This window comes from Acinetobacter kookii (assembly GCF_900096895.1).
Classification (GTDB): Bacteria; Pseudomonadota; Gammaproteobacteria; order Pseudomonadales; family Moraxellaceae; genus Acinetobacter; species Acinetobacter kookii.
The window spans coordinates 403,699-461,369 of record NZ_FMYO01000001.1; the positions used below are offsets into that span (position 1 = coordinate 403,699).

Sequence of the window (57,671 nt, forward strand, 5' to 3'; positions counted from 1 at the left end):
ATGCAATGCCGCCAAGTGCATGAGAGATTCCTTATACGTTAAGTCAACGTATTATACAGAGTTTAAGCGATTTAAATAGTTCAGCTTGATCTTACTTGTCTAAAAAGCAGCTCGGTATTTGAAATAAAAAATATCATTCCCATTTAATTTTTCAATAACATAAATTAACCATTCAATGATTTAGCCATCTGATTTTAAAAATAAAAACAGGTAACCCAGTCCAGCTCCGAGTTACCCCAGGCAACTAACGGAGAGCCCCAATGTAGCGGTTAGCCCCTTGTGCACGCTCTATGTCTTCTTGGGTGGGTTCAACCGAAATTAAGTCTACATGTTGCGTGAACTGAATTTCATTTACGGGTTCTTCATCCACTTTTAATCCCAGCACTTTCGTCAGGCGTTCAACCAGGCGAAGTAATTCAGGGTCTTGGGTCTGTTTCGCCATTGCCATCACATGTTCGGCATATTCCACGTTCTCTGTAAGATAGCTTGCATCAATCACGCGCCCTGATACCCGTCTTAACCGTGCATAAATAAGTGTTGCCACTGAAAAAGTTTCATTTGTAATGATTACACTTTCTGACATTTGTCATTCCCATCTCTAAAAAAAAAAGTGAGGCATCAAGTGTTCTCCTTGATGATCAAGCAGCCTCACCGGACTATTTTGTTTGCAATATTCGTACCAATATAAAAAAAGCCCACATGATTCAACATATGGGCTTACTTAAAATAATGTTTTTATTATATTTTAGAATAGGCTAAAACTTACATGGCCTTCGTCAAGCGCTTTTTTATTGGTCTTGTTTTCCTTCGAAAGCAGAATCTGCTGGTCTTCTCCATTTATAAGATCATGATCCTCTTGTAAATCTAGAAGAACACGCAAACGTTCTACATAGCTTGCAAGTTCTGCATCCTTGGTCTCAAGTGCCAGTGTGACCACATGATGTGCATAGGAACGATCTTGCATTAAATACATGACATCAATAACCCGGCTATTCACTTTCCTTAAGCGTGCATATAACAATGTCGCGACTGAAAAAATATCATCCTTTTTTGCTGTAATATTCATAATTTACCCTTAATAAAATCCATGCATTAAACTTTAAAATTCACTTGGAAGCGCCATGTAATTTTACATATCCCCTGAATTTTCAATTGGCTTTTTATTCCAACATTTAGAGCTTTTTATAATTAATACATCGACATAAATCGCTTGAAGTTTTCAAAATATAAAAAGTTTTCAGCCCTAAAATAAGTTAAACTTATGCAAGTTTTTATTTTATTTTTTTCGGTCTCTCTATTTTATGAATACCTCTTCACGTTTAAGCAATTACTGGGTCACCTGTGCAGATGGTCTTGAAACCTTACTCCAAGAAGAATTGGAAGGTTTGGGTGTTCAAAATATTGAACGTTTACCGGGCCGTTTAATTTTCAAAGGCACATTGGCAGATGCATACCGTATTTGCATGTGGTCGCGTTTGGCTTCACGTGTATTAACACCCATTCATACGCATGAACTTGAATTTACCCACGACGCACGTGATGTGGCAGAAGAGCTCTATGAAGGTGCAATCAACTTTGACTGGTCGCTCATTTTCGCACCACAAAGTACATTTGCCATCCGTTTACATGTAGAACGTGACATTAAGGTCAATACACAATTTGCCACGTTACGGGTAAAAGATGGTGTGGTGGATTCCTTTATGGAAGCGGTGGGCAAACGTCCAAGCATCGACATCAAGCAGCCAGAAATTACCCTCTATGTGCTTGCTGGTAAAACTGCACACACCTATTGCCTGGATTTATCCGGTGATTCTTTACATAAACGTGGTTATCGTCATTACATGACCGATGCCCCGATTAAAGAAAATCTGGCAGCCGCCATTCTGCAAAAGGCCAAATTAAAACAGCGTAAGCCAGACATTATTTTAGATCCAATGTGCGGTTCAGGGACTTTTATCATTGAATCTTTGATGATGCTGACCGACCGTGCACCGGGTCTGGTGCGTCGTTTTGGTTTCAATGGCTGGAATGGACATGACCATGAATTGTGGATGTCAATTAAAGCAGAAGCCGCAGAACGCCATCAAACAGCATTGCAACAGCCTTTACCGCAATTTTATGCCTATGATGCCGACTGGGAAGCCGTCAAAGCCACCAAGAAAAATATTATTGCGGCAGGCTTTGAAGCATTGCTCGACCATATCAAAATTGAAGAGCGTACACTTGCAGACTGGCCGGATTTCAAGGCTGAAGGCAAAACCTCATTTATTGTCACCAACCCGCCTTATGGTGAGCGTTTAGGAGATAAAGCCTCTAACCGTGCCTTATATTTAGGCTTGTCTGCCCTGTTACAAAAGAACTTCCCGAATCAGTATGCAGCCGTGATTGCTGCACAGGTTGAACAAGCCGACGTGCTGGCATTTAATGAACCGCAAATTCTGCGTCTGATGAATGGTAAACTGCCAATTTATGTACGTTTCGGCACCATCAAACCGGCTGCCGTATCAGAACCGTTCTTGGCAAACTGGCAGCCACAACAGTTCGAGCCGATTGAAGGCGCGCAGGACTTTACCAACCGTCTGCAAAAAAACATGCAGAATCTAAAAAAATGGGCGATGAAAGAAAATATTTTCTGTTTGCGTTTATACGATGCCGACTTGCCAGATTTTAACATTGCGGTGGATTTGTATGGTGATCGCCTGCATGTACAGGAATATGCTCCACCGAAATCGATTGACCCCGAAAAAGCTAAAAAGCGTTTTAACTTAGCCTTGCAAGCCATTCGTGCGGTGACCGGTTTAGGACGAGATGCCATTTTCATTAAAACCCGCGCACGCCAGGAAGGTAAAAGCCAGTACACCAAACAGAGTACTGCTTCTAAACGCTTTATCGTACAGGAAGGTAAAGCCAAAATTTTAGTTAACCTGACTGATTACCTGGATACTGGCCTGTTCCTGGATCATCGTCAAATGCGTTTGCGTATTGCAGCAGAAGCCAAAGGCAAGCATTTCCTCAACCTGTATAGTTATACCTCTACAGCAAGCCTGCATGCTGCTTTAGGGGGCGCTGCAAGTACCACCAGTGTCGATTTATCCAATACTTACCTGAACTGGTCCAAAGAAAACTTTGTCTTGAACGGTTTGACTGTGGATCATGCCGATGAGCAACACCAGTTCTTTGCCAGTGACTGTTTTGAATGGCTGAAAGAAGGTCATGAACAATATGACCTGATTTTTATCGATCCGCCAACCTTCTCGAATTCGAAAAAGTTTCATGGCACCTTCGATGTGCAACGTGACCATTTGTCCCTGATCAAGCGTGCCATGAACCGCCTGACTACAGAAGGAACTTTATACTTTTCGAATAACTATCGTGGTTTCGAGATGGATGAGGAAATTCTGGCGTTCTTTGATGTTCATGAAATTACCAATCAAACCATTGGCCCGGACTTCAAGCGTAATGCCAAAATCCACCGTGCCTGGAAAATTCAGCATCCACAAAATGGCTAATGCATTTCGGATAATGCACTAACTAAAAAGGCTGCCGATCTGGCAGCCTTTGTTTTTACATGTGTTAATTTAAAAATTTCTTTTCACCGTATTTATATTCAATGCCGATTTTTAAGATATCGCCTTCCCCTTTCGCTTGCAGCGACTGCTGCATACCATTCAGCATTTGTTCCAGTTCCTGATCGGATAAGGTTTTACCACCCTGTTGTAAATAATTTTTCATGATGGTTTTCATGATCTGTTTATCGTATTCAACATTGGCCTGGTATTCGACCAGATTGGGTGCCATTTTAACCAAGCTTTCAAAAGAAGATTGGTGTCCTGGCATAACCTTGCCGGTCAGGTTCGCCTTGGCATATCCTTCACCCGCCTTGATTTGATTATTCTGCGATTCAAAACTAAAGCCGTCGTTCACAATAGCCAGAAAACTATTCATCAGATCTTGACTCAATTCTTTTTTCGTTCCGCAGACTTCAGAATTTTTTTCCAGTAAATCCAGGAAAGCCTGTGTTTTCTGCCTGTTCAGGGCTTTCAGGCTCATATTCATCTGGAAATCGCGAAAACTTGGAATGTTATGCAGGCTCATTTCACCAATTTTAATCTGGGTATCAAAATTGACCTTGTGCTCATCTACTCCTGTATTCACAAGCACTGCAAAGTCTTTCAATTCTCCACTGCCGAATTGCTGTACATTTCGATCGGTTCGCTGAATAGAAGCAATATTTAATCGGGTTTTCCCTGGATCTAAAACAGAATTTAAGCCCTGATTGGTCTCGAATTCTAAATCACGCATTTGCACATGACCCAATTTATCATTCACTGTCATACCCGGAATCTGAAATTTGAGCTTAAGCACATCCAGTTGGTCGGCTTTAGATTTTGCATCCAGTTTAAACGTCATCGGCTCAATTCGAGTTTGTATATCTGCCCCATTTTTTTCATACACCGGTGTGGTTAAAGATGAATGAATGACACCCAACCAGTCAATTCTGGTTTGGGCTGTTAAAGGCTTTTTCAATAAACCTTGAAAGATTTCATTGCCTTGCTTGAGGCGAATTTGCGATTCAATGTGATAACCATTCCAGCTGCGTTTAATTGCATCGGTCCCGTTCAGAATCAGCACATCTTTGGGTTTACAGGGATCAATGGTGAATTCAGCAACCCAGTCTGCAGAGCCCTGCATCGCGCCCATATTAAAATTATGATATTGAAGCGACATTAAATTGGATTTTTGATTCTGTTGATAATACGAATTTAGACCCTTATCTGCATATAAATTGCCGCCTATGACTGTAGTCGCCAATACAACGATACTTCCCAAACCCCAAATCAATTTTGACATCATATGTCTCGTTTTTTGCTTATTTTGTAGACGAGTATATGTTAAAAAAATAAAATTAGTGTAATTTTTCACACAGTTAGATCCCCAAATCACATTGCATGTTGAGGGAATCTATATTTACTTTTAAATGCTGCTGAACGTGTCAAATCCGTCCCGGTTCGAAATAACTGATTTTACTTCGATCAAAGGTCGTATAGGGACAGGCTTTAAAACTATGGAAATAGTGTTTGGCTTGAATGACATGCGAGCTGGTATTGTTCATCCAACCAATTCTTGGATCGTTGTTGGCCAAAGTAATACAATATGCCTATTTGTGGCGTAATTTTGTTTGCTGCTGGGCATGAAAAATCAGGCTGGCAAATACATCAATGTGTTCAGGATGACACAGTGCACTACGCGCCAACTCATAATGAAAATTTTCTTTTAAGCGTTGATCTAAAGCAGCAGCACTGGGTTGTTTATGAATATTTCCTTCACTCAACATAATGTAATATGGCTTTTTCTTATTGCAATGCTCAATACCCAAAATACTGATGGGTAAATAATCCTCTTGCCTAAACTCTGCCAGAACTTTGACCGCCACGCTATGATCCAGTTTTTCACCCACCAAATCCACCGTCATTTTCCGGCCTAAAAAGCGGAAACATGGAATAGCTTGATAAAAATCCACCACTTCCAGTTCATCATCAATGACATAGCGAATTAAGCCAGAACCCGTGGTAATCACCGGACTGAAACGGTAGAAAAGCCAATAATTTGTTTGTTTTTAGGTTCAAAAATAAGGAAAACGCCGGTTTTTTCTAAAAAGTCACATTCAAAAATTTCATAACGTGTATTGGCATAATATTTTTGATAAATACCATACATACGCTTGAGTTCTTGGACTGTTACCTGGCTGCATTTCTTATATGCACTATAGGACTCATTTTTGAGCAGACGAATCAGCTTAAATTCGATCATGATTACTATTCCATGTGTAACCTTCTCTTTGGAAGGTGATATTGTTTTTGTTTTAACTGCTTTTTATACAAGTGTATTTATATAAAGCGTTGCCATTTTAGCGTTTAAAAAGTTGAGAAATCAAATAAAGTCAGATGAACTTCACAAAAAACAATAAACGCGAATCAATAAAAAACCCGGCCGAAGCCAGGTTTTTTCAATTTTTATCTTTCAGTAAAGACAAGTAACTAACTTAATTTCATTTTCTCGAACTCGAGATGACCATTTTCACCCTTAACATGAATGGTATCTCCTGGGATAAATTCACCACCCAGGATTTTTTGAGCCAAGGTATTTTCAATTTGCTGCTGAATGGCACGTTTCAATGGACGAGCACCGTACACTGGATCAAAACCAGCTTCAATCAACTGATCAAACGCACTGTCATCCACTGTAAGTCTCATATCTTTTTCACTTAAACGTTCACGTAAACGCTCCAACTGGATGTCGGCAATACCACGAATTTGCGCTTTTTTCAGTGAATGGAACACAACCAACTCATCAATACGGTTAATAAATTCCGGACGGAAGTGTTGAGATACAGCACCCATTACCACTGCACGAACTTCATCATCGGATGCGTTATCGCCCAATTCACGAACATCTTGTGAACCCAGATTGGAAGTCAACACAATCACCGTATTTTTAAAGTCCACTACACGGCCTTGCGAGTCGGTTAAACGACCATCATCCAGTACTTGCAGCAAAATGTTAAACACATCTGGATGCGCTTTCTCGACCTCATCGAACAACACCACGCTATAAGGCTTACGGCGTACCGCTTCAGTCAAGATCCCGCCCTCTTCATAACCGACGTATCCCGGAGGCGCACCCACCAGACGGCTGACCGAATGCTTCTCCATGAATTCACTCATGTCAATACGCACCATGGCATCATCACTGTCGAACAGGAAGTTTGCCAAAGCTTTGGTCAATTCGGTTTTACCTACCCCGGTTGGACCGAGGAACAGGAACGAACCACTTGGACGGTTCGGGTCAGACAAGCCTGCACGTGAACGGCGCACCGCATTGGACACAGCCACCACAGCTTCATCCTGCCCAACCACACGGCTATGCAGGAATTCTTCCATATGCAGCAGTTTCTCGCGCTCACCTTGCAGCATTTTCGCAACTGGAATACCCGTTGCAGCACTGACCACTTCGGCAATTTCATTTTCAGTGACTTTGGTACGGATCAGTTTCGGTTCCTCACCGTTTTCCTCTGCGACTTCTTCAGCAGCGAGACGTTTTTGCAATTCAGGAATCACCCCGTATTGCAAACGGCTGGCTTCTGCCAAATCACCTTCACGCTGGGCTTTTTCAAATGCGGTACGTGCCTTGTCCAGTTCCACTTGCGCCTGACTGGTGCCTTCAACCAGCCGTTTTTCAGCAATCCACTGTTCTTCCAGATCACTGTACTCTTTCTGCACTTCGGCAATCTGTTTTTCCAGATGTGAAACTTCTGCTTTGCTGCCTGAATCTTCATCCTGTTTCACCGCTTCCAACTGCATCTTCAACTGGATTAAACGGCGGTCCAAGCGGTCGAGTGGTTCAGGTTTGGAGTCAATTTCCATTTTAATCCGCGAAGCAGCTTCATCAATTAAATCAATGGCTTTATCCGGCAATTGACGGTCAGTGATGTAACGGTGAGACATTTTCGCAGCAGCAATAATGGCTGAATCCAGAATTTGCACACCGTGATGGGTCGCATATTTTTCTTTTAAGCCACGCAGAATTGCAATGGTATCTTCAACGCTTGGTTCATCGACCAATACTTTCTGGAAACGGCGTTCCAGTGCGGCATCTTTTTCAATGAACTGACGATATTCATCCAGCGTGGTTGCACCCACACAGCGCAGCTCACCACGAGCCAATGCAGGCTTCAGCATATTGCCTGCATCCATGGCACCCTCACCCTTACCTGCGCCCACCAGGGTATGCAACTCATCAATGAACAGGATGATTTCGCCTTCATGTTTGGCCAGGTCTTTCAGAACAGCTTTTAAGCGTTCTTCAAACTCACCGCGATATTTTGCACCCGCCAGCAATGAACCCAAGTCCAGAGACAAAACGCGTTTACCTTTCAGGCCTTCCGGAACTTCACCATTGACAATACGCTGTGCCAAACCTTCAACAATCGCCGTTTTACCTACACCAGGTTCACCAATCAGTACCGGATTGTTTTTGGTACGACGTGACAGTACCTGAATGGTACGTCGGATTTCTTCATCTCGGCCAATTACCGGGTCCAGTTTGCCGGACATGGCGCGTTCAGTTAAGTCTATAGTGTATTTATTGAGTGAATCACGTTGATCTTCATGGGTATTACTCATGACTTTTTCGTCACCTCGAATTTTTTCAATCGCTTTGCGTAAACTTTCACTGGTTACGCCGACATTGTTGAGTAAAGTTTTGGTTGCACCGGTTTCCGCCAAAGCGAGTAGCACCCAGTCGGTAGATAAGAATTCATCTCCGGCTTTTTGGGCATAACTGTCTGCCAGATTCAAAGCGCGTACTGCTTCAGGATTAAGGTTGATATCTCCAGTCGGATTGGCAATGGTCGGTGCATCATTTAATGCTTGCTGCACTTTGGTTTGCAGATCACGCAGATTTGCCCCGGCTTGCTGAAACAGGCTGATATTGGCAGGCTCTTCCAGTAGCACCGATAAAATATGGATACCCGCGATGGCAGTATGGTCTTTACCCATGGCCAGAGATTGAGCATCTGATAGAGCTTGCTGCAAGCGGTTTGTAAATTTTTCAAAACGCATTCTTATTTTCCTCACAACAAATTTTGTACTTGGATAAAAGATGGGAATGGTTTGATATTTTTCAATAATATTTTTAAAAAATATTTTTAAATTTCAATAACTAATATAATTAAAGTTAAATATAAACCTTAATTATAATATGGGTATTTAAGCTAATTTTTTCAAGTTCATTTAGGACATTTATGTATGAAATTTTATTCCATATATATTTTTATATCTTTTAGAGAAATGTCATGAGAGTTTATAAAAGTTCATTTTGACTGTGAGTCAATTCATTTGCTTGATGAACCTTCTAGGCCTTAAGGTTTGGAGGAAAAGATCTATTAAAATGCTATAGATTATTTTTAAATCTTTACCGGGATAGAATCTTTTTTCTTTATTAGTATTTTTTAATGCTGATGCAGCATAAAAATGGCAATCCGGAAATGAATTGCCATCTAAAGTTTATTATTCCACTTCAATAATTTCAAAATCGTGGGTAATTTCCACACCACCATCCGATAACATTTTACTTGCAGAACAATATTTTTCAGCTGAAAGTTCAACTGCTTTAGCGACCTGTTTTTCTTTGACTGCTTTACCCGTTACCACAAAATGTAAATGGATTTTGGTAAACACGGCTGGGATGCTATCCGCACGTTCAGCCTTGAGCTGACACACGACATCCGTCACATCTTGGCGTGATTTTTTTAAAATCGTCACAATATCAAAGGAAGCACACCCACCAAGTCCCATTAATATCAATTCCATAGGACGTGGTCCACGGTTTTGACCGCCATATGCCTCAGCCCCATCCATCACGATTTGGTGACCACTTTCCGATTTTGCCTCAAAAGCAACATTCTCTAGCCAATGAACGCTTGTTTGCATTGCAACTACCTGAAAAAAACTATAAATTTACGATGTACCTGTACACTAACATAAATTGAGTTGAGAAGGAATTTCAGCTCTTCTGTGTGACAAGTTCACTTTAGGTCTTGTGCGATCTATTAATTATCCATATTCGGAACCGTTAGCATGACTTCAAACTTTTCACAACTTAGCACTGATGCACTGTCTCCAGGTCAACTTCCAGAGTCAGTGAAAGCATTATTAAAACGTGCCTATATAAATCGTTATCCAAAACGCACTGCAATTGTAGATGCAGGCTCAGAATCAAAATCGCTTTATTTGATTTTAAAAGGTTCAGTTTCCATTATTTTACGTGAAGATGATGAACGTGAAATTGTAGTTGCTTATTTGAATGCTGGAGACTTTTTTGGGGAAATGGGTCTTTTTGAAGCAAATCCACAACGTACTGCAGAAGTTCGTACACGTGACGTATGTGAAATTGCCGAAATCACTTATGAAAACTTCCACGAATTAAGCAAACAGTATCCAGACCTGAGCTATGCCGTATTTGCCCAGCTTGTACGTCGCTTAAAAAATACGACACGTAAAGTGACTGACCTGGCATTTATTGATGTATCTGGCCGTATTGCACGCTGCCTGATTGACCTTTCTTCACAACCAGAAGCCATGATTTTACCAAATGGCCGCCAAATCCGTATTACCCGTCAGGAAATTGGCCGTATTGTGGGTTGTTCGCGTGAAATGGTCGGCCGTGTCCTAAAAACACTGGAAGAACAAGGCATGATCCAGACCGATGGTAAAGCCATCCTGATTTATGATGTTTCTGCTGAAGAAAATGATGCGTCTTTAGAAGACGAGGATGATGAAGAATAAATTTTCTTCCATTCACCCTAAAAGCAAATCCTGAGATTTGCTTTTTTTATGTCTATATTTCTGAGCTGTTCTTTTTAAATTTTTATGACAACTTTAAAACAATTCATGATTTAACGCCGATCCAAAAATCAGTTAGCCTAATGCACGATTTCAAACTTGATAAAAATTAAAGGATCCACCTTTATGCGACTCAAACCTTTAGCCAACACCGGGATTCTGCTTCCTGAAATTTGTTTGGGCACCATGACCTTTGGCGAACAAAATACCCAGGCAGAAGCCTTTCAGCAACTTGAATATGCCCTGGATCAGGGATTATTTTTCTGGGATACCGCAGAAATGTATCCGGTACCGCCAAAGCCTGAAACTCAAGGAGCAACTGAAACCATCCTGGGCAACTGGATTGCACAGCGTGGTCAGCGCGACCAGCTGTTCATTGCTTCAAAAATTGCCGGTCCTTCACAAGGCGGCAGCCATATCCGTGACGGCAAAACCCGCTTTACTGCAGCTGAGATTAGCTCGGCACTTGATGGTTCCTTAAAACGTTTACAAAGCGATTATATCGACCTGTATCAGTTACATTGGCCACAACGCCCAACCAATTTCTTTGGCAAGCTTGGCTATGGCAACACAGAAGCGCAAAACCAGCAGCAAGTCACTGCCCTGGAAGAAACCTTAAGTGCCTTAAGTGATGAAATTAAAAAAGGCCGTATCCGTTATATCGGGCTGTCTAATGAAACCCCGTGGGGAACTTTAAAGTTTTTACATCTGGCTGAAAAATTAGGCCTGGAAAAATTTGTCAGCGTACAAAACCCTTATAACCTGCTGAACCGGACTTATGAAATTGGCATGTCTGAAATTGCCCATTATGAAAATGTCGGCTTACTTGCTTACTCACCTCTCGCTTTTGGTTACCTGACCGGTAAATTCCGTCATGGCGCTCGTCCAGCCAATGCACGGGTTACCCTATTTTCCCGTTTTAGCCGTTATAGCAATCCTGAAAGTGAATGGGCAAACGAACAGTATGCTCAGCTTGCAGAACGGCATGGTTTAACCCTGACCCAACTGGCATTGGCATTTATCAAGCAGCAATTCTTTGTGACCAGTACCATTATTGGAGCTACCAATCTGGATCAACTGAAAGAAAATATTCAGGCTTTTGAGATTGATTTATCGGCAGAAATTTTACAGGGCATTGAAGAAATTCACCGCCAGCAGCCGAATCCAGCACCATAGATATTTCGCCGCAACTCATTAAGGTGAAGTGTTGCTTCACCTGCGTCAAATAACTTATATTCTTTAAAATCAAAAACTTTGCATACAAAAAAAGGATGCAATAAGCATCCTTTTTGCTTAACGACTAATTAACGTCTGTTATAGATGGCTTGAGCAGCTGGTAAGTTTTTACGCATTGCTTCAATACGCTGACCATTTGAAGGGTGAGTCGACAGGAAGGATGTACCGCCCGCACCTTCCAACTTGTTCATTTTTTCCCAAAGCGTGATTGCGGCTTGCGGATTATAACCGGCACGCGCCATCAACATCAAACCACCTTGGTCAGCACGGCTTTCAAGGCTACGTGAATAGGGTAAACCCACACCCACCTGTGCACCTAACTGAGCTGCTGCTGCACCCAATTGACCGACATTATTGCCTGCATAGCCCAAACCAATGTTTAACGCCAGGTCTGTTAAAGCCTGTGCACCAATTTTTTGTTTAGAATGTTCTTCCAAGGCATGCACCATTTCATGGCCCATCACCGCTGCAATTTCAGCATCGGTCAGATTTAACTTATTTACAATACCAGTGTAAAACACCACTTTACCGCCTGGTGCCACATAAGCATTGATCTGGTCTGACTTCAGCACAGCCAATTGCCAGTCGAACTTTTGGCCTGTCTGGTTGATTTGGTCGCCATAAGGTTTTAGACGTAAAAATACCGAATTAATTCGCTTATAAGTCGCAGATGAAGTATCTAAGGTTTTATTGGCACTCGCTTCCTGAACAGTCTTATTAAAGCCCTGCGCAGCAGTAACATTTAATGTGGATGAGTCTGCCCCTGCCATGTCCGCTACAGTAGTACAACCGGAAATCGTGATTACACTTGCTGCACACAAACTTAAAATCAGCTTGCTGTTCATTATAATAATCTCCACCTTGAAAATAGATATCTCTTTTCAAGAGATTATATGAAATAGTGGATAATCTTTAAATTAATATTATCTCCACAATCATATCATTTATGTAAACAGGCTTATTTAAGAAATTGAAAACTAAGCCAATAAATTAAACACAAAACATTCAGCCCTAAATATATCTGGCAAAGTGGTTTAATTTTCTGTTCCAGTTGTTCATTTTTGCGCTTAAAAAATAAAAACGCATTTTGAATAAGCACGACCGGAACCAAAATACATGCAACGATGACACTTAATCCAATGAACGCCGCATTAATAATTGCGGGATCCTGTGTTTGTGCCTGAATAACCAGCATGGCAATCGTCGGTGCACCACCCATTGCAAACAGTAATGAATAAAACATCGTCGCTGATATATTTTTATGCATCATGCACAACCTTGTATTTGTTTTATATTTGACATTCTAGCAAGTGCAAGTGAATTAAACAGTATGCCTAGATGCAACTTTAGTCTGGCAAAACAGTCTGCATACTGGTCGTAGATATATTTTCTAAATAAAACGGGCACAAAAAAGCCCCACAATTGCGGGGCTTTTTATACGTCCTGATTCTTGGCAGATTAAGCTTCGAATGGATGGCGAAGAATAATTGTTTCTTCACGGTCTGGACCAGTTGAAATGATGTCGATTGGACATTCAATCAATTGCTCAAGACGTTTTACGTAGTTAAGTGCAGCTTCTGGTAACTGATCAATTGATTTAGCACCAAAAGTAGACTCAGACCAGCCTGGCATGGTTTCGTAGATTGGCTTTAAAGTTTCGAATGCAAGCGCATCAGAAGAACCTACGCAACCAGAATCAGCAGCTTCGTAACCGACACAGATTTTCACTTCTTCTAAACCGTCAAGAACGTCAAGTTTAGTCAAGCAGATACCAGAAAGTGAGTTTACTTCTACTGAACGGCGAAGAATTTCAGCATCGAACCAACCACAACGACGTTGACGGCCAGTAGACGCACCAAATTCTGAACCTACAGTACCCAAGTGTTTACCGATTGCATCACCAACATCGTTCGCAGCATCGTAAACAAGTTCAGTTGGGAATGGACCAGCACCTACACGTGTTGTATAGGCTTTAGTGATACCCAATACATAGTCAAGGTGCAATGGACCAAGACCAGAACCAGAACTTACGCCACCAGCAGTCGTGTTTGAAGACGTTACATACGGATATGTACCATGGTCAACGTCAAGAAGTGAACCTTGAGCGCCTTCAAACATGATGTTATCACCGTTTTTACGGTATTTATGAAGTTCACCTGTTACGTCCACAACTAATGGAGCAACAACTTCACGCCATTGGTCGCAAAGAGTAAGTACATCTTCAAGATTAATCGCTTCTACACCGTAGAATTGAGTCAACTGGAAGTTGTGGTATTCAAGAAGCTCGGTAAGTTGAGCTTTAAGATGTTCACCACCACGTACCAGGTCAGCAACACGAATTGCACGACGTGCAACTTTATCTTCGTAAGCGGGACCAATACCACGGCCAGTTGTACCAATTTTTGCATTGCCACGTTTTTTCTCACGCGCTTGGTCAAGTGCAATATGGTTTGGAAGGATTAATGGACAGTTTGGAGAAATACGTAAACGTTCACGTACTGGCACGCCTTCTTTTTCAAGAATATCCATCTCTTTAATCAGCGCTTCCGGTGAAAGTACAACACCGTTACCAATTAAGCACAGTACGTTTTCACGTAAAATACCAGATGGAATGAGGTGTAATACAGTTTTCTTACCACCAACCACAAGAGTATGACCTGCGTTGTGTCCGCCTTGATAACGAACGACCGCTGCCGCTTGATCTGTGAGCAGGTCGACGATTTTGCCTTTACCTTCGTCGCCCCATTGGGTACCGAGTACCACAACATTCTTGCCCATAATAGCCTCATTGCATCATGCTGTTAAAATAGAAAACACAACTGAATGACATGAACATCCAGTTCTGCGATTAAATCGGTTCGACTGTCCACTCACCCGCCTTGTTCACCAACTGGTGAGTCGCAAACGGAATCGAGTTTAAATCATCATTACCTAATAACTGAATCACACTTAAGCCTTGTGCACGCAGAGCAGCGATTGCATCAAGCAATGCTTTATCTGTACCTTTCGGTGCAACAACTTTTTGAACCTGTTTGAACTGACCTGCACTGAGTGCATATAAGTCACAAGAGAAGCCAGTTGCCGGGCGCGCGCGTCCAAAGTGTTCGCCAATACCGTCATAACGACCACCTTGAGCCAGCGGTGCTGCACGGTTTGGCGCATAGACGGCATACATTAAACCGGTGTGGTAGTGATATGAACGAAGTTCTACAACATCAATACCAATATGCAAGTCTGGCCAACGTGCCTGAATTTCAGATCGGGTCGTTTTTACTGCATCAAATGCCTGTTTAAATGCCGGGTCTGCAATAATTTCAGCACTGAGGTTGGCTTCTAAAGCATCCAAATCACTTGAAAAACGACCGAGTGTGTAAAAATCTGCACCGAATTTTAAATCTTGGGTAAATTCAGCCAGTTCAGGCAAGGCTTTGCGCTGGTAAAGATCCGAAAGCTGATTTTCTTCCGCCTTGGTTAAACCAGCGTGTTTAACCAGACTGCGGAACAAGCCCACATGACCTAAATCCAGATGGATGCCATCCGCAAAGCTTGCTGTTTTCAATAAGTTGAGCATCACGTCAATCATTTCGACGTCAGCATCAATACTGTCTGAACCAAAAAGTTCCGCACCCAGTTGCAGCGGTGCACGCGTGGTATTAAAACCTTGAGGCTTGGTGTGTAAAACCGTGCCAGCGTAGCAATAACGCGCTACACCTTCGACCGGATATACATGCGCATCGATACGGGCCACTTGCGGTGTCATATCGGCACGCACACCCAGCAAACGGCCAGAAAGCTGGTCGATGACTTTAAAAGTGGCTAAGTCTAAATCTTGATTCGATTCTGAAAGAGAAGAAAGAGATTCGATGTATTCGATAAATGGCGTGTACACCAGCTGATAACCTCGAGATGCGAGGAAATCCAATGCTTCACGGCGCAAAGCTTCTATTACTTGCGCTTGTTCTGGTAATACATCAGCTACACCATCAGGTAATAACCATGTCTCTGAAATGGGCATGTTGTAAACCTAAATACTTGTCAGCGCGGAAGTAATCCGCATAAAAAAATCGGGAGCACACCCGATTTCTCCTAGTCTAGCACGATCATCTTTACTGTGCATCAGACTTTTGCAGAAAAGATGTGATTCATTGCCAATTAAATAATTTTTATACTTTGATTCTATCTCGCGACTTTAAAATCAAATATAAGTTAACCACTCCAGGCACAGGGATCACGTTATTTTGCCTGGATTAACATCAGAAATGCCCTCTGTTTTGCAATATAACTGGTCACTCTCCATGCTTGTGATGAACCTTCATGTTATATGGGGAACGCTAACCACCACCTCGCGCTCGAAGTCTTTTTAGAGGGAATCAAGAAAACCCAGAAGTAGAGCATTGACCACATCGGGCGCTTCTTGCTGAAGCCAATGACCAGCCTTTGGGATGACTTGAGATATTTGGAGCTGAGGCACTAAAGACGGCATTGCCTTGATGATGTCTTTCATCCCAGGAATGGCGAGTCCGGTATCTCGCTCACCCACGAGATACATGGCGGACACATTAACATGCAAGCCTTGAAAAGCAGCTTCTGATTCCCAGTTTTGGTCTAGGTTGCGGTAGTAATTCAGGCCGCCGCGAAAGCCACTTTGCTCGAATGAGCGCACAAATAAGGTAAAATCGTCGGGACCAAGCCAAGCTGGTAGGGTTTGAGGGTCAGGCAGCATGGCGAGCAGTCCGCCAGAGCGAGGAACCATTCCAAACGGATTCGGTGTTTTCGGATCATCACGCGGGCCTGCATCCCCTGAAGCGGCAAAGTATATTTTTCGCAGGGTTGCAGCAACATTGGCTTCCAGCTCATGCTCCGCAAGCCCCGGTGATGCAAAGTAATGTGTGTAGAACCAGGCATCGGAAGTTTGTGGGAAAAGCTTGCTGGGTAGCATGGGTGCACGTCCCATCATAGGCACGCCCAGTGCCGTGACCGCACGAAATCGGTCTGGCCGGATAAGTGCTGCTTGCCAAGCTATCATCGCACCCCAGTCCCCTCCAACAATGACGGCTTGCTTCTCTCCAAGCGCATCCATAAGAGCGACCATGTCACCGATCACTTGCAGCACCGTATACGCGCCGACTGCCTCTGGCCGGTCGCTACCCCCATAACCACGGAGGTCAGGTGCGACAGTACGGTAGCCTGCAGCGGCTAGTGCGGACAACTGGTTACGCCATACATGGGAAGTTTCTGGAAATCCGTGGCAGAACAGGACCAGCGGGCCCTGACCTTTTTCTATCAGATTCAAGCGTATGCCATTTGCTTCGACCCGGCGATAAGAAGGTACAGTCATGTTGCTTTCTTTTCAGGTGAACCTATGCTGTTCTGTAATATCTATCTGACACGTATCCTGCGCTATGTTTGACTCAAAAATAAAACACTCAGCAATAAGCAATCCCAAATTATAGAAGTTGTGCCCGGCAGCGTGCTGAACTCAGTCATTGCAACATATTTTGTCAAAGACAACCCCGCGAATATGATTGCTATTGTCATTATCCTGCTGGCAGCATCACGTTTTTCTTTCTCACCTACGCTGGCCATAAGTGTGGCATCCACAGCAGTTTTAAGAATGCTACGGGCATAAAGCGTACCTTTAAATTTTTAAATTAAAGTGAGGTTTTGTCGGTTGAATGAACCGTTTTTGCCAATAGTCCAATCAATTCGGCATTTTGGGATTCCACCTGACTCAGTTTAGTCGTGGTCTTATCAATTACCTCTTGCTGAATATGCATTTTCTTCGCCAGGTCCTGCATAATTTCCAGGGTTTTTTTAAGGTTTTCTTCCAGATGAATCACTTTTGTTTCCAATTGTTGATTCAATTGAATTTCACCGAGGGCAGCACCTTGATTGGTAAATTGTGCCCAAATCAAAAAAATTACTGCTATGGCTAAAAGGAAAATAAATCCCCAGATAAATATCAACATAGGTACGCTGCTCGTGTTATTGATTGATGACTGCTCTGTGTCATGAATCGATAGGATTAAATTTCAAAAGCTTATAATTTTCATATAGTAATCGAAAAATGATTATAAAATTAACCGTGCTTAGATTTATATTTATTATAAGCATCATTATAAGTCGACTTCGGGTCGGCAATTCACTGCCAATGCTAAATCATCAAATAAAATGTAACTTCATGGCAGCCTATTCATCCTACTGAAGCCAACACCTTTACTCAAGAATTAATAAACCATTCGAACAAATTGATAATAATTGAGTTACAGGTCGCATTATTTACCCCCATACGCTATAAAACTTCATGCCTTTCAAAAGCAGCAAGATGGAAAATCCATCTTGCACTCTCTTTTAAACAAGGCCCACTATTTATGGGTAAAGGATTCGCAGAGGTCCAGCAAGCGATTCGCATAGCCCCATTCATTGTCATACCAGGCAAAGACTTTGGCCTGATGTCCCACCACCATGGTTTGGCTTAAATCCACGATGAGTGAATAAGGCGAATGGTTAAAGTCTGAGGAAACCACCGGTTCATCGGTAACATCCATAATTTCCGCATAATCCTGACGTGCTGACTTGATCAGGATCTCATTGATTTTATGTGCTGTGACATGCGACTGCGCAACAAAAGTGAGGTCAATGGCAGCTACATTAATGGTCGGCACGCGTATGGAATAGCCATCTATACGCTCTGCCATTTTTGGCATCACCCGTTTTAATGCCCCCAGCGCCGAAGATGTGGTTGGAATAATATTGTGTCCCGAAGCACGGGCACGGCGTAAATCGCGGTGGGCATGATCCAGCACCGACTGATCTGCCGTCACTGCATGAATTTCTGTCATCAATGCCGTATCAATGCCAAAAGCATCATCAATAATTTTAACCAAAGGCACCAAGGCCTGTGTGGTGCAGGATACACTGGAAATAATCTGGTCTGTGGCTTTGACTTCGTGATGGTTGACCCCATACACAATGGCCGCATCCACCGTATCAAAAGGCGCAGCACCAATAATGACCCGTTTTGCCCCTGCGTGAATATGCCCTGTGGCTGCTGCACGCGAACGGAATAAACCGGTACATTCCAGCACCACATCAATATTTAAATCCTTCCAAGGCAGGCTTTCAGGCTGTTGCTGAGAAAACACCTGTACCTTTAATTGCGCCAGACCTGCAGAAATGTGCAAAAAAATCTGTTCATCCTGCAAAAGCACTTCAACCTTGCCCTTAAAGCGGCCATGGGTGGTGTCGTATTTAAACAAATGCACCAGTGTTTCTACATCTGCAATATCGTTAATGGCCACGATATCAAAATGAAAATCCTTAGGATTTTCAAACCAAGCCCGTAATACATTGCGACCAATTCGCCCGAAACCATTAATGGCTACTCGTTGCATCAGATATCCTTAACTCTTGGGTAGATGTAAACACAGCTCTATGTTAATGGATTTTAATCAGATACCGATACCATTTCTGCTGTTCTATGCATGAAAAATCTCGCTGCAAGGGTTTCATCCTGCTGCTTTTAAGCTTATTTTGCCTCAAAATTTATTCAGAGAAGGCTGCGGCAAAATATTTACTTCACTTTTCATTTACTTTATATCCTATACCTAAAGCAGAATTCAGCTGATCAATTGAAGGCCAGAAAGCCAAATACCGCTTAAATAGAATTGTGATTAATTCACCTTAAAGTGATTGGTGCATGCGGCTTTTTCCGTTATACTTTAGCGTTTTAAAATTTTAAGCCAGTATCTCAAGCCAGCTTTATAAAAGTAAGACTTGCTTGACATGCTATTAGCCAAATACAAGATTTATGGAGTGACTTGGTTGTGAGTACTCGTTTTATGACATCAGCTGAAATTCGCGAAGCTTTTTTAAGCTATTTTGAATCGCAAGGGCATACACGTGTCGCGTCGAGTTCTCTGGTTCCTGCCAACGACCCAACATTATTATTCACAAACGCTGGGATGAACCAGTTTAAAGACTGCTTCCTGGGTCTTGAAAAACGTGATTATGTGCGTGCAGTGTCATCACAAAAATGTGTACGCGCAGGCGGTAAACACAACGACCTGGACAACGTCGGTTATACCGCACGTCACCACACATTCTTTGAAATGTTAGGCAACTTCTCTTTTGGTGATTATTTCAAGCGTGATGCAATCAAATTTGCCTGGGATTTTTTGACCAATGAGAAATGGTTAGGCTTACCAAAAGACAAACTCTATGCCACTGTTTACCATACCGATGACGAAGCTTTCGACATCTGGAACAAAGAAATTGGTTTAGATGCATCTCGCATCATCCGTATTGGCGACAACAAAGGCGGTCAATACGCATCGGACAACTTCTGGGCAATGGGTGATACCGGTCCTTGTGGTCCTTGTTCTGAAATCTTCTTTGACCATGGCGATCATATTTGGGGTGGCCTGCCAGGCACACCTGAAGAAGATGGCGACCGTTTCATCGAGATCTGGAACAACGTATTCATGCAGTTCAACCGTACTGCGGATGGCGTGCTCCACCCTCTTCCAGCACCATCTGTCGATACTGGCATGGGCTTGGAACGTATTTCTGCGGTATTGCAACACGTTAACTCAAACTACGAAATTGACCTGTTCCAGCACTTGTTAAAAGCTGCGGCTGAAATCATTGGCCTCGATACCACTGAAATTGAAGCTGCCGCAAAAGCAGCAAACAAACCTGTTGACTATCCTGCTTCCCTTAAAGTGGTTGCCGACCATGCCCGTTCATGCTGCTTCCTGATTGCAGATGGCGTAAACCCGTCGAATGAAGGCCGTGGTTATGTGCTGCGTCGCATCATCCGTCGTGCAGTGCGTCACGGTAACAAGTTAGGTGCAACCGGTTCATTCTTCCACAAAATGTTGCAACCTTTAATCGAAGCAATGGGTGCCGCATACCCTGAACTTGCGGCTAACCAGGCACGTATCGAAGCACAATTATTGAAAGAAGAAGAACAATTCGCGAAAACTTTAGAGCAAGGTCTGAAATTGCTTGAAGGCGAATTGGCTCAACTGAAAGGTTCAGTGATTCCAGGCGAAACCGTTTTCAGACTTTATGATACTTACGGCTTCCCGACTGACTTAACCGCTGACATCGCACGTGAACGCGACCTCACGATTGATGAAGCCGGCTTTGAAGTTGAAATGGCAGCACAACGTCAACGTGCACGTGATGCAGGTAAATTCGCCATCGACTACAACAGCATTGTAAAAGTTGAAGGTGAAACCCAGTTCGAAGGTTATAAAGCCACTCAAGCTCAAGGCCAGATTGTTGCAATCTATAAAGATGGTGAACAGGTTGACGAAGTGGTTGAAGGCGATGAAGCACTGATCGTATTGAACCAGACACCTTTCTATGCAGAAAGCGGCGGTCAGATTGGCGATACAGGTATCTTCAAAAACGATACCGGCATCTTCGAAGTTCAGGATACCAAGAAATCTGGTGGTGCATTCGTACACCAAGGTATCGTGACTATGGGTAGCTTAAAAGCCGCTCAATCTGTTGAAGCAATTGTTAAAGCAGACATCCGTGAAGCAACTGCACGCAACCACTCTGCAACACACCTGTTGCATGCTGCCCTTCGTCAAGTGTTGGGTTCTCATGTACAGCAAAAAGGTTCACTGGTTGCATCTGACATTTTACGTTTTGACTTTGCCAATGACCAACCTGTTTCATTCGAACAACTGCAGGAAGTTGAGCGTCTTGTTAACCGTGAAGTGATTGCCAACACCGCCGTTTCTACCGAGCTTCTCGACATCGAATCTGCCAAAGCAAAAGGTGCAATGATGCTGTTCGGTGAAAAATATGGCGATGAAGTTCGTGTACTTTCCATGGGTTCAATCATTGAAGATAAAAACTTCTCGATCGAACTGTGTGGCGGTATTCACGTGAAACGTACCGGTGACATCGGTCTGTTTAAAATCACTTCTGAAGGTGGTGTAGCGGCAGGTGTACGTCGTATCGAAGCGGTAACGGGCACAAAAGCGGTTGAAGTGGTTCAAAAAGCCGACCGTGATATCAACACCATCAACGGTCTGTTAAAAGCACAAAAAGAACAAACCATTGAGAAAGTTGAAGCGCTGGCAGATACAGCATCCAGCCTGCAAAAACAGATTGAACAGCTCAACCAGAAATTGGCAAACTTCCAGGCAGCTGAACTTTTAAGCCAAGTTCAAACTGTGGCTGGTCGTCAAACATTGATTACCACTGTGCAAAACATGGATGCGAAATCGCTTCGCAACCTGCACGATGGTGTAAAATCTAAATTAGACAATGCAGTGATTGTACTTGCGGCTGTAGAAGGTGATAAGGTCAGCCTTCTCGCTTCTGTAGCAAAAGACTTTACTGCAAACATTAAAGCAGGTGACATCATCAAACACTTGGCAACCGAGCTGGGTGGTAAAGGTGGTGGCAAACCTGACTTGGCACAAGGTGGCGCGCCACTTAACGAGAAGTTTGCGACAGTGATGGCAGATTTGACTGCTTGGCTTGAAGCAAAATAAAACTTCACCTTTTGTGTAACTGACCCTGACCGGAAAATCAGGGTCATGGTTTATATGGAACAACTATGGCATTAATCGTTCAAAAATATGGCGGTACCTCTATGGGTACTCCCGAGCGCATTTTAAATGTTGCTCGTCGTGTAAAGCGCTGGCATGATCACGGCCACAAGGTGGTGGTGGTTGTATCAGCAATGAGTGGCGAAACCAATCGCCTGCTTGCTTTAGCGAAGGCCATTACCGAAACCCCTGATCCACGCGAATTAGACCAGATGGTGTCTACGGGTGAACAGGTTACGATTTCTATGTTAGCGATGGCGCTCAACTCAATTGGAGTAGAAGCAAAATCACTGACTGGCCGCCAGGTTGGCATTAAAACCGACAGCGCATTCAACAAAGCCCGCATTGAATCTATTGATACTGATGTATTAACTGAAAACCTGGATGCAGGCCGCGTACTTGTGGTTGCCGGTTTCCAGGGCTTTGATGAATTGGGTAATACAACAACTTTAGGTCGTGGTGGTTCAGATACCTCTGGCGTGGCACTTGCAGCTGCACTTAAAGCAGATGAATGCCAGATTTATACAGACGTAGATGGCGTTTATACCACTGACCCACGCGTTGCACCAAAAGCGAAAAAAGTTGATCGTATTTCTTTTGAAGAAATGCTGGAAATGGCATCACTTGGTTCGAAAGTCCTGCAAATCCGTTCAGTTGAATTTGCCGGCAAATACCAAGTGCCTTTACGCGTATTATCAAGCTTCGATAACGACGATGATGGCGCATTTGACGAAGACTTCAAAAACAACGTCGGAACTCTTATTACTACTGAATTGGAAGACAACATGGAACAGCCAATTATCTCTGGTATCGCGTTTAACCGTGACGAAGCAAAATTGACTATCTTGGGCGTGCCTGATCTGCCTGGCATCGCATCCAAAATCCTGGCACCAATCGGTGCAGCGAATATTGAAGTCGACATGATCATCCAGAATGTGGAAGAAGACGGCACCACCGACTTCACTTTCACGGTCAACCGTGGCGAGTTTGCTAAAGCAAAAGCAATTCTGGAGCAAACTGCGAAAGAAATTGGTGCACGTGAAGTTGCGACCCGTTCAGACATCGTTAAAGTATCGATCGTGGGTGTAGGCATGCGCTCACATGCTGGCGTGGCAAGCAAAATGTTTACTGCTCTAGCTGAAGAAGGCATCAACATCTTAATGATTTCAACTTCAGAAATTAAAATTTCAGTGATCATTGAAGAAAATTATTTAGAGCTTGCTGTGCGTACTCTTCACACTGCTTTCGGTTTAGACCGTGAATCTGGTGAATCAAGCGCACGTGCTTAAATATGTAAAGTAACAAATCTGGTCATTGTTGGACAGAATTTGCGAAATACTACAAAAAGAACAGAGCCACTATAGTTTTTTTTATAGTGGCTCTGTTATATTTGTAACCGAGGATTTTGAAAATATTAACAGAATTATTTTGTGTCAGCTTTTTGACAGAGCGTTCTGATAATATTTCTATGGTACTAAGGTTGTGTTTTTAACTTTTAAAATCAATTGCACGTTTAGCGTTTTGCAAGGAGATAAACATGCTGATTCTAACCCGACGTGTCGGTGAAACATTAATGATTGGGGACCAAGTCAGTGTCACTGTGCTTGGCGTAAAAGGTAACCAGGTTCGTATTGGCGTAAATGCTCCAAAAGAAGTATCTGTTCATCGTGAAGAAATTTACCAACGAATTCAACATGAACGCGCTATGCATGAACATCTGCAGCACCTGGATCAGGATTATCAACCTTCTTTTGAAGAAGATAATTTCCCACAAAATATCCAGAACGACTTTAATCGTTAAACCGTTAAAGGTTGTTCTAATATAAAGCGGCTATATAGCCGCTTTAAATTTATCTGCTGCTTATTTTTTTTCCAGCAAGGCCAACGCCTTTTTAACTGGTGCATAACTACGACGATGCTGATCAATAACGCCATGCTCAGCAATTGCCTCAAAATGGGCTTTGGTTGGATAACCCTTATGTTTGGCAAAACCAAAATGCGGATATTGCTGATCCAGTACCACCATCTCACGGTCACGTGTCACTTTTGCCAAAATACTGGCCGCTGAAATTTCTGCATGCAGTGCATCCCCACCGACCACCGCATCACAGCTCATGCTTAAGCCTTGCGGAACTTTATTGCCATCGACCAGCACATGTTCTGGCTGAAGCTGCAAAGCCTCTACAGCCCGGCGCATAGCCAATAAAGAGGCCTGTAGAATATTGATCTGGTCTATTTCTTCATGGCTGGCTTCAGCAATGGCCCAGGCCAAGGCTTTCTCCTGAATTTCTATGAATAATTTTTCACGCTTTTTTTCAGTGAGTTTTTTAGAATCATTTAAACCTTCTATCGGATTATTGGGATCTAAAATAACTGCAGCCGCAACCACCGAACCCACCAGAGGGCCACGCCCCGCTTCATCTACACCCGCAATTTTCATCAATGCTTTACCTACAAAAAAGAGGCTGAATCACATCAGCCTCTTTAATTTTAACATGAATTAAAGCTGTATTAGTTCATTGCTTCAGCAACACAAGCATTAATGGTTTTAGTCACTGCATTTGAAACAATAGTATTACGTGCAGCCGGATCAATTGCAGCTGTCGCCAAATCTACTGCCGTTACGTTTTGCGGTGCTTTTTCACTGACACAACCACAAATTTCGGTCTGAATATTTTGCTTTTGAGTTGCGGTCATTAACTTGGTTGCATTTTGCCATGCCGGAATAGCATTCAACTCGGTGGTACATTTTGCATTAATTGCAATTTTAATTGCAGTCATACCAAGTTGTTGAGTTGCCGATTGTGTTGTAGGCGCTGTGCCGGTTGTGGTATTCGTTGACACACAAGCAGTTAAAGCCAAAGCAAGAGGTACCAGGACAGCAATTATTTTTTTCACAGTTAATCCTTGAGTCTAAAATCTGTTGAGCATATTTTGCCGAAACTTTCCTCAGGAAGAAATCTATATTTCAATTGAATTTTCCACACTCGGATGATCTGCTTAAAAAACCTGCATACACTCAGTGTTGCAAGAAGCACACGCTTCGTTCCATATCCATCATTTTCAAATATGGGCTTTTTGATTAGCATACCCAGAATTAAGAATGATATATGGATACATGGGTATAACATGAAAAATACCTCACAATACTATACGCGTACGGCACAAATGCTGCATTGGCTCATGGCTGCTATTTTTATTGCGGCATGGTGCATTGGCTTTTATAGCGGAAATTTTCTAAGTTATGATGTCGATGGCAGCTTTAAAGGTCAGGTCATTACCTTACATAAGAACATCGCCACCACCATTCTTTTCCTGGTTATGATTCGCATATTCTGGCGCTATACCCACCCTGTTCCAGCGCTACCCGACAGCATGTCACCGCTCATGAAAACTTTTGCACATCTGGGCCATTTCGCTTTATATCTCATGTTACTTGCCCTACCCATTACCGGCTGTCTATTTAGCTGGAGTGCGGGACATCCGGCACCTGTATTATATTTATTCGAAATTCCACGTTTGGTTCAGGACGATCCCGATCTTTTAGCCATCGTGAAACCTGTACACATTTATTTGTCCTGGTTTGCAGGCTTACTTGTCATCGGTCATATTGCCGCGGCATTAAAACATCATTTCATTGATAAAGATAACATCTTGCGCAGCATGACCCGACAAGCAAAATAATCAATGTTGTTACCATAAAAAAGCCGCACTAGTGTATCACGGATGCGGCATTTTTATTGTGCAATTTATCAGGCTAAGCTATTTCAAAGCATCTTGGGCACAGCCTTTTACGCTATTGATCACCGCCTGTTTAATCAGACTATTCTTTGCAGATTCATTCATCGATGCCATAGCCAGTTCTTTGGCCGAGATATCCTGCAATGCATGCTCACCAACGCAACCACAAATTTGTTTTTGTGCTGTAGTTTGCTGCCCTGAACTCATAAACAAGGCTGAGGATTGCCAGACTTTTGAAGCATTTAATTCACTTTTACAGCCTTGCTCGATCACCGGTTTCAACATCTTCTGGGTGAAAGTAGAATTTTTATCCGTTGCAAAAACCGGTACAGAACCAGCCAGCAAAGCGACAGCAAATAGCCAGCAAAAACTCTTTTTCACATTCGACCCTAATATTTAACCCGTGATTATTCAGCAGCCCCATACATGAATCCGCTGAATCAGAAACATCTGTCAAGATGCTCAATTATGCTAAAGTATCAATTTCCTTCGCCCATTTCTGCTTTTCAGCAGCAGGAATAAAGGAGGCTTCAAACGAATTTTTTGCCAATTGCTTCAACTCATCATTTGACAGGTTTAAAGCTTTGGTAATTGCAATGAAATTATCATTCATATAACCGCCAAAATAGGATGGATCATCTGAATTGACTGTTACATGCACGCCCTTTTGCAATAAACGGCGGATATTGTGCTGAGCCATATCATCTACCACACAGAGTTTTAAATTACTTAAAGGACATACGGTTAAAGGCATTTTCTCTGCAATCAAACGCTGCATCAGCATTGGATCTTCTTCTGAACGCACACCATGGTCAATCCGGTTCACTCTCAGCAAATCCAGTGCTTCCCAGACATATTCAGCCGGACCTTCTTCGCCAGCATGTGCCACCACCAAAAAGCCTTCTTCTCGCGCTTTGGCAAACACACGTTCAAATTTAGATGGTGGATGTCCCACTTCACTCGAGTCCAGCCCTACTGCAATAATTTGCTCTTTAAAAGGTAAAGCCTGTTCCAGAGTTTGAAATGCCGCTTCTTCACTTAAATGGCGCAAGAAACACATGATCAAATGCGAGCTGATACCCAATTTGCTTTGTGCATCATCACAGGCACGTTTTAAGCCCTGAATCACCGTTGCAAAAGCAATGCCACGATCGGTATGAGTCTGCGGATCGAAGAACATTTCGGTATGAACCACATGGTCTTCAGCACATTTTTCAAAATATGCCCAGGCCAGATCATAGAAGTCCTGTTCATGGATCAGGACATTCGCACCTGCATAATAAATATCCAAAAAAGATTGCAGATTATGAAAGTTATAAGCCTGTTTTACTTCCTCAACAGATTTATACGGAATATCAATATGATTGCGTTGAGCAATCTCGAACATCAGCTCAGGCTCGAAAGTCCCTTCAATATGGACGTGTAACTCTGCCTTTGGCAGGGCTTGAATAAGCTCAAGTTGATTCATATCTTATCCTTATAAAATTTTTCAAAAATAAAAAAGGGTGCAAACCGAGTTTACACCCTATTCTGAATGGGGTGAATTAGCCGCCAAATACAGCAAATTTCAATGCCCAAAGTGCCGCAACAATCCAGACCATATAAGGCACAGTTTTCGCTTTACCTGTGAAGAGCTTGATTAATGCATAGCTGATAAAGCCCATCGCGATACCATCGGCAATTGAATAGGTAAATGGCATGCATACGATGGTTAAAAAAGCAGGAACAGCTTCCGTAATATCATCCCATTCAATGTTGACGATACCCTGAATCATTAACACACCTACAAATAATAATGCAGGTGCAGTAGCAAAACCTGGAACCGATTGCGCCAAAGGTGCCAGGAATAAGCACAGCACGAACAACACGGCAACAACCACAGCAGTCAAACCGGTACGGCCACCAGCCGCAACGCCCGCAGACGATTCGATATAAGGCGTAGTTGATGAAGTACCCAATGCCGCACCCGCCACAATTGCGGTCGAGTCAGCAAACAGTGCTTTTTTCAAACGTGGTAATTTGCCATCTTTTAACAGGCCCGCACGATGTGAAACCCCCACCAGCGTACCCGTCGAGTCAAACAGGTCGACCAGGAAAAATACAAAGATGACACCAATCAGGCTGGCTGTGAACAAGCCTTCAAAGTCCATTTGCAGGAAAGTTGGAGCAATCGATGGAATGGCCCCTACAACACCTTTAAACTCGTTCAGTCCCATTGCCGTAGCAATCGCGGTAATCACCAGAATACTGATAATGATTGCCCCACGGACTTTAAAGTGATGCATCACCACAATCATCAGGAAGCCAAGCAAGGTCAGCAATACCGTCGGTTGTTTCAAGTCACCCAAGCCGACAAGAGTAGCAGGATTATCGACAATAATGCCTGAATTCTTTAATGCAATCAGTGCCAGGAATAAGCCAATCCCCCCGCCTATCGCAAATTTCAGCGACATGGGAATGGCATTGACAATGGCTTCACGGATTTTAAACATACTGATTGCAATAAATACCAGACCCGAGACAAATACAGCAGCCAGTGCAGTTTGCCAAGGTACACCCATGCCCATACACACAGAATAGGTAAAGTAAGCATTCAGGCCCATACCAGGCGCAAGTGCAATCGGATAATTCGCAATCAGTCCCATAACCAGACAGCCAATTGCGGCTGCGAGACAGGTTGCAACAAAGACAGCCCCATGATCCATGCCGGTTTCGGATAAAATCATTGGATTGACAATAATGATGTAACACATGGTTAAGAAAGTGGTTACACCTGCAAGAACTTCTGTGCGAAAACTGGTTTTGTTTTCACTCAGCTTAAATAAGCGTTCAAGCATATGCTCTGAAGATGGATTAGGAGTCGTCATGACTTTACCCCTGTAAGTAAACTTTATGCCGTCAGCACGCTACAAAATTAATGATCCGTTTCTCAAATCACCATTAAGTTTATAGATGCCAGGCAACGAATATTTAAAAATTTCCTTTTAAAAACAAATATTTTGCACAATTTTTCATTCAGTTCGATACAACCGGATCACAAAAATTGTAAACAAAAAAGCCGCATAACTTTTATGCAGCCTACATAGATAAAATAAATCAAATACTTACAATATACATATAATGATTCAATTAAAATCTTGGCAAATTATAACACAATGCTTTTTTATTGTTTTTAAAATTTATTTTGAATTAATATTCAATAAGATAACAATATTTTTCAAACCTATAGTAAAAATCCGAGTACTAAAACTGGCTAGATTTCACATGTAAAGGCCCTGCAGAAGAGATTTTCTCAGTTTCTAGCGGTTCTAGAACCATATTATTTGGATTCGCTTCTACAGTTTTCAAAGATTGATGAGCATCCTGAATCAATTGATCCATTTCCTGTCTTTTTTTCATTTGATTGTCGTGATAAACCCCATATCCCAGTAAAACCACAGCAAAAATAAGGGTGGAAACTAATAATTTTTTCATCATAATTTTTTATTGTTCATCATTTCTCATGATGTTAACAAACGCACACTAAAATATAATGATAAAATATTTCAAAATCCTGTTTATTTTTGAGCAATAAAAATCCCGAAATTTATCGGGATTTTTACCTCGTTATTCTCTCATTTAAGCGGCTTGCTGCTCGTCACGCTTAAAGACCAGCTCACCTTTTAGCGAACTGTCCGCATCAAAATAGTAACCATCCATATTAAATGATTTTAAGTCCTCAGCACGTTTTGCCTGGTTTTCAATGATAAAACGTGCCATTAATCCACGTGCTTTTTTTGCATAAAAACTAATCACCTTGTATTTGCCATTTTTCTGGTCCAGAAAAACCGGCTTAATGATCTCGGCTTTAATTTTGCCTGGTTTGACTGACTTGTAATATTCATCCGAAGCAAGATTCACCAATAGATCTGAATGCACCTCGGCTAAATCCTGGTTAATCAAATCGGTAATGATATTGTCCCAAAAATCATAAAGATGCTGACCACGTGGATTTTTGAGCTTGGTTCCCATTTCCAGGCGATAAGGCATCATCAAATCCAGAGGACGTAACAGGCCATACAGTCCGGACAGCAAACGCAAATGCTGCTGTGCATATGCAATATGCTGCTCATTCAGCGCATAGGCATCCAGTCCGGTATACACATCCCCTTTAAAGGCAAATAAAGCCTGTCGTGCATTAGAAAAATTGAATTCCGGTTGCCAGTCATTAAAACGCTCGACATTTAAATTGGCGATTTTTTCACTCACACTCATTAAATTAGCAATCTCGGTCGCAGAAAGATGACGACTCACATTTATAAGTTCTTGTGAATGTTTCAGCAATCTTGGCAGTGTATGTGCATCGGTTGGAAGTACAGATTCGTAATCTAAAGTCTTGGCAGGAGAAATTAAGGCGAGCATGAATAACCTGTTCAAAAAACAATTAAACAGACTATAACAGTAGCGTTGTGTTATTGCCAATGTGTGTTTTTACTGGGTCTTAGCGCTAAAATAACCGATTCTTCTGTCATGAGTCGGTTTTACATGTCCGAACAAATTTTCCTTCAGGGTCCTGCAGGTCAGCTGGAAGTTTTTGTTGATTATCCACAGGGTGAAGTGAAAGGATTCGCGCTTGTATGTCATCCTCACCCCTTACAAGGCGGAACGCCCCAGCATAAAGTTCCAGCGTTGCTTGCGCAGATGTTTCTTGAGCGTGGCTGTATGGTTTATCGCCCAAGTTTCCGTGGTTCTGGCCAGAGTACGGGTGAACACGATAAAGGCCATGGCGAAACCGATGATATTCTAGAAATTATTCAACAGATTCGCTGCAAGCATATTAGCCTGCCTTTTTATGCTGGGGGCTTTAGCTTTGGTGCCCATGTCATGGCAAAGTGTTTTCATGCCTTGCCCGATGAAATTAAACCCAAACAGTTGATTTTATGTGGACTACCTACTGCGACAGTTGCAGGTGTGCGTCATTACGTCACCCCACAGATTAAAGGAGATATTCTGTTCCTGCATGGTGAAGCTGACGAAGTGACCTTGTTGTCCGACTTGATTGAATGGGCCAAACCGCAGCGACATTTACTCACCATCTTGCCCGGCGCGAATCATTTTTTTACTGGATATTTAAAGCAATTACGGGTGGCTATCTCCCGTTTTCTTGTAGATGAATAAACTCACAATAACAGCATAGAGCATCCATTTATATAGGGTTTCTGCATGGCTTCAAATAAAAGAGGAGGCTTAGCCCTCCTCTTGGTTTATCCATGTGGTCAAAATAAATATTTAACCTTTCCATGTAAAGCCGCTAAAAGATTCATCTTCTTTTAAAGTGTTTTCTACTGCTTGGGCCAATTGATTCAATAAACTCTGTTCCGTAATACGGTCTAGCCAATCCTGATCTTCAGCTGGGTAAGAAGTAATCTCACAGACCAGGTGCCCTTCTGCATCACGACTCTGGCAGGTGACCGATAATGGCAAGGATTGATTGTCTACACTTACCGCAACCTGATCACCACTTTGCGACAAGGTCTGAAAACCGTATTGACCCAGTTCTTTAGACAATAAGTCCGCAACATATTCCTGAGTCACATGACAGTCATTCGGTTGCTGTGACACATGACTATGCTTTTCACAGTTTGCAGTAAATTGTAATTTTCTCATCTGTGTATCCAAAGGCTTTCTTGTTGTATGGTTTTAGCATAAGCAATAAAAGCAAAACAGCCAAGCAAAAGCTTGGCTGTTATTTAACAAATACACAAAATTAGACTAATTATTCACTGACCTGAATCGCCAGACCTGCCTGGTTAGCCAATTCAGTGAAAGTTGGGAAACTGGTTGCCACGGTTTCAGTACCGACAATTTTAATTTCGCTGGAAGTACGCAAGCCCGCCATGGAAAAACTCATGGCGATACGGTGGTCATGATGTGATTCAATTTCACCGCCTGTGAAAATTGCAGACCAGTCACCAGACTTACCCTTACCTTCAATGATGATGCCATCATCGGTTGGCGTGCAGTCAATGCCCATGGTTTTCAAGCCATCTGCCATCACCTGAATACGGTCGGATTCTTTTACGCGAAGCTCGGCAGCACCGGTCAAAATGGTTTGACCCTCTGCACAGGCAGCAGCAATAAATAAGGCTGGGAATTCATCAATCGCCAATGGCACCTGATCTTCCGGCATGTGAATACCTTTTAAGGTGCGCGTGCCGCGAATACGAATGTCGGCAATCGGTTCACCGCCTGCAATACGTTCATTTTCAACCGTTAAATCTGCACCCATCTGTTTCAGGATTTCAATCACACCGGTACGCGTCGGGTTAATCCCTACCGCTTCCAAAGTGACATCGGAACCTTCAGTAATGGCAGCACCCACCATAAAGAATGCAGCAGATGAAATATCGGATGGAACCTGAATGTCAGTACCGACCAATTTGCCGCCACCTTGCAGTGAAATACGGTTGCCTTCAGTTTTCACCTCATAACCAAAGGCACGCAGCATACGTTCCGAGTGGTCACGGGTCGGTTCTGGTTCAGTGACTACAGTTTCACCTTCTGCCCAGAGTCCTGCCAGTAAAATACCTGATTTCACCTGAGCTGAAGCCATTGGCAAGTCGTAGTGAATTCCTTTAAGTGCCTGATTACCGGTAATAGATACCGGTGGCGTACCACGCTCACCTGTAGTCTGAATCTGCGCACCCATTTCACGAAGCGGTTTGGCAATACGCTCCATTGGACGCTTTGATAATGATGCATCACCGGTCATGACTGAATCAAACTTCTGGGCACAGAGCATACCGGAAAGCAGACGCATGGAAGTCCCCGAGTTGCCCATGTATAAGGCACTTGCAGGTGCTTTCAAGCCATGCATGCCTACGCCATGAATGGTCACTTCACCATTTTTAGGCCCTTCAATGCTCACGCCCATATCGCGAAAGGCTTGCAGCGTTGCCAAGGCATCTTCACCTTCCAGGAAACCGGTGACATGGGTCGTGCCTTCAGCAATCGCACCAAACATGATGGAGCGGTGTGACACAGATTTGTCACCTGGCACGGTAAATTTACCTTTAAATGTCTTATCACCCGGCAAAATGGTAAATTGTTGTGTCACTTTATCGTTCTCCATCAAAGGTTTTTTAGCGAGCATATGATTGAAGTGTTGTCGAGCAGCTTGAGCATGCCCAAGCAAGCCCATCAACGCTTGGGAATCTTCATTTTCGATCAGCTTTCGGATTTGCGCCAGTTGTTGTTCAAATCCATCTACTGCATTTAAGATAGCTTTTTTATTGGCAAAAAAGATATCATGCCACATTTGCGGATCGCTGGCGGCAATGCGCGAAAAATCGCGGAAGCCTCCTGCGGCATAACGGAAAATATCCAGATTATCTTCCCGGTTGGCCAGTTGCTCAACCAGGTTAAAAGCCATCAAATGCGGAAGATGGCTGGTATGCGCCAGCACTTCATCGTGCTTGTCCACATCCATGCAAATCACTTCTGCCCTGGCAGCTTGCCACAGTTGAACCAGTTTATCCACAGCCCAGTCGGCACTGCTTGGCAACGGTGTCAAAATGACTTTGTGATTGGCAAACAAATCGACCTTACCCGCATGCACGCCAGTATGTTCGGCGCCTGCAATCGGATGACCCGGAACAAAACCTGCCGGCAGGTTTTCACCATATACGGCTTTGGCTGCATCCACCACATTGCCTTTGGTACTGCCCACATCGGTAATGATGGTGTTGTCTGACAGATAAGGCTTGATGGTTTCTAACACCTTTTGTGTCGCCCGCACAGGCAAAGCCAAAACCACCAGATCTGCACCTTGCACTGCGTCTACAGGATTGCTATAGCCCTCTTGAATCAGACCAAGCGCCTTTGCATCTTCCAGCGTTTTTTGTGAACGTGTAGAGGCAACAATCTGTTTTGCCAGTTTTTCAGCAATGATGACACGCGCCAGACTTGAGCCAATCAGCCCAAGTCCAATAAAGGCAACTTTTTCAAACAGTGGCTGAGACATGGCTTAAGCTTTTTCCTCTACCGCATCAGGCGCTAAATCGAGTACTTTCGCCAGTGCTGTCAGGAACTTCGCATTTTCCGCTTCCGTACCAATCGACACACGCAGATGATTTGCAATACCCACAGGACGTACAATCACACCTTCTTTTAACAAGGCATTGAAGGTTTGCACAGGATCAGCCTGTACATCGACCAAAATAAAGTTGGCACGTGAAGGTACATAGTTTAAGCCCAGTGCCTCAAAGCCCTGTTCCAGCTGCTTCATGCCTGCTTTATTGACAATACGCGATTGCTCGATAAAGTCTTCGTCTTTCAGTGCGGCAACCGCAGCCACCATGGCAAGATGGTTAACGTTAAACGGCTGGCGAATACGGTTCAGGTAATCTGTCACTTCAACCGATGCCAAGGCAAAACCAACACGCAGTGCAGCCAGACCATAACATTTAGACAAGGTACGGCTGACAATAATGTTTGGATATTGTTCCAGGAATTTCAGGCTGTTGAAGTTTTCCGGGAAATATTCCACATACGCTTCGTCCAGAACGACAATCACATTTGCCGGCACTTTTTGCATGAAGGCTTCAAATTCAGCCTCTTCGAACCAGGTTCCGGTCGGGTTATTTGGATTGGCAATAAAGACTAATTTGGTATTGTCTTTAATTGCTGCTGCCATGGCATCCAGATCATGAGCAAAACCTTTGGCCGGCACTTCAATCGCTTCTGCATTAATGGCTTGAGTTACCAAAGCATACACGGCAAAAGCATGCTGGCTATAAATCACCGAGTCTTTCTCTGAAACGAATGTGCGGGCAAACATTTCTAGCAAGTCGTTTGAACCATTACCCAAAGTAATACGGTCAGCGGTCACACCGAATTGTGCCTGAATCTGGTCTTTTAAAATAAAGCCGCCACCATCCGGATAGCGGCCAATTTCTGCCAGTTCAGCTGCCACAGCCTGTTTGACTTTGTCAGAACAACCCAACGGGTTTTCATTCGAAGCTAATTTGACAATATCAGTAATCCCTAACTCACGCTCAAGTTCACTAATAGGTTTACCTGGTTGATAAGGCTTTAACTTTGAGATGCCTTCATTGGCAGGGACAAACGACATGTTACTCTTCCGCTATTTCAAGTGATAAAAGAGATCAGCCTAAAATTAAAAAATCAGGCCGATCACCAGAGTGATTTATAAAACTGCAATCGGATAAGAACCCAATACACGAATTTCTTTGACCAAAGGACGAATTTCCTCAATGGCCGCTTTGACATTTTCTTGCTCGATATGGCCTTCAAGGTCAATAAAGAATACATAGGCCCATTTTTCAGGCAATGCAGGACGGGTTTCAATACTGGTGAGACTAATGTTGTGTTTGGCAAATGGCGCCAGGATTTCCAGCAAGGCACCAGCACGGTCATGTGCAGAAATCAGCAATGAAGTTTTGTCATTGCCACTTGGCGGCACTTTTTCACGGCCAATTACCAAGAAACGGGTGGTATTTTCCGGATTGTCTTCAATATTGCTGTGCAGGATTTCCAGCTCATAAAGATTGGCAGCCACTTCTGATGCAATCGCGGCGGAATGCCATTCATTGCGAATACGGCGTGCCGCTTCAGCATTTGAACTTAAGGCAACACGTTCAACGCCCGGATAATGGGCATCTAACCATTTTCGGCATTGCGCCAAGGTTTGCTGATGGGCATAAATCTGTTTAATGCTGTCTTTACGGGTATTGGATGACACCAGGAACTGGTGATGAATGCGCAATTCCACTTCACCAATCACATTTAGGTGGGAAGATTTAAAACAGTCTAAAGTATGGTTCACCACACCTTCAGATGAATTTTCGACCGGCACCAGACCATAATGTGCACCACCCGCTTCTACTTCACGGAATACTTCATCAATGGTAGGAAGTGGGTGAACAATGGCATCCTGACCAAAATGTTTCAATACTGCTGAATGGGTATAGGTACCGACTGGCCCCAGGAAAGCAATGCTTTGTGGCGCTTCCAATGCCAGACATGCAGACATGATTTCACGGAACAAACGTGCCATGGTCACATCAGATAAGGGTCCTTCATTACGCTGCATAACATTGCGCAAAACTTGTGCTTCACGTTCAGGACGGTAAAACAATGGATTCTCTTCAGCTGCAAACTTTGCTTTTGCTACCGCTTCGGCCAATCTGGCACGTCGGTTAATAAGCTGTTGAATCTGTTGATCTACAGAATCAATATCCTCACGGATTTGAGCAAGGTCAAGAGAAGTCGTCGTGTTTTGATCGTCGTTGATCATTGTTATGTTGCCCTTCAAAAACGTTATGCAAACAGTATAACAATAGTTAGCTTTCAAATGTTACGCAATAAGACTTTGATTGATTCAGTCTTAAAAACATACAGTTGATTTAATCAGCAATTTTATTCCTCATGTTTTACCCTGAGTATTTAAAATTGATGAGCTTTTGCCAGTTCGCTAAAAATGACAGCACAGCTGTACATTTATAATTCAGCAAACTGGCTAGCGATTTTATGTCATTTCATTGAATAAATTTATCGGTATTTGCAAATAAGCTCATCGTTAAAAACGCTTAATACTGAGCAGCTTTGATGAAAGCGGTTCCGGCCCATAAACCTGAAATGCCGAAAATGACTTTGTGTAGTATTCCAGATAAATATATTCAAGCGCCCATCAAAACATTTATAGCTCCCAACCAAGCCGCCCAGTCTTGCCTTGTATCACAGGAGAAAATGCCATGAAGTCTAGCTGACCGCATACTCGCCATCTGAAAAATGCTGTCTGCCAGCTTTTGACACATACAGAAACAAAAGTTTTTTACTTAATTTTTTAACCCTTACAAATAGTTAAAAATAGCGCCAAAGCTTTATCCATAGGGACTTTCGCATATTCAAGAGTTATTTACCAAACTCCATCACAATAGCTTAATGATTAATTTATAGTCTGTTAACAAAGCAATTCGGAGAACAACAATGTCCAAAAGAATCGCCGTTTTAGTGACCCATGATTTTGAAGATGCTGAATATTCAGAACCCGTGCAAGCCTTTCGCGCTGCACGCCATAGTGTTTTAAATATCGAAACCAAAGCAGGCAATATTGTCTATAGCCATAAACGGAAATCGGCCATCACCATTGACCAAAGTATAGATGATGTCACAGTGCATGATTTTGATGCCTTGCTCATTCCTGGAGGATATTCTCCCGACCGGCTCCGTGGCGATGACCGTTTCGTGAATTTTGTGCGTAATTTTGCTCATGCAGAAAAACCCATTTTGAGCATTTGTCATGGTCCGCAGCTCCTGATTACGGCCAAAGTCGTAAAAGGCCGCTTGATGACCACCATTAAAACGGTTGCCAAGGATCTGATTAATGCCGGCGCGGTCTATTATGATGTGGGTGTGGTCAATGATAACAATCTGTATATCTCATCACGCTCACCCGATGATTTGCCTGCGTTTATAGAAGAAAGTCTCATGGTTTTAAATCAATAAAAAAGCACCCCGCAAAGTTAGACCCAGGGTCCAGCCTTTAGGGTGCCGTTCTATTTATTCCGCTCTGTTTTTATTGTAGCGTCTTAATCATGAATTAACGCCCCAATAAACTACGCGCTACAATCTCTTTCATAATTTCATTGGTTCCACCGTAAATTCGCTGAATACGGGCATCTACAAAGAACCGTGAAATTGGATATTCCGTCATATAACCATAGCCACCAAACAGCTGTAACAGCTTATCCGCTATTTTCATCTGCATGTCGGTGGCAAAACTTTTTAAAGCAGCGGCAGTTTCAACATCCAGTTTACCCTGCATATATAATTCAACGTTCTGGTTATAAAAAGCAGCCGTCGCCTGTTCCTCTATTTTTGCCTGCGCCAGAACAAAACGGGTATTCTGGAACTGGCTGATATGCTGACCAAAAGCCTGACGCTCTTTGACATAAGCAATGGTGACATCAATTGAACCGCGAATGGCGCCAATCGCCGTTGCAGCAATGGCAGTACGTTCCCGTGGCAATTCCTGCATTAAATAGGCAAAACCCTGTCCTGCCTGTCCCAGCAGCTGCTCTTTAGGCACCTGGATGTTATCAAAGAACAGTTCGGAAGTATCTTGTGAATGCAAACCAATTTTGTTGAGGTTGGTGCCTTTTTTAAATCCTTCCAGATGTGTATCCAAAAGCAGTAAAGACACGCCTTTTGCCCGTGCTTGCGGATCAGTTTTAGCTGCCAGCACCACCAGGTCAGCATGTTGACCATTGGAGATAAAGGTTTTGGAACCATTGAGCAGATAGTGATCTCCCTGCAAGATGGCATTGGTACGCATTGCCTGCAAGTCGGAACCGGCACCTGGCTCCGTCATGCCAATCGCCCCCACCACTTCACCTGTCACCATTTTCGGCAACCAGTACCGCTTTTGTTCTTCTGTCCCTATATGCAAAATATAAGGTGCCGCAATTTCAGAGTGGCATGAAATCCCTGTCGATATGGCACTAAATCCGGCACGTGCCGATTCTTCCACTAACATTAATGAATAATGGGTTGGCACCCCATAACCGCCATATTCTTCAGGTACATCCACACACAAGAAGCCATTTTCGCCCAGTAAATTCCAGATTTCACGCGGCATAATGCCTTGCTGTTCCCACTGTTCATAATGCGGTGCAATATGCTCATTCAAAAAGCGTCTGAAGTTGTCACGGAATAATTCTAAATCAGCATCATAAGCCAACATATAGCGTCCTTGTCTTTCGTCATTGTTATTTGTTCTAGGCCCCCATCCTATTCATTTTATTGGATGCTGTCATGCGTTATGACAGTCTTCTTTTATGACTCCAAGGTCAATAAAAAAGGAAGCCGAAGCTTCCTTTTTAGCATCAAAACCGATTAAGCATGGGTTTGATTCGTTTCATCCAGCATTTTCTGGTCAACCATTTCCGGGTTGTTTAATGCTGCATTTAATTGAGCTGTATCTAATTGACCGACCCATTTCGCAACCACAATGGTCGCCAATGAGTTACCGACCAGATTGGTCAAGGCACGTGCTTCTGACATGAAGCGGTCAATACCCAGAATCAGGGCCAGACCAGCTACAGGAATATGACCTACAGCAGACAATGTTGCCGCCATAACAATAAAGCCAGAACCTGTTACACCTGCCGCACCTTTAGAAGAAATTAACAACACTGCTAAAAGCGTAATTTCATGTGTTAAATCAAGCTGAGTATTGGTTGCCTGTGCAATGAAGATTGCGGCCATGGTTAAATAGATGGAAGTACCATCCAGATTAAATGAATAACCGGTAGGAATTACCAGACCCACGACCGATTTTTCACACCCGGCAATTTCCAGTTTCTTCAACATACGAGGAAGTACGGATTCAGAAGAAGATGTACCCAGTACAATCAATAACTCTTCACGAATCATGCGGATCATTTTCAGGATGCTGAAACCGCAGAAACGCGCGATACTACCCAATACAATAAAGATGAACAGCAAACAGGTAATATAAAAACAGATGATGAGTTGAGCGAGCTGAGCCAGTGAACCAATACCATACTTACCAATTGTAAATGCCATCGCACCGAACGCACCAATCGGCGCAAGTTTCATGATCATGTTTACGATGTTAAAGAACACATGCGAAATCTGATCGATGAGTTTAAGGACGGGTTTACCTGCATCGCCCAATTTATGTAACGCAAAACCAAACAGCAATGCAAATAAAAGGACCTGAAGAATTTCACCTTCGGCAAAGGCACCGACCACCGTATTCGGGATGATATTCATAAAGAAATCAAGTGTCGATTGAGATGCACCGGACTCTACATACTTCGAAATACCTGATGTATCTAAAGTTGCAGGATCGATGTTCATGCCTACACCCGGTTTGGCAATATTAATCACCAGCAAACCGATAATTAACGCCAGTGTTGAGACCACCTCAAAATAAAGCAGTGCAATACCACCTGTTTTACCCACAGATTTCATGCTTTCCATACCTGCGATACCGCTGACCACAGTACAGAAAATCACGGGGGCAATAATCATTTTGATCAGCTTGATGAAAGCGTCACCTAATGGTTTTAATTGCTCGCCCAAGCCGGGAACACTTTGCTTAACGCCATCCACGATTACGGATGAACTTGGGTAAAAATGCCCAACAATCACACCTAAAATAATGGCAATAACGACTTGAAAATACAGCGACTTATAGATTGGTTTCTTAGTCATAACATTACTTCTTCAGATATTTCCAAAACTAGAAATATTCAGTTTTAGCCTATTCTTACGAATACACTGCCCTTAATCTCCAGGCATTCACACCTAGGAAAATTAAAAGTATGCAGTGATCTAAGATACTGGAATATATAGAAATTTATAAAAAAGTAGTTACCATCAGAACACCATTAAAATTTATCAAAAATTTAAATGGTTAAATTGGGAGATGATAAGAACAATTAAAAAATTATATCAATTGTTTAAATTTTACCTGATTTTTAAAAGCTTATGCAGGTCGCATTGTTAATTTTGGCTAAAATATCACCACAAATTATTAAACATTAGTCGAAGACCACTAAAACACTTTTATATAAATTAAGCTGAAATAATTTTTTTGTCTTTATAAAATAGCATTACACTTATTTTTATCGCCAAGAAAACTCAGCTTATGCAAACCAAAAGAAATATCTATAAAGACTTTGAACATCCTTTTGCACAATATGTCCGTATTATAGGCAAAGGAAAAAACGGTGCCCGTTCGCTGACTTTTGACGAAGCCTATCAGGCATTCAGCATGATTCTAAAAGATGAAGTGCTTGATGTGCAGTTGGGCGCTTTCCTGATGCTACTTCGTGTTAAAGAAGAATCTGTCGATGAACTGGCCGGTTTTGTCCAGGCCACCCGTGACCAGCTCAATTTCAGGACCCTGGATGTAGACTTGGACTGGTCATCTTATGCCGGCAAGCGTAAGCATTATCCCTGGTTCTTACTGGCAGCTCTAACCTTAGCCAAACATGGCTACAAGGTGGTCATGCATGGTGCATCCGGACATACCATTAACCGCCTTTATACTGAACAGGTCCTGGAATACTTAGGCTATCTAATCTGCCAGAATGACAGCGATGTGGAACAGCAGTTACAGCAACGCAATTTTGCCTATCTGCCCTTGCAAGCAATTTCACCTATTTTGAGTGATTTGATCTCACTGCGGAATGTGATGGGTTTGCGTTCTCCTATTCATACCCTTGCCCGTTTAATTAATCCATTTAATGCTAAAGCCACCATGCAGGCGATTTTCCATCCGGCTTATCGTAGCTCTCACCAACAGGCAGCCTTTAAACTGGGCTATCAAAATAGTGCGGTAATTAAAGGTGAAGGTGGTGAATTTGAACGGAATCCGGATGCCAAAACCTTAATCTGCGGAATTAAAAATGGTGAGCTGTACGAACACGAACTCCCTAAACTGACCGATAACCGTAGTCCTGTTGAAGAAGAACTGGACTTGGCTGTATTTAAAGCCGTATGGGAAGGCAAACAGCATCATGAGTATGGTGAAGTTGCAGTAACGGAAACCATGGGAATTGCTTTATACACGATGGGCGCGTGTGCTTCTTATGAAGAGGCGATGTTAAAAGCCAAGGAACTTTGGGTAAATCGCAAGTCTAAAATCTAATTTGATGCAGAATAAATGATACGTGATAAAGCCATTCGCAATTGTTCGAGGCTAGACTTCATTTGATAAAAATGGTTCTGCGAAACATTCATCTAATAATAGTATCGAACGAGTTTTGCGATGAGAACACTTGAAACATGTTTCAAGTGTTCGCAAGATGACTTTGGCCTTACGAAGGAATACTTCTCAGGGCTTATCCAAAGTAACAGGATGAGCTTCTATATAAATTGAGATTTATCGGTAAGACACCGTCGTACCCTTCAAAAAATTAAGATATAAAAAAAGACACCGCAGTGTCTTTTTTATTGCAAATAAATATTTAAACAAAACGAATAGGCTTAAACTCTTCATCCTGCTTTGGATCATGTGAATCGCAGTGTTCATCTTCTTCTTTGGTACCGCGGTCAATATAGCCACTACGCTCAGTTTCAGGCAAGTTTTTCATTTCCCAGGCATAAACTGCCTGCATACAGATTTGACGTTGCTCTGTGGTCAGCGCTACGCCATTTGGCCATTTACCAATTTCCACTGCTGTCTTTAAACGCGCAACAATTTCAGGATCGAGTACGGCCAGCATTTGTTCAATATTCATCATTTAATCCTGCTGTTGTAGAGAGTCAAAATCTTGGTTCCAGCCCAGCTTGGTACGACAGGCGATATAGAAATCATAACCGGGTGGATGAAGGAGATTCAATTTAAATGGATGTTTGCGGATATGTAAACTATCCCCAACACTAAGTGAAACGCTGTGCTGACCATCGGCACTGACCATGGGCAATACACGGTTTTCACGAATGATAATCTTGATTTCACTATGTCCACCAACCACAATCGGACGTGAAGACAAGGTATGCGGGTGCATCGGCACCAAAGAAATGGCATCCATACTCGGATGAACAATCGGACCACCACCAGAAAGCGCATATGCCGTAGAACCGGTAGGCGTTGAAACAATCAAACCGTCACTATGCTGACGATAGACATATTGACCATCAATATTCAGTTCAAAGTCAATCATATGCACCGATTTTCCTGAATGCAGCACCACATCATTCAAGGCAATCGCATCATAAATGCTTTCGCCCTTGGAGCGGATTTCCATTTCCAGCAAAAAGCGGCGGTCAAGCTGAAACTCGCCTTTGAGCACCTGGTCCAGCTTAAAAATAACCTCGGTCGGCTTGATATCGGTTAAAAAACCCAGACGACCACGGTTTACCCCAATAACTGGGGTATTGTGTCTAACCAGGGCACGTGCTGCATGCAGTAAAGAACCATCACCGCCCACCACAATGACCAGATCAACCACTTCACCCAGTAAACTGCGGCTTACCGTTTGCGTATTGCTATAAGGGACTAAGGCTGCTGTTTCCGAATCAAAAACAGGATGTAAACCTAAACTTAAAAGATGGTCATGAATAAGACTTAAAGTTTCCACGACGGAGGATTTATCTGGACGCCCTATTAATCCAATGTTCCGAAAAGTTTTATGTGAAATTTGCACCTGGGTCATCGCTCCGCTACGATTCCTGCCTATCATAGCATTAACCCTGTTCATTTTAAAAAACTTTAAGTTCACATTGCACTGACAATGCTGCGATTTCAAAGACTCAACCTGATTTTAGCCAGCAGCCAGATGGGCGTACTTTACATATAGTGAACACCCCAAATCAGCATGGTTTTTTACGCTAAATGTCAGCCATTTTATAAAATTGCTTTTAACGGAATAACTTAGATGTTTAAAGCTGTTTTATTTGCTTTAATAGGAACATATTATTGGCAAATACGGTTTTAATTCCAGAAATAATATCTGTTATAAAATCAAAGACTCATTACCAATATTTTGTCCGGTTTCTTGTTATATTTTCTCTTCATTCACAGATTAATTATTGCAAAAAAATGAAAAGCTTCGCATGATTAGCACAATTTATTTGGATCTTATAATCATTGATGAAGTCTGAACGCGGGATCGGTTTACTGGCCCTTATTTTTTCAATATTAGTCATTGGCGTCTTCTTGGTTTTTAGTGTCTATTTAATCCGAATGGACAATATTGTACGCAATAAATTTGAAGGACAGCGCTGGGATATTCCGGCAAAGGTTTTTGCCCGTCCTTTGGAAATTTATACCAATGCACCGGTCAACCAGACAGACTTCACTCAGGAACTCAAACTTCTGGGCTATAAAAGTTCTGACAGCTATACTCAATCCGGCAGTTATGTAAGCTCCGGTGATGCCCTGTATGTGCATACCCGCGGCTTTGACTTTGGTGACAGCGTTGAACCCGAGCAGGTCTTAAAAGTTACCTTTAACAATAATCAGATTGGTGAAGTCAGTGCAACCAAGCCTTCGTCTACCGGCATTGCACGTTTAGAACCTTTATTGATTGGCGGAATTTATCCGCAACATAATGAAGACCGTGTGCTGATTAAGCTTAATAATGTGCCTAAACCGCTCATTGAAGCCCTGATCTCAACGGAAGACCGTAACTTTTATCATCACCATGGCATATCGGTTCGTGGTACAGCGCGTGCTGTAGTCAGCAATCTCACCGGTGGCAAACGTCAGGGGGGTTCTACCCTGACCCAGCAGCTGGTGAAAAACTTCTACTTAAGCCCGGAAAGAACCTTAAAACGTAAAGTCAATGAAGCCCTCATGGCCATGCTGATTGAGCTTCATTATGACAAAGATGAAATTCTGGAAGCGTATTTAAATGAAGTGAACCTAGGGCAAAATGGCAATTATTCCATTAATGGCTATGGTCTGGCTTCACAGTTTTATTTCGGCTTGCCGCTACGCGAACTGAATATTGCCCAGCAGGCTTATTTAGTCGGTCTGGTGCAAGGGCCTTCCCTGTTTAATCCGTGGAAAAATCCGGAAGGCGCAAAAAAACGCCGCGATATCGTGTTAAACAATATGCTGGTGATGGGCTATCTGACTCAGGAGCAGTTTGAAAAAGAAGTTGCACGACCACTCAATGTAATTGCAAAACCCACCTTGGGACCTGCCCGCTTCCCAGATTTCATGGATATTGTACGTCGACAGCTACGCACCGAATATCAGGAAGGCGATTTAACCAATCAGGGCCTAAAAATCTTTACCACACTGGACCCGATTGCCCAAACCAAGGTACAGGAAGCGTTTAAAGCTTCTGTTTCCAGTCTGGCCAATGCCAACCCTAAACGTTTAAAAGACTTGCAGGGCGCTGTTTTGATTTCTCATCCTGAAAATGGTGAACTGGTTGCAGCTTTGGGCTCGACTCAGGACTTTACCGGCTTTAACCGTGCGCTGGATGCAAAACGTCAGGTCGGTTCCTTGCTTAAACCGGTCATTTACTTAAGCGCGATTGAATCTGGACGTTATAACTGGGCTACACCGGTTGAAGATAGTGCATTAAACGTTTATAGCGAAGGTAAAAACTGGACGCCTAAAAACTACAGTGGGGGCGAGCATGGCGTTGTTCCTATGTCCGAAGCGTTGGCGAACTCCTACAACCTGGCTGCCGTACGTTTGGGTCAGGAGTTTGGAATTTCGACTTTTAGCAATCACCTGAAAAAATTTGGCGTGACTGCCAATATTCCAAGCTATCCATCGATCTTTCTGGGGGCGATTGATATGTCACCGATGGAAGTGATGAGTATTTACGGCAATTTTGCAACTGGCGGTTTCAAATATCCTATCAAGTCCATTCGCTCGGTGGTCGATTCCAATGGACGCCTGCTCGATCGTTATGGCCTGACGCCACAACAAACCATCGATGCTTCTGCGGCCTATATTCTGAATTATGGTTTACAGCAAGTCATGAGCTCGGGTACGGGACGTGCAGCTTATAGCGCTTTCCCTACCGACCTGAAACTGGCAGGCAAATCGGGGACCACCAATGATACCCGTGACTCCTGGTTTGCAGGCTATTCAGGCAATTATCTCAGTGTGGTCTGGCTGGGTTTGGATAATAACAAGGTGACTGGCCTAACCGGTTCTTCAGGTGCGCTTCCGGTCTGGATTAATGTCATGAAACAGTTGCGTCAGAAACCGGTTAACCTGCGTCAGACCGAAAATGTGCAATGGCAATGGATTGACCGTTCTAGTGGATATTTATCTGCGCAAGGTTGTGAAGGCGCCATGTACATTCCCTTACTTCGCAGTAATATGCCACGTCAGGCCACTGCCTGCGGTTTACCGAACTATCAGGTAGAACCTGCTTACAATCCTGATACTGAAAACAATCAGGCACCTGTCGATCAAAACGATAGTATTGGTAACTATATTCGTGAAAGTGAGACTGAAACGCAGAACGAGGATTCTACGAATCAGGTCATTTCAAGTGGTAGTTATAACAATTAAGGGTGACAGTGAAGCATGAACGGGCAATGTAAACGGCATAAATACGGGCTCATTGCCCTGAGCTTGATTGGCTTGGCGGGCTGTCAAAGCCTGCCTTCTCCCGAAGGCAAACAGCCACCGAAACCGGCCCCTGCAGAAAAGCCGGACATTAAAACCCCTTCGGGGGTGGTCATCACCCCTTATGAACGTGAAGAAATTCAGCGTAAAAAAATGCAGGTGATTGTTCCTGAGCAACACAGCAAACAGCAGTTTGAAGATGGTCGCCAGCTGCCGGCATTTCAAAAGCTCATGCAAAAAACCCAGCTCGCCTATAAGCAGGGAAAATGGAATGAAGCGGAAGCTGCGGCATTGCAGGCACAGCGCCTTGCGCCGCAATCCGCTGAAACCTTCTTGTATCTGGCATTAATTGCCAATAAAAACAATCAGCCTGCAAATGCCAAAGCTCTGGCGCAACGCGGGCTTAGTTATGCACAAACCAATCCCATGAAGAAACAGCTTTGGCAGGTCATTTTAAAAGCTGCACAACAGCAAAAAGATCAAAAAACCATTCAACAGGCACAAAAAGCCCTGAAAGGCTTATAAACCTGAGAATATATTGAACTGATATCCTCAAATACATGCTCTTCGTTTTTTATAAAAAGCGCATCCCTGCAATGCCATAGGCACCCTGCTCTTGAGCGCCCGCAAGATCACCCGGCTGCATGCCGCCCAAGGCAAAAACAGGTACATCGACCTGTAAAACCCAGCGCTTGAATTGTTCCCATCCCAATGCCACCGCCTCTGGATGGGTTGCCGTCGGCAATACCGGACTTAGCAGGAGTGCATCACACCCGATCTGCTGTGCCTGTTGCATTGAAGCCAGATCATGGCATGCTGCAATGGTACGTTTACCTAAATGTAAATCACCCGGCTTTAATGCCATCAGTTGTGGCTGTTTTAAATGAATGGCGGAAATGGCTTGCTGCTGAATCGAGTTTAATTGCTGAAAAATATCGACATTGACAATTAACTTCGCCAAATGCTCCACACTGAGTTCAGCCAATTCCGTGAGCTGCTGCTGAGTTCCCCCGACACGCCAATACAACAACTGATCCTGTTTTAATTGCGCCAGGTCATCCAGCTGCGCTGAAATTTTAATCTGATGGGGCCAATACAGGCGCTGAATTATGGCTTGATTGGCTTGAGGGAAATTGAGATTCAACAATTCTTCGCGGCTGTACCAGGTCCACGGCTGTTGAATTTCATTCAATAAAGCAGTCGGTACAACAGCATGAAATAAATGCAGCTTGACAATTACATCATCATATTCATGAACAATCACATCAAAGGCATGCCAGTCATGCAGACCAATGCCCACTTCTTCATAAATTTCACGGCGGCATGCCGCTAAGGGCGTTTCGCCCTCTTCCACTTTTCCTCCCGGAAATTCATGTTTATTGCCCTGATGCTGTTTCGCTTCACGCCAGCCCACCAGCACGTTGTTTTGATGCAGTAAAATTGCAATGGCAACATCAATTACGGGTTTAAACATTCCCTGTTCCTCAGCCTGAAAATATTACAGAGTGTAAGCAAATTTAAGTTTTTTATAAAATCTTAAATCATCCATTGACAGGTCTATTCGATAATGATTATCATTTAAAACATTCAATACATACCACGGAATCGACGGAATGAACGCACCATTTAGCCTATTTACCCGTAATCATGACAATGCTCACTCACTTCCCATGTTGCACTCGAACAACCTGTTTGCTCTGGGGCGAGAAATTCGGATTATGCATGCCGGAGAAGAATATCGTCTACGTTTAACCCGTAACAATCGTCTGATCCTGACCAAATAAAAATAATTCACTCAACAATAATAATCGTGGAAACAGGCAGTATGCGCGCAAACATGCTGCTTTTTAATTCTAGCTAGGCAATGGAAATTGCAACTCCACTTTTAATCCGCCATGCGCCGATCGGGAAAATTGAATTTCACCGGCATGTAATTCGATAATCTTTTTACAGATCGACAGTCCCAGTCCTGAACCTTGGGTTTTGGTACCCAATGCACGATAAAAGCGCTCACCCAGTCGTTGCAAGACTTCTTCCGTCACCCCCTGTCCATCATCTTCAATGCTAATGCTGAACCGTTGCTGCTTTTGTTGCATCTTAATAAATACGTGACCATTTTGCCCGGCATAACGGATGGCATTGTCCAGCAGATTGCGCAGGCAAGTGAAAATGAGTTTGTCATTCCCAGTAATCACCAGATTTTCGGCGAATTGTGTCTGGATTTGAATATTTTTCTCGGCGGCAAAGGGCTGTAAGGCTTGCAAGACCTCGTTGATGACCCTGTTCACATCCATTTCAGACTTGGGCAATTGAGCCGTATGGGCCGGGTCCAGCCGTGCCAGCAACAACAAGTTTTCTAAAACCTGTGTGCCACGGTTGACATCATTTTGAATACTCGCCAAGTCCTGGTCGAGTTCCGGATATTTACGTTTCAGTACCTGCAATCGCATCTGGATGGCCGATAAGGGTGAACGCAATTCATGCGAGGCGTCCGCAGTAAAGCGCTGTTCTGCCACCAAAGAGTATTCAAGCCGCTGTAATAACTGGTTCAGCTGCCATACCATCGGCTGTAATTCTTTTAACTCGGGTACTTGCTGCTGAATCGGTGCGAGATCATCCGCACTTTTAGCTGAAATTTCTCTGGACAGTTGATGAATGACTTTAAATTGGCGTTTTACCGCAAAATGCAGAATCAGCCATTGAATAAACCAGAGCACAATTAAAATCAGGCCATAGCCCATGACATTTTGAGCCAAAGCTTTAAAGCGCTCTCCCATCGGTTGCAATAGCAATACCGACGTATTCAGTTCAGAATTTTGCGAGGTATAGATACGCCACAACTGCTGATCGTGCCAAATCAGATCATAACCTTCATCGGCATTATTTTTGAACGTTGAAGACAGATGGTCCAAATGGAAATTTTCTGATTCGCTCAGCACCTGTTGCTGATCTTTTAACTGGTATTGAATGTCAAATTCATCGCTGAGCTCATCCACCTGTTGTCCTGAACTCGTGCTTATATCCGGAATCAGCAGCATGTCGGCAATTTCATCCATGAGCTGGTCTTGCAGCTGCATGGTCTGGTATAGGGAAATCCCCACAAAAAGCAGCAAGGCCAAAACCCCAGCCAACATGGAACTGAATAATGAGGTTTTGATTAACCTGCTTTGTAGAGAAACGGCTTTTGACATATTAACCCTGACTCATGCGATAGCCCAAACCGCGAAGGGTCTTGATATACTGGCTGCCTATTTTCTTGCGTAACTGATAGATAAACACCTCTATGGCATTGCTTTCTATTTCATCGCCCCAAGCATAAAGTGATTCTTCCAGCTGTTCACGGGTAATTACATGCTCCGGCTTTTGCATTAGTTTATGTAAAATCTGAAACTCTTTGGCGGTTAGGTTGATGGTCTTTCCATCCTGAATAAGCGTTTTGGCCTGTGGATCCAGTACCAAATTTGCATAGCGCAGATATTGTCCGGCACTGCTTTGATGTTGCCGCAACTGCGAACGGACACGCGCAGAAAGCTCCTCCAGACTAAAGGGTTTGACCAGATAATCATTGGCACCCAAATCCAGCCCTTCAACACGGTCATGAATACTGTCCCGCGCGGTGATAAAAATCACAGGGGTCTGTTGCTGATGCGCACGCAAAGCTTTAAGAATTTCATCGCCAGTGGCTTTGGGTAGTCCACGATCAAGTAGGATACAGTCATACTGATGCTGTTCAATCGCCAAAATGGCATGATCGCCACACTCCACCCAGTCGATATTGTAGCCATCCATTTCCAGCCATGTTTTGATGCTTTCTGCTTGGGATACATCATCTTCTGCCAGTAAGATTCGCATGTCGGGTTCTCAGGTATTCTGTATTTTGTGATTTTAAAATAGCACGCTTTAAACAGCTGTTTGCATTAAAAAAACCACATGAGCCAATCATGTGGTTTTCATAAGAGACACTATTTGCAAGAGATAGCAACTCAAACTGATGATCTGTGTCGTTGAATAGACCGTATTAGAATTGAACCGCATCCACATCAATTTCAACGCGTTTAGCCGGTTTGTAATCGATGTCGACTTCACCAATGATGGTCACCGGAGTTTTGGCATTTACCGGTTTACCTTGCCATAACTCATTGTCAATATCGACGGTAATAGTGCCGGTATTATCACGGAACTGGTATTTTTCATCCCCGACTGCTTTTACCACATAGCCTTTAAGCTGTACCTTGCTGTCATCTTTTAAAGTTAAAGCCTGTTTAACCGTAGTAGTTTTTTGTGGTGCAATTGCAGCCTGATTGACTGCCGTATTTGCCACGGCGAATGTTGTTGCACCGACCAAAGCGGTCACTAAAGCTGCTTTAGAAATCATGTTCAAACCCTCGTTAAGTTGTTGCTCATTTCGATAGCATGATTAAAACAAATCAAGATGAGGTGAATCTTAAGATAGCTTCATTTTCAAACAGTATTTCAATTCAGTGGAACAACGCGTAACACTTCTTCCAAAGTGGTCATGCCAGCCAGCACTTTGCGTGCGCCCGCGATACGTAGCGGTTCTATTCCCTCTTTTTTCGCCTGATCACGCAGCTGGTTTAAAGTCGCATCTGCACCAATCAGCTGTTTGGTCGCAAGGCTTAAAGGCATAAATTCATAAATGCCGACCCGCCCTTTATAGCCCGTCTGGCGACATGCTTCACATCCCACCGCCTTAAATACGAAGTTGGGCATTTGCAATGCATAATCAAAAGTTAAATGCTTCCACTCCTGTTCATTAATAAAGGTTTCCTGTTTGCAATGCGGGCAAAGCTTGCGTACCAGACGCTGTGCCAGCACCCCTAAAATCGTGGCTGACGTTAAAAAGGGCTGTACTCCCAAATCATGCAGTCGGGTCAGACTCGAGGGTGCATCATTGGTATGCAAGGTGGATAACACCAGGTGACCGGTTAATGCGGCCTGAATGGCCATATTGGCGGTATCCTGATCACGAATCTCGCCGACCATAATGATGTCCGGGTCCTGACGCATCAGCGCACGCACCCCATCGGCAAAACCTAAATCAATCCCCAGATTCACCTGCATCTGGTTAAAGCTCGGTTCCAGCATCTCAATCGGATCTTCAATGGTACAGACATTGACTTCTTCTGTTGCCAGCTGTTTCAGCGACGAATACAGCGTGGTGGTTTTGCCTGAGCCTGTTGGACCGGTGACTAAAATAATGCCGTGACTGTGTGCAGTTAAAGCCTGCCAGTCATTCAGTAACCCGCCTTCAAAACCGAGCTGCTGAAAACTGCGCACCAACACTTCCGGATCAAAAATACGCATCACCATTTTTTCGCCAAAGGCTGTCGGCAAGGTAGATAAACGCAATTCGGTTTCCTGTCCTTTAGGCGTACGGGTTTTTAAACGACCATCTTGCGGTTTGCGTTTTTCCGCCACATTCATGCGGCCTAAAATTTTAATGCGCGAAATCACGGCGGTTAGGGTATTAGCCGGCATTTTATAGATGGTATGCAAGACGCCATCAATACGGAAACGCACCTTGCCGGTGTCTTTACGGGGTTCCAGATGAATATCGCTGGCGCCCTGTTCAAAGGCAAATTGCAACACCCAATCCACCAGCTTGACAATATGCTGGTCATTGGCATCCGGGTTTTGCGTATCACCCAGTTGCAATAATGCTTCTACGCCTTTGTTATCCCGGTCATAGGCACTGGATTTTTGCGAAGAATTAACGGCACGGCTGACCTGATAATATTCCACCAGATAGCGCTGCAACTGATCCGGACTAAGCAGTACCCGCTGAATTTTTTTCGGGGCAATCGTGTGTTCAAGATTGGCCACCCATTCCGTTTTAAAGGGTTGATCGGTAGCAATCAGGACTTTATCCGGCTGAATTTCGACGGCCAGAATTTTATTGCGCAGGGCAAATTCCTGCGACATGATATTGGTCAAAGCACCAACATCAGCCTTCAAGGGATCAATAATATAAAAAGGAATCTGGGCTTTGTCTGCAATCCACTGGCACAAGCGGTTTAAGGTTAAGGTCGATTGTGGATGTGCCTGATCGACCAGATTAAAATGGGCAATCCATTGTAGCGGATGCCATTTCAGTTGCTCACGTTGACGGTGTGTGGTTTGGATCAGCAGCTTGTTGCGCTCGGTAATACGTCCATCTTTTTGTAATTGTTCCAGACACCAGGAAGTATCCATTTCAAAATTAAATTTCATTGTTATATGCCCCAAAACATTCACACACTATAGCAAACTCAAGGTCATCTCGCTTCAGCCCGTTTTAGAAAAAAATATCCCCCTATCTTTTTCTAAACTGATCGATATGAGCGTTTACCGCAAAATAAACTATAGCCTGTTTTCATTTGCATTATGTTTTTACTTTCGGATATTTATAGCCAATAATGCTGAATGTGCTGTTTAATTCAGCAGCTGACTGTGCATAAACCAATAATTGGATTTTCCCTGTGAATAATATGCTGAATCTGCCCCTTCAAAGTACCTCATTTCAAGACTTGCTGATGGTTATGGCAGCAGCATTGGGCTGTGGCTTGCTGATTGGTCTGGAACGCGAACGTAGCAAGCAGCGTGAAAATCAGCATAGTTTTGCCGGGGTTCGCTCATTTGCAATCTGCGCTTTATTGGGTGCCTTGTGTTTTGCTTTTGGCGATATCTTTGGCGTGATTGGCGCACTGATTGTGGGCGGTATCGGTATCTTTTCACTGAAGAACCAGCTGCAAGATCCCGGGGTCACCACCGAACTGGCTTTTGTCATGACTTATTTCATTGGTGCGCTGTGTGTCTGGAATATTACCCTGGCTGCCAGTCTCTCTGTGGTACTGACCTTCATTTTAATGATGAAACATTCCATGCATGGGATTGCCGGAAAATGGATTACCGGAACAGAACTTAAAGATGGCGTATTTTTACTGGCCCTGATCTTAATCGCCTTGCCGCTGACCCCCGATACGCCTTTATGGGGCAATGTGCTTAATCCGCATATCATTTTAAAACTGCTTACCCTGATTCTTGTGGTGCAAGCATTGGCTCACGTGGCCAAACGTTTACTTTCGAGCAAGAAAGCACTCATGCTTTCTTCCATTGCTTCCGGATTTGTTTCCAGTACGGCCACGATTGCACATTTAGGCATACAGGTACGTAATGAGGGGGCCGATGCTCGATCCAATGCCGGAGCAGCACTAATGTCATGTATATCCACTTTGCTGCTTTTATTTATTGTGGTAGGCGGTGTTTCCTTAACCTGGCTAAAGCTGCTGATCTTGCCTTCGCTGATTGCCCTCACCATTTTGGCACTTTGCGCTTACTGGCTTTTACGTAAAGCTGAACCTGTGGAAGACACAGAGCCTGTCGACAGTGCCATGTTTAGCTTAAAAGAAGCAGCGATTATTGCCGGAACGCTCACGGTCATTCAGGCAGGCGTGCATGGCTTGGAACTTTTACTGGGCGATTCCGGTTTAATTGCAGGTACACTGCTGGCTTCACTGTTTGAAATTCATGCCGCTGCGGCCGCTGTGGTTGTTCAAGGTGAACCGACAAATAGCAGTTTACTCTATGCAATGATGTTAGGTCTGGCTGCGCATGCCATTTCTAAATGCATTAATGCAGCCATCAGCGGAGGCTTAAAATTTGCACTTTATTTTGCACCTGTACAAATTCTGCATATGGCTGTTTTGATCGGTGTACTTTGGTGGCTTAATGCACTTTAAATCGAGTTTGATTATAAACTATTATTAATCAATTAAATTAAATCTTTAGTTAAATTTAAAATAATGATTTTGTTAATATTTCTTGAAGTAACAATAAGTCATTTACATTATTAGATGAATAATTAATCATCGACTTCGTTTTTTATCTTTTATCAAAAAACTTAAATTTTTAATTAATAATAACGGGGGTGTTTCATCATGAAGCTTAAATATCTGAGCTTATCAATTATAACAGCACTAACTTTGGTTGGCTGCGGTGGCGGCGGTTCAGACAGTACTTATCAAGGTACAGATTCTGGCTCTGCCGAAGAAAATAAAGATTTTCAACAATGGCACTATTTTGAAATTGAAGCTGGCTATGCAGTCAATGAACCCATTGAATTTGTTCATAACATAATCACTCTTGATCAGGGCAATGTATATGTTCAAGATGACTCGCCTACACCAGACAATGACATATTTGTTACTCAAGATGGTGTTTATCAAGAGTTAGGACCAAAAAATTCCCAATATGGATATTTAGTCGGAACAGGATCTTTGGATAATTTAGTGTTTACACATAAGCCTTATTCTCCTGTTGGCTCAACCGGTCTTGTATTTACCACAAATTTCAAAAAAATTGACCTCAGCGGCAAAAATGCCTTGGCTACACTGGAGTCCAGAGATCAATGGGACATTGCAAATAATTCAATTTCAAATATTTCGGCACAGCGCCTTGCTTATTATAATTCAATCAAAGATCTAACTTTCCCTGCTGGTGCATATTGCTTACAAAATAGTATTCACAGCAATAATCAAGAAAATCTATATCTCTATACCAGTGACAAGAGTGACGAAAAATTCGCTTTTGATGGTTATGCGGCACGTTTTGCTCAAAATGACACGCATATCTTTAAGAAAACCTATAAAGACACCATTGCCTACTTAGAATCCGATGACGGTACAGATGCAGACGCAACTTATGGCGCGGCAGAATATAAAGGCGACTACTATGGTGCTGGGCGTTATCTGAAAGGAGTTGAATACAGCCTAGCTCAGTACATTCAAGAACAAAAGGGCAAATTAAGCAGTACATTAACTGAAGCAGAGCGCAAACTGGCTATCGAGGAAATTGAAACCTTGAACAATGAATGCAGCTGGTATAACGACACCGCTGCACAATTTATGCAAAACTCAATGAAACTTTAAACTGCTCAAGCGAGCGATATAAAAAGGAGCTTAAAGCTCCTTTTTTTACGTCAAAATTTCGAGAATTTGTACCTTATGATTTTCCACCTTAAACTTCACATTCAAGTCTGCAAACAACATGCCATATACCCGCTCCGCATCATTTTGATAAGCCGGCCTTGGATCGAGCGATAAGACCTGTTCCAGTTCGTTTACAATTTGCGCTGTCAGTGTCTTTTGCTTGAGCAAAGCCTGCTTTTGCTGTTCGGCACATTCTGTCCAGATCACAGGACTTCGTTCAGGTTCATCCTGTGCATAACCACTTTGAGCATCCAGCACTGCATCTGAATATTGAATATAGGGTTTAATATCGACAATCGGCGTGCCATCCAGAAGATCACTGCCTGTCACATACACACGTACGGACTTGCCGACTTTTTTCACGGCTTTCAGCTGGACAACGGATAAACCGATGAGTGATGGCCGGTACATGCTGCGCGTGGCAAATACCCCGATTTTTTTATTGCCACCCAAGCGCGGTGGACGAACTTGCGGTCTAAAATTTTGACTTTGCTGCTGATTTTTATTGTCATGAAACTGCCACAACAGCCAGAGATGACTAAATTCCTCAATCCCTTCAAAAGCGGTTAAATCATTATAAGGCTCAACCATTTCAATATAGGACTCGACCTGTACCAGATTGGGTTGACGTGGAATACCAAATTTTTCTTTATAAGGCGATTTCATATACCCGATTATTGGCATTTTAAGCTCAGTCATAATCACTTTTTCTGATAAGTTCAATTAAATATATTCAGTTTATCGAGAATGTTTTTAGATTAGAATAGTAAGCTGTTCTAATTTGATAACTTATTGAGACCTTTAATGGCTGCTTTCAACGTCGAAAAGATTACTCACGTCCACCACTGGAATGACACTTTATTCTCTTTTAAAACCACTCGTGACACTGCATTGCGTTTTAAAAACGGACAATTTGTGATGATCGGTCTTGAAGTGAATGGTAAGCCTTTAATGCGCGCTTATTCAATTGCAAGTGCTAACTATGAAGAAGAATTAGAGTTTTTCTCTATTAAAGTTCCAGATGGTCCTTTAACTTCTATTCTGCAAAAAGTAAAAGTGGGTGATGAAATCCTGGTTTCTAAAAAACCTACAGGTACTTTGGTTCTGGACGATTTGAACCCGGGTAAAAACTTGTACCTTCTTTCTTCTGGTACCGGTCTTGCTCCATTCCTGTCTGTGATTCGTGACCCTGAAACCTATGAACGTTTTGAAAAAATCATCGTGGTTCACGGTACACGTTTCATTTCTGAACTGGCTTATCAAGATTTGATTCTCAACGAAATTCCGAACCATGAATTCTTCGGTGAGTTAGGTGCTAAAGAAAAATTGGTGTATTACCCAACTGTAACGCGTGAGGATTTCCATACTCAAGGTCGTGTCACCACTGCCATTGAATCTGGTCAATTGTTCGAAAAAATTGGTCTGCCACGTTTCAACCCGGAAACTGACCGTGCAATGCTTTGCGGTAGCCCGGCATTCCTGGACGACGTTGCGGCTCTTCTTGACCAGCATGGTCTAAAAGAATCTCCACGTATGGGCGTGTTAGGCGACTACGTCATTGAACGTGCATTCGTTGAAAAATAAGATACTGAGCTATTTAAAAAACCGAGGCTAATGCCTCGGTTTTTTATTTTCTCATTTAATTACTCAGATGCCGGTACAAAAGGCTTATTCTCTTTGCGTTCTTGTAAAGCTTTTTGAATTACCTGATAGCCACCTATCAAACCTAAAGTTGCCATAATCACGGCAACCACAATATCCGGCCACATGCTCCCTGTACCAAATACACCGACCGCAGCCAAAATCACCGCGACATTGCCAATTGCATCATTACGGCTGCACAACCAGACCGACTGCATATTTGAGTCACCGTCACGAAAGGCATATAAAATCACGGCCGCAGTGACATTGGCAATTAAAGCAAGCAGACCAATTGCCCCGATGGTCATGGCTTCGGGTGGAATACCTTGTACATAGGCATAGAGCGCTTTTGCAATGACCACAAAACCAAATAGCGCCATGGTGATTCCTTTTATCAACGCCACTGTAGCACGCCAGTATAGGCTTGCACCCAATACAGCCAGTGAAATGCCATAATTCACCGCATCACCAAAGAAATCGAGTGCATCTGCCCACAGTGCTGAGGAATGGGCATAAGCTCCACCAATCAATTCCACCATAAACATCACAATATTAATAATGAGCGCAATCCACAAAGCCGTCCGAAATTTGCTATTTGGCTTTTGCGGTGCAGGTTCATGACTGCAAGTACATGCCATTTTTCATCACCTCTATGACTTTATTCATAACCTTGTTTATATTATTGTTATTCAAAACTATGGAGTAACTCCAAGGTCAAGTATGAATACACCTAAATATTATTTAATTAAAGAATTGGCCAATAAAACTCAGCTCAGCACGGACACAATCCGTTTTTATGAGAAGAAGAACCTGCTCCAACCCAGCTTTCGTGGCGACAATAATTATCGCTATTATGATGAAAATACATTCAAACGACTGATGTTTATTAAACGCTGTCGCACGCTCGATATTTCACTCGGCGAGATTGAAGCACTGCTTGAACTCGAACAGCAGCCCTCGCAAAGCTGCCGTGCAGTGAATCAGCTGATTGAACAACACATTG

The 57,671-nt window shown here is 43.1% G+C and carries 54 protein-coding genes and 1 pseudogene (2 of these 55 only partly in view); 18 read left to right on the plus strand and 37 right to left on the minus strand.

What is annotated here, in order from left to right; all coding sequences use genetic code 11:
• From BLP85_RS02025 to BLP85_RS02035, 3 genes are all read right to left on the minus strand, one after another.
• A protein-coding gene (locus tag BLP85_RS02025; RefSeq protein WP_092818474.1) for an aspartate carbamoyltransferase catalytic subunit crosses the window boundary here: on the minus strand, positions 1-21 show its start. 996 nt of this gene lie to the left of the window's left edge; 21 of the gene's 1,017 nt are visible here — the first part of the coding sequence; it begins with the start codon at positions 19-21; its stop codon lies beyond the left edge, outside the window.
• Positions 22-244: 223 nt separating this feature from the next.
• On the minus strand, positions 245-583 hold the full coding sequence (locus BLP85_RS02030) for a hypothetical protein (protein ID WP_092818475.1): 339 nt from the start codon (positions 581-583) through the stop codon (positions 245-247).
• A gap of 162 nt (positions 584-745) precedes the next feature.
• Entirely contained in the window at positions 746-1,066 is a 321-nt protein-coding gene (locus tag BLP85_RS02035; RefSeq protein WP_092818476.1) for a hypothetical protein, read from the minus strand.
• Between the two features lie 235 nt (positions 1,067-1,301).
• Between BLP85_RS02035 and rlmKL the strand changes: the two genes are divergently transcribed.
• Positions 1,302-3,509, plus strand: a complete 2,208-nt coding sequence (gene rlmKL / locus BLP85_RS02040; RefSeq protein ID WP_092818477.1) for a bifunctional 23S rRNA (guanine(2069)-N(7))-methyltransferase RlmK/23S rRNA (guanine(2445)-N(2))-methyltransferase RlmL — start codon at positions 1,302-1,304, stop codon at positions 3,507-3,509.
• 64 nt (positions 3,510-3,573) lie between these two features.
• Here the strand turns inward: rlmKL and BLP85_RS02045 are convergent, their stop codons facing one another.
• From BLP85_RS02045 to BLP85_RS02065, 5 genes are all read right to left on the minus strand, one after another.
• Positions 3,574-4,851, minus strand: coding sequence for a DUF945 family protein (locus BLP85_RS02045; RefSeq protein ID WP_171259618.1), 1,278 nt, complete (start codon positions 4,849-4,851; stop codon positions 3,574-3,576).
• Between the two features lie 307 nt (positions 4,852-5,158).
• Positions 5,159-5,578, minus strand: coding sequence for a GH3 family domain-containing protein (locus BLP85_RS02050; protein ID WP_092818479.1), 420 nt, complete (start codon positions 5,576-5,578; stop codon positions 5,159-5,161).
• Positions 5,575-5,811: a hypothetical protein gene (locus BLP85_RS02055; RefSeq protein ID WP_092818480.1), complete on the minus strand. Its 237-nt coding sequence runs from the start codon at positions 5,809-5,811 to the stop codon at positions 5,575-5,577. The genes BLP85_RS02050 and BLP85_RS02055 overlap by 4 nt, the downstream gene beginning before the upstream one ends.
• A 227-nt stretch (positions 5,812-6,038) precedes the next feature.
• On the minus strand, positions 6,039-8,621 hold the full coding sequence (clpB, locus tag BLP85_RS02060; protein ID WP_092818481.1) for an ATP-dependent chaperone ClpB: 2,583 nt from the start codon (positions 8,619-8,621) through the stop codon (positions 6,039-6,041).
• A 447-nt stretch (positions 8,622-9,068) separates the two neighbouring features.
• On the minus strand, positions 9,069-9,491 hold the full coding sequence (locus BLP85_RS02065; RefSeq protein ID WP_086195592.1) for an OsmC family protein: 423 nt from the start codon (positions 9,489-9,491) through the stop codon (positions 9,069-9,071).
• 147 nt (positions 9,492-9,638) lie between these two features.
• Here BLP85_RS02065 and crp point away from each other — a divergent pair, with 147 nt between their 5' ends.
• Positions 9,639-10,346, plus strand: coding sequence for a cAMP-activated global transcriptional regulator CRP (gene crp, locus BLP85_RS02070; RefSeq protein WP_092818482.1), 708 nt, complete (start codon positions 9,639-9,641; stop codon positions 10,344-10,346).
• Positions 10,347-10,529: 183 nt separating this feature from the next.
• Entirely contained in the window at positions 10,530-11,579 is a 1,050-nt protein-coding gene (locus BLP85_RS02075; RefSeq protein ID WP_092818483.1) for an NADP(H)-dependent aldo-keto reductase, read from the plus strand.
• A 128-nt stretch (positions 11,580-11,707) separates the two neighbouring features.
• On the opposite strand, the gene BLP85_RS02080 is transcribed toward BLP85_RS02075, so the two are convergent.
• The 5 genes from BLP85_RS02080 to BLP85_RS02100 all read right to left on the minus strand — a co-directional run bounded on the left by BLP85_RS02080 (position 11,708) and on the right by BLP85_RS02100 (position 16,977).
• Positions 11,708-12,484, minus strand: a complete 777-nt coding sequence (locus tag BLP85_RS02080; protein ID WP_092818484.1) for a M48 family metallopeptidase — start codon at positions 12,482-12,484, stop codon at positions 11,708-11,710.
• Between the two features lie 113 nt (positions 12,485-12,597).
• The gene (locus BLP85_RS02085; protein WP_092818485.1) at positions 12,598-12,906 is read right to left on the minus strand and encodes a hypothetical protein; all 309 of its coding nucleotides are present in this window, start codon (positions 12,904-12,906) and stop codon (positions 12,598-12,600) included.
• 191 nt (positions 12,907-13,097) lie between these two features.
• Entirely contained in the window at positions 13,098-14,417 is a 1,320-nt protein-coding gene (locus tag BLP85_RS02090) for an adenylosuccinate synthase (RefSeq protein ID WP_092818486.1), read from the minus strand.
• A 70-nt stretch (positions 14,418-14,487) separates the two neighbouring features.
• Positions 14,488-15,654 carry an ATP phosphoribosyltransferase regulatory subunit gene (locus tag BLP85_RS02095; RefSeq protein WP_092818487.1) on the minus strand — a complete coding sequence of 389 codons (1,167 nt, stop codon included), beginning with the start codon at positions 15,652-15,654 and terminating at the stop codon, positions 14,488-14,490.
• 345 nt (positions 15,655-15,999) lie between these two features.
• A complete protein-coding gene (locus BLP85_RS02100) occupies positions 16,000-16,977 on the minus strand; it encodes an alpha/beta fold hydrolase (protein WP_092818488.1) in 978 nt (325 codons plus the stop codon).
• Between the two features lie 24 nt (positions 16,978-17,001).
• Here BLP85_RS02100 and BLP85_RS15025 point away from each other — a divergent pair.
• Positions 17,002-17,268 (plus strand): annotated as a pseudogene (locus BLP85_RS15025) (AzlD family protein).
• Positions 17,269-17,290: 22 nt separating this feature from the next.
• Here BLP85_RS15025 and BLP85_RS02110 read toward each other — a convergent pair.
• Positions 17,291-17,605 carry a hypothetical protein gene (locus BLP85_RS02110; RefSeq protein ID WP_092818952.1) on the minus strand — a complete coding sequence of 105 codons (315 nt, stop codon included), beginning with the start codon at positions 17,603-17,605 and terminating at the stop codon, positions 17,291-17,293.
• Between the two features lie 399 nt (positions 17,606-18,004).
• The gene (locus BLP85_RS02115; protein WP_092818489.1) at positions 18,005-19,033 is read right to left on the minus strand and encodes a type I glyceraldehyde-3-phosphate dehydrogenase; all 1,029 of its coding nucleotides are present in this window, start codon (positions 19,031-19,033) and stop codon (positions 18,005-18,007) included.
• 432 nt (positions 19,034-19,465) lie between these two features.
• Here BLP85_RS02115 and alaS point away from each other — a divergent pair, with 432 nt between their 5' ends.
• The 3 genes from alaS to csrA all read left to right on the plus strand — a co-directional run bounded on the left by alaS (position 19,466) and on the right by csrA (position 24,017).
• Positions 19,466-22,159 (plus strand): alanine--tRNA ligase, encoded by a 2,694-nt coding sequence (alaS, locus tag BLP85_RS02120; RefSeq protein ID WP_171259619.1) that lies wholly within the window; start codon positions 19,466-19,468, stop codon positions 22,157-22,159.
• Positions 22,160-22,224: 65 nt separating this feature from the next.
• Positions 22,225-23,505 carry an aspartate kinase gene (locus BLP85_RS02125; protein WP_092818491.1) on the plus strand — a complete coding sequence of 427 codons (1,281 nt, stop codon included), beginning with the start codon at positions 22,225-22,227 and terminating at the stop codon, positions 23,503-23,505.
• Positions 23,506-23,753: 248 nt separating this feature from the next.
• Positions 23,754-24,017 (plus strand): carbon storage regulator CsrA, encoded by a 264-nt coding sequence (gene csrA / locus BLP85_RS02130; RefSeq protein WP_092818492.1) that lies wholly within the window; start codon positions 23,754-23,756, stop codon positions 24,015-24,017.
• 60 nt (positions 24,018-24,077) lie between these two features.
• Here csrA and rnhB read toward each other — a convergent pair whose 3' ends face one another.
• On the minus strand, positions 24,078-24,656 hold the full coding sequence (gene rnhB, locus BLP85_RS02135; protein ID WP_092818493.1) for a ribonuclease HII: 579 nt from the start codon (positions 24,654-24,656) through the stop codon (positions 24,078-24,080).
• Between the two features lie 71 nt (positions 24,657-24,727).
• Complete coding sequence (locus tag BLP85_RS02140) at positions 24,728-25,114, minus strand: hypothetical protein (protein ID WP_092818494.1); 387 nt, start codon at positions 25,112-25,114, stop codon at positions 24,728-24,730.
• Positions 25,115-25,345: 231 nt separating this feature from the next.
• Here BLP85_RS02140 and BLP85_RS02150 point away from each other — a divergent pair, with 231 nt between their 5' ends.
• Positions 25,346-25,900, plus strand: coding sequence for a cytochrome b (locus tag BLP85_RS02150; protein ID WP_092818496.1), 555 nt, complete (start codon positions 25,346-25,348; stop codon positions 25,898-25,900).
• A gap of 78 nt (positions 25,901-25,978) precedes the next feature.
• On the opposite strand, the gene BLP85_RS02155 is transcribed toward BLP85_RS02150, so the two are convergent.
• The 5 genes from BLP85_RS02155 to yaaA form a co-directional block, all read right to left on the minus strand.
• On the minus strand, positions 25,979-26,338 hold the full coding sequence (locus BLP85_RS02155) for a hypothetical protein (RefSeq protein WP_228143238.1): 360 nt from the start codon (positions 26,336-26,338) through the stop codon (positions 25,979-25,981).
• Positions 26,339-26,423: 85 nt separating this feature from the next.
• Positions 26,424-27,425 (minus strand): adenosine deaminase, encoded by a 1,002-nt coding sequence (locus tag BLP85_RS02160; protein WP_092818497.1) that lies wholly within the window; start codon positions 27,423-27,425, stop codon positions 26,424-26,426.
• 76 nt (positions 27,426-27,501) lie between these two features.
• Positions 27,502-28,824 carry an NCS2 family permease gene (locus BLP85_RS02165; RefSeq protein WP_092818498.1) on the minus strand — a complete coding sequence of 441 codons (1,323 nt, stop codon included), beginning with the start codon at positions 28,822-28,824 and terminating at the stop codon, positions 27,502-27,504.
• Between the two features lie 376 nt (positions 28,825-29,200).
• The gene (locus tag BLP85_RS02170) at positions 29,201-29,434 is read right to left on the minus strand and encodes a hypothetical protein (protein ID WP_092818499.1); all 234 of its coding nucleotides are present in this window, start codon (positions 29,432-29,434) and stop codon (positions 29,201-29,203) included.
• Between the two features lie 141 nt (positions 29,435-29,575).
• Positions 29,576-30,358: a peroxide stress protein YaaA gene (gene yaaA, locus BLP85_RS02175; RefSeq protein WP_092818500.1), complete on the minus strand. Its 783-nt coding sequence runs from the start codon at positions 30,356-30,358 to the stop codon at positions 29,576-29,578.
• A gap of 123 nt (positions 30,359-30,481) precedes the next feature.
• Here yaaA and BLP85_RS02180 point away from each other — a divergent pair, with 123 nt between their 5' ends.
• On the plus strand, positions 30,482-31,114 hold the full coding sequence (locus tag BLP85_RS02180; RefSeq protein WP_092818501.1) for an alpha/beta hydrolase: 633 nt from the start codon (positions 30,482-30,484) through the stop codon (positions 31,112-31,114).
• A 111-nt stretch (positions 31,115-31,225) separates the two neighbouring features.
• On the opposite strand, the gene BLP85_RS02185 is transcribed toward BLP85_RS02180, so the two are convergent.
• The 4 genes from BLP85_RS02185 to pheA form a co-directional block, all read right to left on the minus strand.
• Positions 31,226-31,603 (minus strand): hypothetical protein, encoded by a 378-nt coding sequence (locus tag BLP85_RS02185; RefSeq protein WP_092818502.1) that lies wholly within the window; start codon positions 31,601-31,603, stop codon positions 31,226-31,228.
• A gap of 109 nt (positions 31,604-31,712) precedes the next feature.
• Positions 31,713-33,959, minus strand: a complete 2,247-nt coding sequence (locus BLP85_RS02190) for a bifunctional prephenate dehydrogenase/3-phosphoshikimate 1-carboxyvinyltransferase (protein ID WP_092818503.1) — start codon at positions 33,957-33,959, stop codon at positions 31,713-31,715.
• A gap of 3 nt (positions 33,960-33,962) precedes the next feature.
• Complete coding sequence (gene hisC, locus BLP85_RS02195; protein WP_092818504.1) at positions 33,963-35,069, minus strand: histidinol-phosphate transaminase; 1,107 nt, start codon at positions 35,067-35,069, stop codon at positions 33,963-33,965.
• Between the two features lie 75 nt (positions 35,070-35,144).
• Positions 35,145-36,254, minus strand: a complete 1,110-nt coding sequence (gene pheA, locus BLP85_RS02200) for a prephenate dehydratase (protein ID WP_092818505.1) — start codon at positions 36,252-36,254, stop codon at positions 35,145-35,147.
• 692 nt (positions 36,255-36,946) lie between these two features.
• Between pheA and BLP85_RS02205 the strand changes: the two genes are divergently transcribed.
• Positions 36,947-37,465 carry a type 1 glutamine amidotransferase domain-containing protein gene (locus tag BLP85_RS02205; RefSeq protein ID WP_092818506.1) on the plus strand — a complete coding sequence of 173 codons (519 nt, stop codon included), beginning with the start codon at positions 36,947-36,949 and terminating at the stop codon, positions 37,463-37,465.
• 94 nt (positions 37,466-37,559) lie between these two features.
• On the opposite strand, the gene BLP85_RS02210 is transcribed toward BLP85_RS02205, so the two are convergent.
• On the minus strand, positions 37,560-38,702 hold the full coding sequence (locus tag BLP85_RS02210) for an acyl-CoA dehydrogenase family protein (protein ID WP_092818507.1): 1,143 nt from the start codon (positions 38,700-38,702) through the stop codon (positions 37,560-37,562).
• Between the two features lie 152 nt (positions 38,703-38,854).
• On the minus strand, positions 38,855-40,201 hold the full coding sequence (locus BLP85_RS02215; protein WP_092818508.1) for a dicarboxylate/amino acid:cation symporter: 1,347 nt from the start codon (positions 40,199-40,201) through the stop codon (positions 38,855-38,857).
• Positions 40,202-40,637: 436 nt separating this feature from the next.
• Between BLP85_RS02215 and BLP85_RS02220 the strand changes: the two genes are divergently transcribed.
• Positions 40,638-41,642, plus strand: a complete 1,005-nt coding sequence (locus BLP85_RS02220) for a glycosyl transferase family protein (RefSeq protein WP_092818509.1) — start codon at positions 40,638-40,640, stop codon at positions 41,640-41,642.
• Positions 41,643-41,961: 319 nt separating this feature from the next.
• On the opposite strand, the gene BLP85_RS02225 is transcribed toward BLP85_RS02220, so the two are convergent.
• Entirely contained in the window at positions 41,962-42,234 is a 273-nt protein-coding gene (locus BLP85_RS02225; RefSeq protein ID WP_092818954.1) for a YeaC family protein, read from the minus strand.
• A 3-nt stretch (positions 42,235-42,237) separates the two neighbouring features.
• A complete protein-coding gene (locus tag BLP85_RS02230; RefSeq protein WP_092818510.1) occupies positions 42,238-43,179 on the minus strand; it encodes an NAD(+) kinase in 942 nt (313 codons plus the stop codon).
• Positions 43,180-43,589: 410 nt separating this feature from the next.
• Here BLP85_RS02230 and mrcB point away from each other — a divergent pair, with 410 nt between their 5' ends.
• Entirely contained in the window at positions 43,590-45,983 is a 2,394-nt protein-coding gene (gene mrcB / locus BLP85_RS02235; protein ID WP_092818511.1) for a penicillin-binding protein 1B, read from the plus strand.
• Between the two features lie 15 nt (positions 45,984-45,998).
• The gene (locus BLP85_RS02240; protein ID WP_092818512.1) at positions 45,999-46,565 is read left to right on the plus strand and encodes a hypothetical protein; all 567 of its coding nucleotides are present in this window, start codon (positions 45,999-46,001) and stop codon (positions 46,563-46,565) included.
• Between the two features lie 49 nt (positions 46,566-46,614).
• Here the strand turns inward: BLP85_RS02240 and BLP85_RS02245 are convergent, their stop codons facing one another.
• Positions 46,615-47,514, minus strand: coding sequence for a thiamine phosphate synthase (locus BLP85_RS02245; protein WP_092818513.1), 900 nt, complete (start codon positions 47,512-47,514; stop codon positions 46,615-46,617).
• 139 nt (positions 47,515-47,653) lie between these two features.
• On the opposite strand from BLP85_RS02245, the gene hemP reads away from it, so the two are divergent.
• Positions 47,654-47,824 (plus strand): hemin uptake protein HemP, encoded by a 171-nt coding sequence (hemP, locus tag BLP85_RS02250; RefSeq protein WP_092818514.1) that lies wholly within the window; start codon positions 47,654-47,656, stop codon positions 47,822-47,824.
• 69 nt (positions 47,825-47,893) lie between these two features.
• Here hemP and BLP85_RS02255 read toward each other — a convergent pair whose 3' ends face one another.
• The 4 genes from BLP85_RS02255 to BLP85_RS02270 all read right to left on the minus strand — a co-directional run bounded on the left by BLP85_RS02255 (position 47,894) and on the right by BLP85_RS02270 (position 52,271).
• Entirely contained in the window at positions 47,894-49,231 is a 1,338-nt protein-coding gene (locus BLP85_RS02255) for a sensor histidine kinase (RefSeq protein ID WP_092818515.1), read from the minus strand.
• A gap of 1 nt (position 49,232) precedes the next feature.
• Complete coding sequence (locus BLP85_RS02260) at positions 49,233-49,892, minus strand: response regulator transcription factor (protein WP_092818516.1); 660 nt, start codon at positions 49,890-49,892, stop codon at positions 49,233-49,235.
• A 166-nt stretch (positions 49,893-50,058) separates the two neighbouring features.
• The gene (locus BLP85_RS02265; protein ID WP_092818517.1) at positions 50,059-50,421 is read right to left on the minus strand and encodes a NirD/YgiW/YdeI family stress tolerance protein; all 363 of its coding nucleotides are present in this window, start codon (positions 50,419-50,421) and stop codon (positions 50,059-50,061) included.
• Positions 50,422-50,513: 92 nt separating this feature from the next.
• Positions 50,514-52,271, minus strand: a complete 1,758-nt coding sequence (locus BLP85_RS02270; protein WP_092818518.1) for a GspE/PulE family protein — start codon at positions 52,269-52,271, stop codon at positions 50,514-50,516.
• 257 nt (positions 52,272-52,528) lie between these two features.
• On the opposite strand from BLP85_RS02270, the gene BLP85_RS02275 reads away from it, so the two are divergent.
• Both BLP85_RS02275 and BLP85_RS02280 read left to right on the plus strand, forming a co-directional pair.
• A complete protein-coding gene (locus tag BLP85_RS02275; RefSeq protein ID WP_092818519.1) occupies positions 52,529-53,779 on the plus strand; it encodes an MgtC/SapB family protein in 1,251 nt (416 codons plus the stop codon).
• A 198-nt stretch (positions 53,780-53,977) separates the two neighbouring features.
• Positions 53,978-54,967 (plus strand): hypothetical protein, encoded by a 990-nt coding sequence (locus BLP85_RS02280; RefSeq protein WP_092818520.1) that lies wholly within the window; start codon positions 53,978-53,980, stop codon positions 54,965-54,967.
• Positions 54,968-55,012: 45 nt separating this feature from the next.
• On the opposite strand, the gene tsaA is transcribed toward BLP85_RS02280, so the two are convergent.
• Complete coding sequence (gene tsaA, locus BLP85_RS02285) at positions 55,013-55,726, minus strand: tRNA (N6-threonylcarbamoyladenosine(37)-N6)-methyltransferase TrmO (RefSeq protein ID WP_092818521.1); 714 nt, start codon at positions 55,724-55,726, stop codon at positions 55,013-55,015.
• Between the two features lie 105 nt (positions 55,727-55,831).
• Here tsaA and BLP85_RS02290 point away from each other — a divergent pair, with 105 nt between their 5' ends.
• Positions 55,832-56,611 carry a ferredoxin--NADP reductase gene (locus BLP85_RS02290; protein WP_092818522.1) on the plus strand — a complete coding sequence of 260 codons (780 nt, stop codon included), beginning with the start codon at positions 55,832-55,834 and terminating at the stop codon, positions 56,609-56,611.
• A 59-nt stretch (positions 56,612-56,670) separates the two neighbouring features.
• Here BLP85_RS02290 and BLP85_RS02295 read toward each other — a convergent pair whose 3' ends face one another.
• Complete coding sequence (locus BLP85_RS02295) at positions 56,671-57,306, minus strand: cation transporter (RefSeq protein WP_092818523.1); 636 nt, start codon at positions 57,304-57,306, stop codon at positions 56,671-56,673.
• An 82-nt stretch (positions 57,307-57,388) separates the two neighbouring features.
• Between BLP85_RS02295 and BLP85_RS02300 the strand changes: the two genes are divergently transcribed.
• Positions 57,389-57,671 carry the 5' portion of a Cd(II)/Pb(II)-responsive transcriptional regulator gene (locus BLP85_RS02300; RefSeq protein ID WP_092818524.1) on the plus strand. The gene runs 146 nt beyond the window's last position, so 283 of the gene's 429 nt are visible here — the first part of the coding sequence; its start codon is at positions 57,389-57,391; the stop codon falls past the right edge of the window.

Excerpts from the sequence above, each read along its gene's own strand:
- BLP85_RS02030 (WP_092818475.1), bottom strand. The coding sequence starts at position 583 with ATGTCAGAAAGTGTAATCATTACAAATGAAACTTTTTCAGTGGCAACA.
- BLP85_RS02035 (WP_092818476.1), bottom strand. The coding sequence starts at position 1,066 with ATGAATATTACAGCAAAAAAGGATGATATTTTTTCAGTCGCGACATTG.
- rlmKL (WP_092818477.1), top strand. The coding sequence starts at position 1,302 with ATGAATACCTCTTCACGTTTAAGCAATTACTGGGTCACCTGTGCAGAT.
- BLP85_RS02045 (WP_171259618.1), bottom strand. The coding sequence starts at position 4,851 with ATGTCAAAATTGATTTGGGGTTTGGGAAGTATCGTTGTATTGGCGACT.
- BLP85_RS02055 (WP_092818480.1), bottom strand. The coding sequence starts at position 5,811 with ATGATCGAATTTAAGCTGATTCGTCTGCTCAAAAATGAGTCCTATAGT.
- clpB (WP_092818481.1), bottom strand. The coding sequence starts at position 8,621 with ATGCGTTTTGAAAAATTTACAAACCGCTTGCAGCAAGCTCTATCAGAT.
- BLP85_RS02065 (WP_086195592.1), bottom strand. The coding sequence starts at position 9,491 with ATGCAAACAAGCGTTCATTGGCTAGAGAATGTTGCTTTTGAGGCAAAA.
- crp (WP_092818482.1), top strand. The coding sequence starts at position 9,639 with ATGACTTCAAACTTTTCACAACTTAGCACTGATGCACTGTCTCCAGGT.
- BLP85_RS02075 (WP_092818483.1), top strand. The coding sequence starts at position 10,530 with ATGCGACTCAAACCTTTAGCCAACACCGGGATTCTGCTTCCTGAAATT.
- BLP85_RS02080 (WP_092818484.1), bottom strand. The coding sequence starts at position 12,484 with ATGAACAGCAAGCTGATTTTAAGTTTGTGTGCAGCAAGTGTAATCACG.
- BLP85_RS02085 (WP_092818485.1), bottom strand. The coding sequence starts at position 12,906 with ATGCATAAAAATATATCAGCGACGATGTTTTATTCATTACTGTTTGCA.
- BLP85_RS02090 (WP_092818486.1), bottom strand. The coding sequence starts at position 14,417 with ATGGGCAAGAATGTTGTGGTACTCGGTACCCAATGGGGCGACGAAGGT.
- BLP85_RS02095 (WP_092818487.1), bottom strand. The coding sequence starts at position 15,654 with ATGCCCATTTCAGAGACATGGTTATTACCTGATGGTGTAGCTGATGTA.
- BLP85_RS02100 (WP_092818488.1), bottom strand. The coding sequence starts at position 16,977 with ATGACTGTACCTTCTTATCGCCGGGTCGAAGCAAATGGCATACGCTTG.
- BLP85_RS02115 (WP_092818489.1), bottom strand. The coding sequence starts at position 19,033 with ATGCAACGAGTAGCCATTAATGGTTTCGGGCGAATTGGTCGCAATGTA.
- BLP85_RS02125 (WP_092818491.1), top strand. The coding sequence starts at position 22,225 with ATGGCATTAATCGTTCAAAAATATGGCGGTACCTCTATGGGTACTCCC.
- csrA (WP_092818492.1), top strand. The coding sequence starts at position 23,754 with ATGCTGATTCTAACCCGACGTGTCGGTGAAACATTAATGATTGGGGAC.
- rnhB (WP_092818493.1), bottom strand. The coding sequence starts at position 24,656 with ATGAAAATTGCGGGTGTAGATGAAGCGGGGCGTGGCCCTCTGGTGGGT.
- BLP85_RS02150 (WP_092818496.1), top strand. The coding sequence starts at position 25,346 with ATGAAAAATACCTCACAATACTATACGCGTACGGCACAAATGCTGCAT.
- BLP85_RS02160 (WP_092818497.1), bottom strand. The coding sequence starts at position 27,425 with ATGAATCAACTTGAGCTTATTCAAGCCCTGCCAAAGGCAGAGTTACAC.
- BLP85_RS02165 (WP_092818498.1), bottom strand. The coding sequence starts at position 28,824 with ATGACGACTCCTAATCCATCTTCAGAGCATATGCTTGAACGCTTATTT.
- BLP85_RS02170 (WP_092818499.1), bottom strand. The coding sequence starts at position 29,434 with ATGATGAAAAAATTATTAGTTTCCACCCTTATTTTTGCTGTGGTTTTA.
- yaaA (WP_092818500.1), bottom strand. The coding sequence starts at position 30,358 with ATGCTCGCCTTAATTTCTCCTGCCAAGACTTTAGATTACGAATCTGTA.
- BLP85_RS02180 (WP_092818501.1), top strand. The coding sequence starts at position 30,482 with ATGTCCGAACAAATTTTCCTTCAGGGTCCTGCAGGTCAGCTGGAAGTT.
- BLP85_RS02185 (WP_092818502.1), bottom strand. The coding sequence starts at position 31,603 with ATGAGAAAATTACAATTTACTGCAAACTGTGAAAAGCATAGTCATGTG.
- BLP85_RS02190 (WP_092818503.1), bottom strand. The coding sequence starts at position 33,959 with ATGTCTCAGCCACTGTTTGAAAAAGTTGCCTTTATTGGACTTGGGCTG.
- hisC (WP_092818504.1), bottom strand. The coding sequence starts at position 35,069 with ATGTCGTTTGTCCCTGCCAATGAAGGCATCTCAAAGTTAAAGCCTTAT.
- pheA (WP_092818505.1), bottom strand. The coding sequence starts at position 36,254 with ATGATCAACGACGATCAAAACACGACGACTTCTCTTGACCTTGCTCAA.
- BLP85_RS02205 (WP_092818506.1), top strand. The coding sequence starts at position 36,947 with ATGTCCAAAAGAATCGCCGTTTTAGTGACCCATGATTTTGAAGATGCT.
- BLP85_RS02210 (WP_092818507.1), bottom strand. The coding sequence starts at position 38,702 with ATGTTGGCTTATGATGCTGATTTAGAATTATTCCGTGACAACTTCAGA.
- BLP85_RS02215 (WP_092818508.1), bottom strand. The coding sequence starts at position 40,201 with ATGACTAAGAAACCAATCTATAAGTCGCTGTATTTTCAAGTCGTTATT.
- BLP85_RS02220 (WP_092818509.1), top strand. The coding sequence starts at position 40,638 with ATGCAAACCAAAAGAAATATCTATAAAGACTTTGAACATCCTTTTGCA.
- BLP85_RS02225 (WP_092818954.1), bottom strand. The coding sequence starts at position 42,234 with ATGAATATTGAACAAATGCTGGCCGTACTCGATCCTGAAATTGTTGCG.
- BLP85_RS02230 (WP_092818510.1), bottom strand. The coding sequence starts at position 43,179 with ATGATAGGCAGGAATCGTAGCGGAGCGATGACCCAGGTGCAAATTTCA.
- mrcB (WP_092818511.1), top strand. The coding sequence starts at position 43,590 with ATGAAGTCTGAACGCGGGATCGGTTTACTGGCCCTTATTTTTTCAATA.
- BLP85_RS02240 (WP_092818512.1), top strand. The coding sequence starts at position 45,999 with ATGAACGGGCAATGTAAACGGCATAAATACGGGCTCATTGCCCTGAGC.
- BLP85_RS02245 (WP_092818513.1), bottom strand. The coding sequence starts at position 47,514 with ATGTTTAAACCCGTAATTGATGTTGCCATTGCAATTTTACTGCATCAA.
- hemP (WP_092818514.1), top strand. The coding sequence starts at position 47,654 with ATGAACGCACCATTTAGCCTATTTACCCGTAATCATGACAATGCTCAC.
- BLP85_RS02255 (WP_092818515.1), bottom strand. The coding sequence starts at position 49,231 with ATGTCAAAAGCCGTTTCTCTACAAAGCAGGTTAATCAAAACCTCATTA.
- BLP85_RS02260 (WP_092818516.1), bottom strand. The coding sequence starts at position 49,892 with ATGCGAATCTTACTGGCAGAAGATGATGTATCCCAAGCAGAAAGCATC.
- BLP85_RS02270 (WP_092818518.1), bottom strand. The coding sequence starts at position 52,271 with ATGAAATTTAATTTTGAAATGGATACTTCCTGGTGTCTGGAACAATTA.
- BLP85_RS02275 (WP_092818519.1), top strand. The coding sequence starts at position 52,529 with ATGCTGAATCTGCCCCTTCAAAGTACCTCATTTCAAGACTTGCTGATG.
- BLP85_RS02280 (WP_092818520.1), top strand. The coding sequence starts at position 53,978 with ATGAAGCTTAAATATCTGAGCTTATCAATTATAACAGCACTAACTTTG.
- tsaA (WP_092818521.1), bottom strand. The coding sequence starts at position 55,726 with ATGACTGAGCTTAAAATGCCAATAATCGGGTATATGAAATCGCCTTAT.
- BLP85_RS02290 (WP_092818522.1), top strand. The coding sequence starts at position 55,832 with ATGGCTGCTTTCAACGTCGAAAAGATTACTCACGTCCACCACTGGAAT.
- BLP85_RS02295 (WP_092818523.1), bottom strand. The coding sequence starts at position 57,306 with ATGGCATGTACTTGCAGTCATGAACCTGCACCGCAAAAGCCAAATAGC.